This window comes from Proteobacteria bacterium CG1_02_64_396 (assembly GCA_001872725.1).
Taxonomy (GTDB): domain Bacteria; phylum Pseudomonadota; class MNWR01; order CG1-02-64-396; family CG1-02-64-396; genus CG1-02-64-396.
The window spans coordinates 1-42,500 of record MNWR01000008.1; the positions used below are offsets into that span (position 1 = coordinate 1).

Consider the following 42,500-nt stretch of genomic DNA (forward strand, 5'->3'; position numbering starts at 1 on the left):
CTGTGTATGCACTACTTCTACTACGGCTGCCTTGAAGAGGCCCTTGAAGATCTCATGGCGGTCGACCGCTCCGAGCTGTGCGACTACAGCGGCATCCTCACCATGATGGACGCGGCGGTCACCCTGCTGGTCGCCTTCGATTGCCAAAACGATGTGCCCCAGGAGGCGTCGCGCCAAGCCCGCTTCATGCGCGAGATCCGCCCCAAGCTGCGCGGATTTGGCGAACTGCGCTTTGCCCTGCAACTGGCGGCCCGCTACGCCTGGCGCCCCTGGCGGTGGAAACAGGCGATGTTCCTGCTCAAGCGCAAGCGGGAGCTCTTCCCCGATCTGCAACCGGGCCACCACATGGAGGGGGGCAACATGCAGGACCGCACGGTCGTCTTTTCGCGTGCGGTCTGGAAACACTGGGGCGACCGGCAGATGGTGATCCCCGATCTGGCCACCAACGCCGAGAAATTCGTCGAGGCGGTCAAGCGGGGCAACGCGGTGTGTAAGAAATACTTCCCCTATTACACCCTCTACTGCGTCGGCATCCGGCTACGGGAGGACCACCGTCCCCACTACGAGCTGTCGAGCATTCCCCCTGACGCCCAGGGGTGGGCCTACGGCTGCGAGTTCGAGCCGATGTTCGAGGGGGTGCAGTACAGCCGCGACCAACTGCAATCGTTCAAAAACGAGATCTACGACATCGGGGTCGATATGAAGACCAGCTACTACCGCTTCGGGGGGATGATGAAGGGGTACATCCGTCGGGCGTTGGGGGATGAGGTGGTCGAGCGCCATTTGAAAATGAAGAAAAAGGCCGATCCGAGCATGATTCTCAACCGGGACACGATCTTCTAATGGCCGCCACTTATTCAAACTGCCACGGCTGTTCCCTGTGTCTGCTCTCGTGCCCGATGTGGCTGCAAAAGCGGGATGTCACCTTCAGCGCCCAGGGGATGGCTCGCGCTCTGCAAAACGGCGCCCAGCCCCAGGATTTGGCCGAGCCGCTGCTGTCGTGTCTGCTCTGCGGCATTTGCGATCTGATCTGCCCCGAGAAGATCGACCTGCGTGGCATGATCGAAAACGGCCTGCGGCGGCTCGATCCCGATCTGGTCGCCCGACGGGCCGCCGCCTGCCCCGCCGAAGATCGCTTCGACGCCAGCCGCGATCCGGTTTTGCTCCAATTGCTGGGGCCGGACGATTTTTATGTGATTGAGCCACGCTCCTTTCATGCCCACCACGTCGAGCGGGTCGCCCATTACGAGGCGCTGCGCCGTCGCACCGGGTGCGGCATGAACCTCGATCTGCATCGCATGGCCATTCCGACCGGTATCGAACACTTGGGGGAGGGGCAGGTGCAGAAGCTCGACGTGAAGCAGCAAATTCAGTGGCTACTCAAGGGGCGGACGTTCGCCCGTATCGTGGTCGAAAGCCGGTGCGATCAAGCCCTGTTGGCCGAAATCACCGGCAAGCCGGTCGTGCATATCAGTGAATTAATTGGAAGTGAGAACGCCCATGCGTAGCACCGACGTAGTGATCGTCGGGGCCGGTTTGGCCGGCGCCGCCACCGCCAAGCGGTTGGTCGATGCCGGTCTTGAGACGGTGATCCTCGAAAAGCAAAGCCTGCCCCGCCACAAGATTTGCAGCGGCATCCTCTCGCCGCGCGGCTACCGCTTTTTGATCGAGAACTTCGGCCCGCTCCCCCGCGAGGCGCTGCACGAGCCGACCTACACCCGGGGGGTGACCTTCCACTTCCCCAGCATGGTGTCGATGTCGATGGATTTCTTCGGCGGCACCACCCCCCACCTGCATCGCAAGTACGCCGACCATTGGGCGGTGCTGCAAAGCGGGGCCGAGATCATGGACGAGACCTCGTTTTTGGGGCTGGAGCAGCATCCCGACCATGTGGTGGTCACCGCCCGGCGCAAGGGGGGGGAGCGGTTTCAGATCAAGGCCAAGTACGTGGTTGGGGCCGACGGTCCAGTCTCCCCGGTCATCAAGGCGCTCTATCCCGACTACCACAACCGGATCCCCATGTTTTTCGTGGGGCAGAAATTTCACGAGATCATCGACTGCCCCCTGGACGAGGAATACTTCCATTTCTGGTTTCACCCCGAGCTGGGCCACTACACCTGGAGCCACGCCCGGGATGGGCGGCAGATCGTCGGGGTCGGCTTCAAGATCGGCGACAGCTTCCACGACCGCCACCGCTTTGTGGCCGACTACTTCGAGAAGAAACACGGGGTGAAGCTGGGGCCGGCCGACGAGGACCACGAGGGGACCGCCGAGAACTTCGGCCCCTCGCTCATCAACCGTTACGTCTTCGGCAAGGAACGGGTGTTGATTACCGGGCAGGCGACCGGGTTTTTGAACATGATCGGCGAGGGGATGAGCTGCGCCCTGCATTCGGGGGCGATTGCGGGGGAATCGATCGTCGATGCAATCCTGCGCGACCTGCCGGTACAAGATGTCTACCGCCGCGCCATCGCTTCAGAGGTCAGGCGAACCACCGACCAGTGGAACCCCCTCAAAATTGCCTTCGACAAACCCCACGAGGCCGACTTCCCCAAGGCGCTGATGGCGCTGTCGCCGGGCGATCGCATCAAGGTGCTGCGCGACATCTGGAAATTCCTGGTCCTCTACAAAGAGTTCAAATGGGGGCGGAAAATTGCGGCGCTCAGCATGCAGCGTTTGCTGCGCGGTGATTATTCGCAGAAAAACTGGTTGTAGGTTTCGGGCTTGGTGGGGGTGTTTTCTCGTATTTAAGGGAGCCTCCCAGCCCATCCCTGGACTGCTCGGAAGCGCCATTAAATCAGCGCTTCCCTAAAGGTTTTTAGAGATGCCCTCTATTTTGCCGTGTGGAAGAGACGTAAGTGGTTCGTTGCCGAATGGGCGATGGCGATCCGGTGGTACGGCAGGGAAAGACGGACGCAACGAAAAGCCCGGTTGAGAAGTCATTCCGGTCGCTCCGAAACAGGCTTGGAAGCCAAGTCCTCCTTGCCTCGGAACCCCCTCAAAGAGTTCAAAAAAACCTTGACCTACCCTTGACGTTGCCTATGATTCGCGCCCCTCGCGGAGGTGGCCTCGCTGCCTCCCGTCGGGAGTGTGGGCCCAGGTAGCTCAGTCGGTAGAGCAGGGGACTGAAAATCCCCGTGTCGGTGGTTCGATTCCGCCCCTGGGCACCACTCTTTGTCCCCATCGTCTAGAGGCCTAGGACACTGCCCTTTCACGGCGGCAACACCGGTTCGAATCCGGTTGGGGACGCCACGACTCCACAGCGACGGCTCCATCGTGTCACCGCGATGGAGCCGTTTTTGTTTGGTTGTATGCCCATTCGCGCCTTGGGGGTGAACGGTGTTCGATCAGCTAACCGAGCGTTTTGACGGGATTTTCAAACGGATTCGCGGCCGTGGTGCGCTCAACGATGAGAACATCGCCGACGCCCTGCGCCAGGTACGCATGGCGCTGCTTGAGGCCGACGTTGCCCTGAGTGTGGTGCGCGACCTGCTCGACAAGGTGCGCGAGCGGGCGTTGGGGCAAGAGGTTGTTGGCTCCCTGAATCCCGGCCAGGTCTTCGTCAAGATCGTCCACGAAGAGCTGACGGCGGTGATGGGGCAAGCGGTCCCCCTCGAACTCAAGGCGCAGCCCCCCGCCGTGGTGATGCTGGTCGGTTTGCAGGGTTCGGGTAAAACCACCACCGCTGCCAAGCTGGCCAAGTTGCTCGGGGCCGATAAAAAGAAGGTGGCGATGGTCTCGGCCGATATCTATCGGCCCGGCGCCATCGAACAGTTGGCCAGCGTCGGCGCCCAGGTTGGGGCCGAGGTGATCCCCTCCTCCAGCGATCAAAAGCCGGTCGACATCGCCCGACGCGGACTCGATGCGGCGCGCAAGATGGGGGCTGACGTTCTGCTCCTGGACGCTGCCGGACGATTGCACGTCGACGAAGCGATGATGGAGGAGATCGTTCAGGTCGCCCAGGCGGCTCAGCCGGTCGAAACCCTGCTGGTGGTCGATGCCATGACCGGCCAGGACGTGGTTAAGGTGGCGCAGGCGTTCCAAGCCCGGCTCAACCTGACCGGCGTAGTGCTGACCAAAACCGACGGCGATGCCCGCGGGGGCGCGGCGCTGTCGCTGCGCCATGTGACCGGGCTGCCGATTAAGTATTTGGGCACCGGCGAAAAGCTCGACGGCATCGCCCCCTTCCATCCCGAGCGGATGGCGGGACGCATCCTCGGCATGGGCGACGTAGTCTCCTTGGTCGAAAAGGTGCAGGGTCAGGTCGACGCCAAGAAGGCCGAGCAGCTCGCCAAGAAGCTCAAGAAGAAGGGGCTGGACCTCAACGATCTGCGCGATCAGCTGGCTTCGCTGCGCAAAATGGGCTCCCTGCGTGACATGGTGGGGATGATCCCCGGCGCCGGAAAGTTGATGGGGCAGATCGCCGACGAGGATGCCGAAAAGCAGATGAAGCGGATGGAGGCGATCCTCTCGTCGATGACGATGAAGGAGCGCGAGCGGCCCGAGATCATCAATCCCAGTCGCAAACGGCGCATCGCCGCCGGGTCGGGCACCGCCCTTCCCGAGGTGAATCGGCTGCTCAAACAGTTCGATCAGATGCAAAAAATGATGAAAAAAGCCGGCAAGATGGGTAAGCGCGGCGGGATGGGAATGCCTGGAATGCCCCGGATGCCCGGGGGGGGTTTTCCTTTCCGTTGAGGTCGTGCACAATCCGCGACCTTTTTTTCCCCCGACCGGGGAAACCCTCGAAAAGTCTTTCGAGATGCTTTGGGGAATCTCGTGGGGTCCATTGGGGCCTTGCGTTTCGAACTCTTTGGGAAGCAAGAGGTTTTTGCAGCATGGTCAAAATCCGTATGGCCCGCGGTGGCTCCAAGAAGCGTCCTTTCTACCGGATCGTCGTCGCCGACGTGCGTTCGCCTCGCGACGGTCGCTTCATCGAGCAGCTGGGGTTCTACAACCCCGTTGCCACCCCCAAGGCCGTGAAAATCGACTTGGTCAAGTACGACGCCTGGATTGCCAAGGGTGCGCAAGCCACCGAGACCGTCGCCCGTGTGGCCGGTCAGCTGCGGTCGGGCGGCGAATCTGCCTGATCCCGGGTCTTTGGCAGTGTGCGACATGCAGGCCGAGGTGACCGACTGGTTGCAGATCGGCAAGGTCGTCGGTGTCTTCGGGGTCAAGGGGGCGGTCAAGGTGTTTTCCCTGACCGATCCCCCCGAAAACGCCCTGGCCTATCGCCCCTGGCGCTTGGTCAACGGTCTGCAGACCCGCGAAATCCCAAAGCCGAAGGGCGGCTGGCGCGGCAAACATCTGGTGGTCGAGATCGACGGGGTGACCACTCCGGAGCAGGCCCATGGCCTGATCGGCTGGCAGATCGAGGTCCCGCGGACCGCCCTTGAGCTGGACGAAGACGAGTTCCTTCTTTCCGATCTGCCAGGGTGGCGGGTGGTGGATGAAACCGGATACGACTACGGGGTGGTGACCGCCTGGTTTGAAACCCCGGCCCATTGGCAGATCGTGGTGCTGGGTCAGGCGGGGGAGCAGGTGATCCCCTGGCTCGACGAGGTGGTCCTTCACGCCGATCCCGACCAGCGCCAGCTGGTGGTGGCCTGGCACCCCCCCGTCGAGGGGGCATGATGCAGCCCGAAAAGCGGGGGCTCAGGATTGAGGTTTTGACCCTGTTCCCCGAGTTTTTTGCCTCTCCCCTGACGGTGTCGATACCCAAACGGGCCATCGACAAAGGGGTGATGGAGGTGGTGACCACCGACATCCGAAACTGGGGGGTGGGGCGGCATCGGGCGGTGGACGATACCCCCTACGGCGGCGGCCCCGGCATGGTAATGCGGCCCGAGCCGGTCGCCGATGCGGTCCGCCAAGCACGGGCCGGTTATCCCGACGCCCCGGTGATTTATCTGTCGCCCCAGGGGCGGCGGTTCGATCAGGCCCAGGCACAGCGGCTTTCCGAGTTGCCCGGGTTTGTGCTGCTCTGCGGTCGTTACGAAGGGGTCGACGAGCGGGTGATCGCCCAAGAGATCGACGAGGAGCTCTCCGTTGGCGATTTCGTGCTTTCGGGGGGCGAGCCTGCTGCGCTGGTGGTGATCGACGCGGTAGCGCGGCTTCTGCCCGGCGCGTTGGGAAGCCAGGAATCGGCCGAACAAGATTCATTCAGTGACGGGCTGCTCGATTGCCCCCACTTTACCCGTCCCCCGGAATGGGAGGGGTTAGCGGTCCCCGATGTTTTGCTTTCGGGCGACCACGGCGCCATCGCCCGCTGGAGGCGGGAGCAGGCGCTGGAGCGTACCCGCAGTCGGCGGCCCGATTTGCTGACTGAGACTACGGCGAAGTGCTGAACGCCAGCGCTTCCATCAACAAGCCAACATCCGATTGATAGCGTGGGCCACAACGGTCCACCGGTTAAGGAGAAGGTCCGATGAAGAACGCGATCATCGCCAAAATCGAGGCAGAACAAGCCGAGCGCAAGCAGATCCCCGAGATCCGCATTGGTGACACCGTTAAGGTGCATGTGAAGGTGACCGAGGGCAACCGCCAGCGGATCCAGGTTTACGAAGGCCTGGTCATCGCCCAGAAACGCGGCGGTCTGAACGCCGCCGTCACCGTGCGCAAGATCTCCTTCGGCGAAGGGGTGGAGCGGGTGTTTCCCCTCCACAGCCCCCTGGTCGAGAAGATCGAGGTGGTGCGCCACGGCGTCGTGCGCCGCGCCAAGCTCTACTACCTGCGCGCCCTGCGCGGTAAGGCTGCCCGTATCCGCGAGCGTCGCTGAGCATTGCTGCCGTGATCGAGGCGTCGTGGGGGGCTTGGCCCGACCAGGAGCGTCTCGAAGGGGAGCTAACCCTTGGGTGGCCGGTGGCCGGAATCGACGAAGCTGGACGCGGCCCCTGGGCCGGTCCGGTGACCGCTGCGGCGGTGATTCTCGATCCGCCCCGGCCGCTCTCAGGGCTCGACGATTCCAAGAAGTTGACGGCCCGGCGTCGCCAAGTCTTGGAGGTCGAAATCCGCGCCAAGGCACACGCCTGGGGGGTGGGTTGGGCTGGTGCCGACGAGATCGATGCCCTGGGGATTCTCCAGGCGACCTTCTTGGCGATGGACCGAGCGGTTGCGCAGCTGTCGAGCCCTCCCCATGCGGTTTTGGTGGATGGTCCCCTGATACCTCGGTTTTCGAGGGGATTTGCCGGGGGGATCCACCCCATGGTCAAGGGTGATGCGCGCTCTTTGAGTATTGCAGCGGCTTCGATTTTGGCCAAGGAGGCCCGTGATCGCTGGATGGCTGAAATCGAGGTGATCTACCCCGGCTACGGTTTTGCCGTACACAAGGGGTATGGCACGGCGGCGCACCAAAAGGCGTTAAAAGAATTGGGGCCTTGCCCCATTCATCGCCGTTCGTTTCGGCCCGTGGCCGTAGCGGCGGGTCTATAGCAATTTCTGCAAGACCTTGCTCCAGGCGTTCGACCTGGGGCTGAGCTCCACTGTTGGAGCATCATCCGTAAGGGGGACCATCGTCTCATGTCGTTTTATGAATTGACCTATCTGATCAAACCCGAGGTCGACGCCGAAGGGCGTGATGCCATCAAGGGGATCGTTGCCGATGTTGTCGCGGCCAACGGTGGCGCCATCGCCAAGGAAGAGAACTGGGGGCTGCGCGAGATGGCCTACCCCATCGCCAAGATCAACCGCGCCTTCTACATCCACTTGGTCTTCGAGACTTCGGGTCAGGCGATTGCCGAGATTGAGCGTCGTCTGCGTTTGAACGAGCAGGTGCTGCGTTTCATGCACGTGCAGATCGACGCCATCCCCGAAGAGGCCAGCCCTCTGGCCCGTCCCGCCGATGTTCGTCCCGCCCCCAAGGCTTCCGACGAGGAAGTGGTTGAGGACGATGGGGACGAAGATTCCGACGAGGACGGGGAAGACTGACCTACAGCCCCTCTATGCCGACCGCCAACCGGTTGGTCCTTGAAGGTGTAGTACAAGCCCCGGTGCAGGAACGGGTCACCCCTTCGGGCCGCCAAGTCGTGGTCTTCACCCTGGAGTACACGGCACAGGCCGAACTTTGGGGGCAGGAGCGGCAGGAGGAGCTTCAAGTCGAAATCACCCTTCCCGAACCGTTTGATCGGCGTCAGCCCCCCCGGCCCGGCAGCAAGGTCCGAATCGAGGGGCGCTTGATCCAAAATGTTTGGACGCGGGATGGGGAGCGACGCTTCGGTCGCATCATGGTGATGGCCGAAACGTTGATTCCCCTGCCCCCTTCCGAGGAGAGAAAGTCATGAGCGAATCCACCGAAAAGAAAACCGAAGGCGCACCCAAGGGTGGCCCCCGTCGTCGTCCCGTGTTCCGTCGCCGCAAGGTCTGCCGGTTCTGCGTCGACAAGTCGATCCCCGACTACCGCGATGTCGAGATGGTCAAAAGCTTCATCACCGACCGCGGCAAGATCGTTCCTTCGCGGATCACCGGGACCTGCCAGAAGCATCAGCGCCGTCTGACCATCGCCATCAAGCGTGCTCGGATCTTGGCCCTGATTCCCTTCACGGCGCTGCACCGCCGCTGATTCGTCCAGACTCCGTGGACGATGCCAAACCGGGAATCCCCCCCGTTCTGAACGGGGCAATTCCCAAATGGGTCGACCGGATTGCCCGGTTCCCCCTTGCGGGGGTGCTGGCCGGTTTGCTGATTGCCCTAACGGCGGTGATGCCGGCGCTGTTGCCGGTGGCTGCGGCGTTGTTGTACCTGGCTGGACGGCGCGATGGTTTGCGTGGCGGGGCCTTGGCGGTGGCAATTGCCGCTGTTGTGGCCGCGCTGCTCAGCCCCATCGGCTGGGTTTTAGCCCTGTTGTTGGGACTGCCCAGTCTGTGGATCGCACTGCAACATTGGCAGGGCCACACGGTCATGTCGGGGCTGCCTTGGCTGGCCGGTGGATTAACGGTGATGTTGGCTTTGTGGGGATTTGCGGTGGGTGATCCCGCCGCGTTTATTCACGAGGCACTGGCCCCCACCTTCGCCGCTGCGGAGGCAGCCTTTCGCAAGGCGATCAGCGAGCCTGCAGCGCTGGCCCAGGCGCTGCGAACGCTGGCTGAATGGCGGGATTTGTTCGACACCCCGATTTTGCCCGGTATTTTGGCGATCTCCTGGGCGTCGATCATTGGGGTGGGGGTGTTGTTGGCCCTGATGGTGATGCGGGCGCTCGATTTTGCCCGTTTTGCTCAATACCGGATGTCGCCCAATCTGGTGTGGTGGATCGTCGTACTGGGATTTGCCGCTTGGCTGGGTAGCGGGCCAATGGGATTTGCCGGAATCAACGGCCTGATGCTTTGGTCGCTGCTCTACTTCTTGGCGGGTCTGGCCCTGGTGCAGTGGTTTTTTGAACGTCGTCAAACGCCGGTTGGAATGCGGGCACTGTTTTATATTGCAGCCGCGATTTTCTTCCCGCTGGCGCTCTTCATCGCCCTTCTGGGGCTGTTCGATACTTGGTTCCATTTGCGTGAGCGCGCGTCTTCCAGCGCTCAATAGCACGCCTTGAAGGAGAGACAGCCGTGCAAGTCATTCTGCTCGAAAACATCGATAAACTGGGTACCGTGGGCGAAGAAATCCGTGTTCGCGACGGGTTCGGCCGCAACTTCCTGGTTCCCCAGGGCAAGGCGCTGGTCGCCAACAATGCCAACCGCAAGGCCTTCGAGGCCCAGCGTCGCCGCTTTGAGGAGCGCGCCGCCGCCGCCCTGGCCCAGGCCAAGGCGACCGCCGAGCAGCTGGCCACCCTTGAGCTCAAGGCCCAACATGCCGCCGGTAACGAAGGCAAACTCTTCGGTTCGGTCACCAGCCACGAGTTGGCCGAGATGATCGAGGCGGCCGGCGTGGTCGTGGATCGTCGCTTGATTCACTTGGCCAACCCCATCCGCAACGTTGGCGAGCACACCTTCACCATCCGTCTCCACCCTCAGGTGGTGATCGATCTGACGGTCGTGGTCGAAGCGCTTTAATGGAAAATCGCTCCCCCGGCCCACTGGGTCGGGGGAGTGATTTTCAGGCGTGGCGCGACGCCATGCCGATGGGTTGGATGATCCCCGTGGTTATCCCCTTCCGAGGCGGCGCCTCTTCTGATCCGCTCCCCAAGCGGTTCCCGGAATAACGCAGCTGGGAGGTTCCCATGTCCTCCGACGCCCTGCGCGTCCCCCCCCATAATGTCGAAGCGGAGCGGGCGGTCCTCGCCGCGGTCCTGCTCGACAACAGCGCCCTGGATCGTATCGGCGGGCGGCTGAACCCTGGCGATTTTTACGTTCCCGCCCACCGCGAGCTCTTCAAGGCCTACCTTGAGCTGACCGACCGCTCACAACCCATCGATGCGGTGACGGTGAGCGAAGCGCTGGAGGAACGCCATCTGCTCGAACAGATCGGCGGCCACGGCTACCTGCTCGACCTCATCAACGAATTCCCCACCTCTGCCAACGTTCGCGCCTACGCCGACATCGTGCGCGACCGCTCGATCCTGCGCGACATCATCCGCTCCGGCACCAAGGTCATCGAAACCGCCTACCAAACGGAAGGGGGGGAGGCGATGTCGGCCCTCGATGTGGCCGAGGGGACGATGTTCGAGGTTGCCCAGCGGTATCGTGGCGACGGCACTACCGCCGGGTTGGAGGGGGTGCGTACCGTGTTGGGGCGCGCCTTCGACCATCTAGAGACCGTGGCCAAAACCCAGGGGGGCATCACCGGAATCTCGACCGGCTTTACCGACCTCGACACCGAAACCGCCGGGTTGCAACGGGGCGATCTCATCATCGTGGCCGGACGTCCCTCGATGGGTAAAACCTCGTTCGCGATGAACATCGCCGAGCACATTGCGGTGCAGCAGAAGGGGACCGTCGCGGTCTTTTCGCTGGAGATGCCCAAGGAGCATCTGGTGCTGCGTATGCTCGCCTCGATGGCACGGGTCAACGCCGGCAAGATGCGCAGCGGCCAGCTCGAAAGCATCGATTTCGAACACCTGACCGACGCCGCCGGCAACCTGGTCGACAGCCGCCTGTTCATCAACGATTCGATGGATGTGACTTTGATGGACCTGCGCAGCCAGTTGCGGCGGATGCGCCGCGAAGGGCCGGTCGATCTGGTGGTGATCGATTATCTGCAGCTGATGCGCGGCCGCGCCGACCTGGACAACCGCGCCCAAGAGATCAGTGAAATCTCCCGCGGTTTGAAGGGGCTGGCCAAAGAGATGGACTGCCCGGTGATCGCCCTGTCCCAGCTCAATCGCTCACTCGAACAGCGCACCAACAAGCGGCCCATGCTTTCGGATCTGCGTGAATCGGGGGCCATCGAGCAGGACGCCGACGTGATCTTTTTCGTTTACCGCGAAGAGGTTTACCTGCGCAACGACGAAAGCGCCAAAGGCAAGGAGCGTTACAACGAGGTCAAGGGCAAGGCCGAGATCATCATCGGCAAGCAGCGTAACGGTCCGGTTGGTGCGGTGGCCATGGCATTCCAAGGGGAATACACCCGTTTTGCCAACCTGATCCAAGAGGATTTCTACCGTTGAGCGAGCAGCCGCCACGTCGCACCTGGATCGAACGGAATGCCGGGGCGCTGCGCCACAACGCCGCTTTGCTCAGCGAGCGGGCGGGGGGGGTGAGCCTGCTGGCGGTCATCAAAACCAACGCCTATGGCCACGGCATGACCTGGGCCGCCGAAACCCTGAAGGGGCAGGTACCCGGTTTTGCGGTAGCGACGGTGGAGGAGGGGATCGAGGTGCGGGCGGTGGCGCCCGATCACGAGATCGTTGTCCTCGGCGGAGCGATTCCGGGGCAGGAGGGGGTTGCTGCGGCGCACAACCTTCGGCTGACGACCTTCGATGGCCTAGGGCTGGATCGGGCGGTCGCTGCTGGGGTGAAAACGGCGATCAAGGTCGATTTGGGCATGCATCGCCTTGGTTTTGCGCTGGACGATCTGCCCGAGCAGCTCCCCGAGGGGGCCTGGTTGATGGGGCATCTGCCTCGCGCCGACGATGGCGATCCGGAACAATCCCAGCCGTTGATCGCCACCATGAAGAGGCTGACCCACCGCTATCCCCACCACCCCGCCAGCCTGGCTGGTAGCGCCGCATTGATTCGCTTTGCCCAAGCGCGACAGGAATGGGTCCGTCCGGGACTATCGCTCTACGGCGTCGAGCATTTCGCGGGGGAGGGGGCCATCGGAGTCAAACCGGTGTTGTCGTGGTACGCCAGAGTATTGCAGGTGCGCGACGTTGCCCCACTGGAATACGTTGGCTACGGACGCCACCACCGTCTGCTCACCGCCAGCCGGATCGCCGTGGTTGGCGCCGGATACGGCGATGGTCTCTCCCGCCGTCTTGGCGGGCGGGGCGAAGTGGTCATTGCAGGCAAGCGTTATCCGGTGGTGGGGGTGGTTTGTATGGATTTACTCATGGTCGATGTGGGCCATGACCCGGTCAAACCAGGGGCGACCGCCACCTTGATCGGCGCGGGGATCCCCGTTGCCGACATGGCCCTGGCGCTCGGCACCATCCCCTACGAAGTCCTCACCGCCATCCGCAGCCGGGTTATCCGGCTGGATCGGTAGGGAAAGGCCATGCGCCGCGTTGTCGAGGGGGTGGGGGCAACGGTATTGCGTGTGTTGACCGCGACCGGCTCGATGGCTCGGCTGCTTGGGCAGGTGCTGCGTTTAAGTCTCAAGCCGCCGCTGCGTTGGCGGCTGTGGGTGACCCAGATGGAGCGGGTCGGGGTCGACTCCTTACCGGTGGTGATTCTTACCGCCACCTTCACCGGGATGGTGCTGGCACTGCAAAGCTACGACGGATTTGCCCGCTTTGGCGCCGAGGGGATGGTGGGGACGGTGGTTTCGCTCTCGATGACCCGCGAACTCGGCCCGGTGCTGGTGGGACTGATGGTGGCCGGGCGGGTCGGCGCCTCGATGGCGGCCGAGCTGGGGACGATGCGGGTGACTGAACAGATCGATGCCCTCTACACCTTGGCGACCCACCCGGTCCACTACCTGATTGTTCCCCGCTTTTGGGCCTGCGTCGTCATGTTGCCGGCCTTGGTCGTGCTGGCCGACGGCATCGGTATCGGCGGGGGCTTTTTGGTTTCTGTGCTCTGGCTCGATACCAATCCGGTCAACTACATGGAGCGGACCTGGCAATACCTGGAGCTTTTCGATCTCTATTCGGGGCTCATCAAAGCGGCCTTGTTCGGGGGGATCGTCGCCTGGGTCGGTTGCCACCAAGGGTTTTTCGCGGGCGGGGGGGCGGAGGGGGTAGGGTTGGCGACCACCCGGGCCGTGGTGACCGCTTCGATCTTGATCTTGCTCGCCAACACGATGGTGACGGCGCTGTTTTTCTGACGAGGCGGTGGAGGGCGGGCAAGGTGGATGCGCTGCGCTTATCCACATTCTGTCGCCGTTCTGTTCACTCGGGCCGCCGTGCGCACCCCAAATAATTGACGTCCAGATCGTGGGATAGACTGTAACGGTTGCCCAGGGGGCTATAACTCATGCCGCGCAGATCCTGGGGTGCGAAACCGGCCTCTTCAAGCGCCCCGATCAATTCCGACGGTTTGATGAAGCGCTCCCATTGATGGGTGCCGCGTGGCAGCCAATTCAAGATGTACTCGGCCCCTACAATCGCCATCAGGTACGACTTCATCGTGCGGTTGAGGGTGGCGAAGAAAAGGGTTCCCCCCGGTTTGAGCAACCCATGCATGGTGCGCAACAGGTCGGGCACGTCAGGGACGTGTTCGAGCACCTCTAGGCAGGTGATGGCGTCGAAGGGCTCGGGATCGGTTGCCGCCAGTTCTTGGGCGCTGCTCAGCCGGTAATCGACCACGACGCCAGAGACCGAGCCGTGCTGCCTCGCCACCGCTAGTGCCTTTTCGGAGCGGTCGATTCCGGTGACCTGGGCGCCGCGCCGAGTGAGCTCTTCGCTCAAGATTCCCCCGCCGCAACCGACATCGAGCAGCCGCGCCCCCTCCAGCACCACCGTGTCGGCAATGTATTGCGAGCGCAGTGGGTTGATCTGGTGCAGAGGAGCAAAGCGCCCTTTGGGGTCCCACCATTCGGCGGCGATGCGGTCGAATTTGGCGATCTCTTTCGGGTCGGCGTGCAGGGTTTGGCTCATAACGGGCTCCTGTCGAAAATGAAACCCCATCTTAGCGGTCCGGCTTGGATACTATAAACAACAAAAAAAATATGTTTGTTGAAAATAATTCAACAGATTAATATTAGATATTACGCTGCCCGTCTTTCACCGTGCCGTTAGGATCTCCCATGATGAGTCTGGACCAATTCGATCAAGACCCCCTATTCGGTCTGGTTGGCAACACCCCATTGCTCCCGTTGAGCCGCACCACCGGTCATCTGCCAGAGGGGGTGCGCATTTCAGCCAAGATCGAGCGCAACAATCCGGGCGGTTCGGTCAAGGATCGCGCCGCGCTGCGCATGATCCGCCAAGGGCTTGCCGAGGGGCGACTACGCGAGGGATTGACGATTCTCGACTCGACCTCGGGGAATACCGGCATTGCACTGGCCTGGATCGGGGCTCGATTGGGGATGCCGGTTCATTTGATCATGCCAGCCAATGTCAGCGAGGAGCGGAAACGGATTATCGGCGCCTTCGGGGCAACGGTAACCCTGACCGATCCGATGGAGGGCTCCGACGGGGCGATGCGGGTTGCCGACGAGATGTACCACCGGGACCCCAACCGTTTCTTTAAGCCCGACCAGTACCACAACCCCGAAAACCCGATGGCCCACACCGACACCACCGCGCAAGAGATTTGGCAGCAAAGTCAGGGGACGGTGACCCATTTTGTTGCTGCGTTGGGGACATCCGGGACCGCCATGGGGACAACCCGGGGTTTGAAGGGGATCGCCCCGGCCATTCAGTGCTTCGGCGCCATGCCCTCCGAGCCGTTTCACGGCATCGAGGGGCTCAAACATATGCCCAGCTCGATCAACCCCACCATCTATCATCCGTCGGAACTCGACGGTATCGTCGAGGTGGGAACCGAAGCGGCCTATCGCATGGCCCAGCGTCTGGCCCGCGAAGAGGGGATTCTGGTCGGTCAATCCTCCGGCTGCGCCCTGGCCGCTGCCCTTGAACTGGCTCGGCGGGTCGAACCGGGGCAAACGGCCCACATCGTCACCGTCTTTCCCGATGGGGGCGAAAAGTACCTGACCACTCGGATGTGGGAATCATTAGGGGGCGGCGATGGCATCTGAGTCTCGGCTGATTGTCTCGGCCCAAGCACAAAAGGTGATGCAGGAGCAGGCCGAACAAACCTACCCTCACGAATGCTGCGGCTTGTTGGTGGGGCGTTCCTCAAAGGGGGTGATCGAGGCGTTCCAAGCCTGCCCGGTCGATAACCTCAACAACGAACGGGCGCACGACCGTTTCGACCTCGATCCGCAAGGGTTTCAGCGGGTCGACCGTCAGGCGCGTGCCGAAAAACTTGAAATTGTCGGCGTCTACCACAGCCATCCCGACCATCCCGCCCGTCCTTCCGAGACCGACCGGCAGAGCGCCTGGGAGGGGTATGCCTACTGGATCGGCAGGGTGACGCAGCAGGGGCTGCAGGAGGGGCGCGCTTACCTACTGTGGGAAGATGGGGCTGGCTTTGACGAGATTGCGGTCGAGGTCTCAGCCGACTGACCCCCCAGGTTGCCAGCCCCCACCCCCTCCTTCATGCTTCGGCCAGGCTCGTTTGTTCGAATTTTGCACGGGAGAAAACCCATGATTGGTGTTGTGTTGGCGGGGGGGTCGGGTAGCCGACTTTGGCCGTTGAGTCGTGAAAGCACCCCAAAACAGATCCTCTCCTTGCAAGGGGAGGAGTCGCTGCTGCAAGACACATTGACCCGATTGAAGCCGTTGACAAGGCAACGGGTGGTGGTGACTTCGGTTGAGTTGCAGACCGCGGTTCGGCGGCAATTACCGGGGAATGTTGAGGTGTGGTCCGAGCCTTTCCCCCGCGACACCGCAGCCGCTATCGGTTTAACCGCTTTGCGCTTGCGACGTGCAGATCCCAATGCGGTGATGTTGATTTTCCCCGCCGATCACCACATTCAAGATCAGGATCGTCTTAACGCGGCGGTCCAGCAGGCCGAAGCGGCGGCCACATCGGGCGATTTGGTTGTTTTCGGCATCACCCCGACCTCGCCTCATACGGGGTACGGCTACATCGAGGTCGAGGCCCCCCCCGAGCAAGCCCCCCCCGCCACCCTGTCGGTGCGTCGTTTTGTCGAAAAACCCGACCGCCCTACTGCCGAGCAATACCTCAAAAGCGGGCGCTTCTATTGGAATGCCGGGATGTTTGTCTGGCGTGCCGACGCCATTCTGCAGGCTATTGAGGCTTACATGCCGGATCTGGCGCGGGGGTTGCAAACCATCGCCGCCGTGCTGGGGAGTCCTGATGAAGACAAGGTCACCCGCGAGGTCTTCGTTGATCTGCCCAAGGTCTCCATCGACTTCGGCATTCTCGAAAAGGCCAACAACGTCCGGGTGGTGACCACCGATTTTCGCTGGACCGATCTGGGTAATTTCGACGCCCTATATGAGATCAGCGACAAAGACGATGCCGGCAACGTCATCTCCGGCGATGTGGTGGCCTTGGGGGCGAGCGGCTCCCTGATTCAGTCGAACAGCCGTTTGGTGGCCGCCATCGGCGTCGAGAACATGGTGGTGATTGAAACCCCCGACGCGGTGTTGGTGGCCAGCCGGGATCGTAGCCAAGATGTGAAGGCGGTGGTCGAGGCCCTAAAAAAACAGGGGCGTGACGAGGTTTTTCATCCCCGTCAGGAGGATCGTCCCTGGGGCTGGTTCGGAGTACTCGACGAGGGGCCGACCTATAAAATCAAGCGGATCAAGGTTTTTCCCGGCGCGACCCTAAGCCTGCAATTGCATCACCATCGCTCCGAGCATTGGGTGGTGGTGCGGGGCGCGGCCGAGGTCGAGGTCGACGGCAAGGTTCAGGTTTTAACCGCCAACCAGTCGGTTTATGTACCCTCAAACACCAAACATCGCCTGGCCAATCCCGGCGTGGTGCCCCTGGAGCTGATCGAGGTGCAGTGCGGCGAATACCTGGGTGAGGACGACATCGTCCGTTTTGAAGACCGTTATGGCGCGGTGGGCACAGTCCCCGACGTAATCGATGCAACGATGTGAACAACCCATTCTGTGAATGCCGGAGTTTTTCATGAGCCAAACGATTCACCACCATGTCCTGATTATCGGTTCCGGTCCCGCCGGGTACACCGCCGCCATTTATGCCGCCCGGGCCAACCTCAAGCCGGGGATCGTGGCGGGGATGCAGCCGGGTGGACAGTTGACCATCACCACCGATGTCGAGAACTTCCCCGGTTTCCCCGATGGGATTCAGGGACCCGAATTGATGTTGATGATGCAGCAGCAGGCCGAACGTTTTGGCACCATCATCCATACCGACATCATCGTCGAGGTCGACTTCTCCAGTCGCCCCTTTAAGGCTATCGGCGATAGCGGCGTCGTTTATACCGGCGACGCGGTGATTGTTTGCACCGGCGCCTCGGCTCGGTGGTTGGGTTTGCACGACGAAAAACGTTTGATGGGGTATGGGGTGTCGGGCTGCGCCACCTGCGACGGTTTCTTCTATCGCGGCGAAGAGATCGCGGTGATCGGTGGCGGCGACACGGCGATGGAGGAGGCCAACTACCTGACCAACTTCGCCAGCAAGGTGACTTTGATCCACCGTAGCGAGAACTTCCGCGCCTCCCGTGTGATGTTGGAGCGGACCCGGGCCAATCCGAAGATCGAAATCCTGACCAACAAGGTTATTCAGCACATCCTTGGCGAACCCAACCAGGGGGGGGTCCAGGGGTTGGAGCTGAAAGACACCGTCACTGGCGCCATCGAGACCTTGACCGTCAAGGGGGTCTTCATCGCCATTGGCCACACCCCCAACACCAAGATCTTCAAGGATGTGATCCACCTGGACGATCATGGCTACATCTTGCGCAAACCCGACTCGACCGCGACCAACATCGAGGGGGTTTTTGCGGCGGGGGACGTGGCCGATGCGATCTACCGCCAGGGTGTGACCGCTGCTGGAATGGGGTGTATGGCCGCCATCGAGGTGGAGCGCTGGTTGGCGACTCAACGCGGTTAGCGGGGAAACGCTGGAAAAAGGCAGCCTGCCTTTTACAGCGACGCTTCGCAAAAAGGGTGGTTTTTGTTTCGCAGCCAAAACCCATTGCGAACAGCCCTGGTTTTGGCGAGCTGTCTCTGGGTCGCAAACAGGCGCCAAATCAATCGGCGTTTGCCTTGCCCCATCGTTTTTTCGTTGTCCTTCAGCGCTTTGGATGATTAGATGCCACCCGTGCATGGACGCACGGGGCGTCCATCAAACCCAAAGGAATCAGGAGGGCATCATGAAACGATTTGTGATCGCAGCGGTGCTGGCGTTGGGATGGGCGCAGGGAGCAGGGGCGGTGGGCGAGCAGGAGCTTGCCGGAATGATCGCCAAGCAGACCGGAGCCGAGCAGGCCCAGGTGGTGGCGATACTCGGCGCTCTCAAGGGGCAGATCGTCCAGAGCCTCAAGGCGGGTCAGGAGGTTCGCCTGAACGAGTTCGGCCGGTTCTACCTAAAGCACGTCCCAGCCCATGAGGCAAGAAACCCCAAAACGGGGGCGACGGTTCAGGTTCCCGACCGTGACTACTTGCGGTTTAAAGCCTTCGATTCGGGTCAGGAGGCGGTTAACGCCGATTGATCGACATAACTTCGAACAACAAAAGGGGCGCCGTGGCGCCCCTTTTTTGTGACCTGAGTACCAGCGTGCCACCCCCATCCGACCCCCTGCACGTCGTCTACACCACCCCCCAGAAACGAATCCCCTTTGTCTGCCCGAGAATTAGCCCCCTTAGCTGAAGGCATGCTTCAACACGGGATCGCGCAAGTCCTTGTTTTTACAAAAGGTTCTTGACCTTCGGGGGGCATAGGCCTTAGTCTGCCTCAAACGGTGGGGAATTGTGGGTGATTGTGGGGAATCGTGTTCATCGCGTGGGGGCGGGGCGCATGTTTCGAGGGGTGGCACAAATTGGCATCGACGAGAAGGGGCGGATGGCTATTCCTGCCCGCTTCCGGGATGTGCTTGCCTCCTTCGGAGACGACACTCTGGTGGTCACCGTCAACCCCTCCCGCTGTCTGATGGCCTTTCCCCTTTCGCAGTGGACCGCAATCGAGAACCGAGTGGCCGACTTGGGCATGAGCTCCAAGGCGGTTGAGGCGTTTGAGCGGTTCTACGTGGCCAATGCGGTCGACGTCACCCCCGACAAACAGGGCCGCATCCTCATTCCCCCCCCGTTACGAAAATTTGCCAGTCTCGACGGCGAGGCGATCGTCAGTGGTCGGCTCAAGAAATTCGAGATTTGGACCCCCGCCCAGTGGGAAGCCCAGCAGGAGCAAAACATGGCGGTCTTGGCCGAAGCCGGTCCCGAGCTGGCGGCGTTGGGGCTGTGACGATGGGGGAGGGTTACCACATCCCCGTTTTGGCCGGGGATGTGGCCGAGATGCTCGACCCCCGTTCGGGGCAGTGCTGGTTCGACGGCACCCTGGGTGGGGGCGGCCACGCTGAATTGATTCTGGGGCGGATTACCGCAGGCGGCGCCCCAGGGCGACTCTGGGCCAGTGATCGCGATCCCGAAGCGGTCGCCTTTGCCGCAGCGCGGCTGGCCCGGTTCGGTTCGGCGCTCACGATTTGGAACATCCCCTTCAGCCAGGCGGCAACCCAACTGGAGGCGTCTGTTCCCGAGGGACTTGACGGGGTGCTGCTTGATTTGGGGATCTCCAGCCATCAGATCGACGACCCGACTCGGGGCATGACCCTGCGCGAGGATGCACCGCTCGATCTGCGCATGGATCCCCGCCAGGGGCGGCCCATGGCGGCCTGCTGGGAGGAATTCGATCAGGGCCGTCTGGCGACCATCCTCAAAGAATACGGCGACCTGCCCCAGGCCGGTCGGGTGGCGCGGGCGCTGTTGCAGGCCACGCCGCAAACGACACGGGCGCTGCGCGAGACGGTCGACCGGGTCTTGCCCCCCAAGGGGGAGCGCCGTCTGGGTCATGCCAACCGGGTGGTGCAGGCGCTGCGCATCGAGATCAACGACGAGTTCGGCGAATTGGCACGAGGGGTTCCCGTCCTATTCGAGCGGCTCAAGGTGGGGGGAAGGATGGGAATCATCACCTTCCATTCGGGAGAGGATCGTTGGGTAAAACGGTTCTTCCGCGACCTGCTGGGGCGCTGCACCTGCCCACCGCAAATGCCGGTGTGTGGCTGCGGGGCTCACCCTCAAGCGGTTTTGCTGGGTGAGCGTACCGCCTCACAGCAGGAGCTTGCCCTCAACCCCCGCGCCCGTTCGGCTCGGCTGCGCGGTGTGCAAAGGGTGGCGCCCCAACCGTGATCGGCACCATGACCTGGCGGCGCTGGCTCGGGGTGTTGCTGGCCCTGGGGGTGCTGGTTTTTGCGGCGCTACTCGACATCTGGACCCGCACCGAGACGGTGGGGCTATTGCAATACAAGGCCCAGGTGACCCGAGCGATGAAGGATGAGCGCCATCTGCGCGACGAACTTGAGGTACAACGGGCCACCGCCCGCGACCTGGGTTCGATCAGCCGCCGAGCTCGGGAGTTAGGGTTAACGGTGCCGCAGTGGAATCAGGTTAAACCCCACGGCCCAGTGGTCGAGTCGCCCGGTTCTGCCGAAGGGCAGCAACCGTGAGTTTGGCCCCCTGGGAGGGTTCGGTTCGGTTGGTGCGCCGTCGGCAGGCGGTGGTCGGCGGATTTTTGGTCGTGTTTGCCCTGTTGGTGCTGCGGGCCATCGAAATCCAGGTGGTGCGTGGCCCCGAGCTGGCCCAGAAGGTGGCGCGACAAACGGTGCGCGACATCGAGGTGCCAGGGGAGCGGGGCCGGATCTTCGACCGCAACGGTCGTTTGCTGGCGATGAGTATCTCGGTCCCCTCGCTTTATGCCTTTCCCGATGCGGTGATCGACCCGGCGGGGACGGCGGCGACGGTGGGCAAAATCCTCGGGATCGCTCCGCGCAAACTGGCCAAGCGGTTGGCCCAGGGGGGCAATTTCGTTTGGCTGGCCCGGCAGATCAACCCCAAGCAGCAGGCCGCCATCGAACGGTTGAATCTGCCGGGGCTGAAATTCATCGAGGAGCCCAAGCGGTTTTATCCCATGGGGGTCGGCTTCGGGCAAATCCTCGGTTTTGTGGGGATCGACGGCAAAGGGCTGGAGGGGATTGAGTACCAGTTCGACGCGCTGTTGCAGGGCCGTCCGGGCAAGTACCGGATCCGCCGCGACAACAAGGGGCGTCCCCTGGATGAGATCGAGGTGATCGAGCCCTCCCTGCCGGGGCAGGATTTGGTGCTCAACCTCGATGCCCGGGTGCAGCAGATTGCCTTGGACGCCCTGGTACGGGGGGTGCGGCGCTGGAAGGCCAAGGGGGGGACGGCGGTGGCGGTCGAGGTGGAGACCGGCAAGGTGGTGGCGATGGTCAGCCTGCCGCTGTTCAACCCCAACAATTTTGCCGACTCCAGGCCGAGCGATTGGCGCAACCGGGCGGTGATGGATGCGGTGGAGCCCGGTTCGACCTTCAAAATCGTGACCCTGGCAGCCGCCATCGAACGGGGGGGGGTGACCCCGAAGGATCTGTGGTTCGCAGAGCAGGGGCGTTACCGGGTCGCCGACCGTTTCATCCACGACGTGCACGGCGAGGGATGGCTAACCACCACCCAGGTGCTGGTCAGCTCCAGCAACATCGGGGCGGTAAAGATCCAACAAAAGATGGGGGTCGAGCCCTTTCTGCAGACGGTGCTCGATTTCGGCTTCGGCAGCAAAACCGGGATCGACCTGCCCGCCGAATCGTCGGGGTCGGTGTTCACCGCGCCGACACCGGTACAGGCGGCGACCATGGCCTTCGGACAGGGGATTTCGGTGACGGCGTTGCAAATGGCGATGACGGCGGCGGCGATTGGGGACGGGGGGCTGCTCAACACCCCTCGGGTGGTGGCGGGCGGCGGCACCCCCCGCCCCCGCCGGGTCCTTGAGGAGGGGACCGCCCAAACCTTGAAGTCGATGATGGAGCAGGTGGTGATGGAGGGGACCGGCAAGAACGCGATCCTCCCCGGCTACCGGGTGGCGGGTAAAACCGGTACCGCCCAGAAGGTGGATGCAACCGGGGGGTACAGCTACGAGCACTGGCTGTCGGCCTTCGTCGGCTTGATTCCGGTGAAAAAGCCGCAATACGCCATCGTGGTCCACATCGACGAACCGACCGGGCGGGCCTTCGGTGGCACCGTGGCAGCCCCGGTGTTTAGAGAGATCGCCGCACGCACCATCCAGGTGCTTGGCATCCCCCCCGACGATCCGGCGGCTCAGGAGCCTTTGCTCCCCTTGAGCGAACCGGAGGTGGCCCAGGTCGACCTGAGCGGGGGGATGCCCGATTTAACCGGCCTGGATCTGCGCTCGGTGTTGGAGCTGCTCGACGGCAGCGGCATCGAGATCGATCCCAAGGGGGTGGGGTTGGTGGTGGCCCAAAGTCCCAAGGCGGGGCAGCCGTTCCCCGCGCCGGGGGGGAGCATCGCGCTGACCCTGGCTTCGGCCTCGATCACGACCTCGGGCGGGGAGCCCCAACAAAGGAAACAACCATGATCGCTTGGCGCGATTTGGCCGATATTCCGGTGGCGCTGGATTGGCGCCGTCCCCCTGCCACCGAGGCGGTGGGGCTGATCGCCCTGGATTCGCGCGAGGTGGTGGCGGGTCGGGGTTTGGTCATCCGCAGCCGCGACCCTGAGCAGGCCAGTGGTTATGCCCAGGCCGCCGCCGACAGGGGGGCCGCCTGGATCATCGCTGCTCCAGGAGTGCTCGTCCCCGAAACCCTGCCCGGCTCTGTGGCGCTGGCCGAGTGCGACGATCCGGCCCGGTGGGCCGGTTGGGCGGCGCAGCGGCTCGCAGGTAATCCCGCCAAGCGGCTGCACCTGGTCGGGGTGACCGGGACCAACGGCAAAAGCACGGTGGTGCATTTGATTGAGCAGGTGGCCCGTCATTTGGGGCGCAGTTGGGGGCGGATCGGCACCACCGGCCACTTCATTGCCGGACACGACCTGCCGACCCGCCACACCACCCCCGACGCGGTGGCGTTGGCGGGGCTGTTGGGGCAGGCGGTGCAAGGGGGGGACGAGGGGGTGGCGATGGAGGTTTCCTCCCACGCCCTAATGCAGGGGCGGGTCGCGGGTCTGGAATTCGCGGTGGCGGTGTGGACCAGCTTTTCGCGCGATCACCTCGACTACCACGGCGACATGGAGGCGTACCGGGATGCCAAGGCGCGGCTGCTGGCCCAGAGTCGTTACCGGATTCTGAGCCGTGGTACCTGGAGCGACGACCTGCCGGGGGAGGCCCGTTACGGGCAGGACGATCTTGAAGATCTGCGCCAGGAGCGCAGTGGGATGCACTTCACCGCCAGGGGCCCGTGGGGCGCGGTGGCGGTGCAAACCTCGCTGATCGGGCAATACAACGCCATGAATTTGCTGGCGGTGTTGCATGTGGCCCATGCCCTGGGCTGGCCGTTGGATCGGGTGGTCGCGGCCTTAAGCAAGGCGACCGGGGCGCCGGGGCGCATGGAGCGGGTGGGCGGGGCGGGACCGTTGGTTCTGGTCGATTACGCCCACACCCCCGACGGTCTTGAGGCGGCGCTCGGGGCGGTGATGCAGCTGCCCCACAGCCGGGTGACGGTGCTTTTTGGCGCCGGTGGGGACCGGGATGCGGGCAAGCGCCCCTTGATGGGGCAGGCGGCCAGCCGAGCCGGGAGGATCGTTCTGACCGACGACAACCCACGCGGCGAGGATCCGGCGGCGATCCGGGGGCAGATTCGGGCCGGAATCGTAGCCGGGGTTGAGGTGATCGAGATCGACGACCGGGGCACCGCCATCGAGGTCGCCATCGCCCGAGCCGCCGACGACGAGATTGTTTTGATCGCCGGCAAGGGGCACGAGACGACCCAGACGGTGGGGGGGCGGGTGCTCCCCTTCGACGACCGGCAGGTGGCGGCTCAAGCGCTACTCCATCGTGCCGGGAAAACCCCTTCATGAGTTCGGGCAATCGGTTGCTGGAGCGGTCGCTGAAAACACTCGGAGTGGCGTTCGCCCCCCCCTTGGGGCAAACGCCGACCGGGCTGGGGATCGACAGCCGCACCATCGGTCCGAACGAGATTTTTCTGGCCTACCGGGGCGAGCACTTCGACGGCCACGACTTCGTGGCCCAGGTTGGCCAGCGCGGGGTGGCGGGGGCGGTGGTACGCAGCGATTGGGATGGCCCGAGCCATCTGCCGCTGGCCCGGGCCGACGATCCCAACGCCCTGCTTGGCCGCTGGGGCGCCGCCCAGCGGCGGATTTGGGGGGGTAAGGTGGTCGGGGTGACCGGCTCCAGCGGCAAGACGACGGTGAAGGATCTGCTGGCGGCGGGGTTGGCTGATGGCTCGGGTGACACCGTACTGGCGACCCGAGGCAACCTCAACAACCTGATCGGGGTGCCGCTGACCCTGCTGCGTTTGGGTGAAGAACACCGGCTGGCAGTGGTGGAGATGGGGATGAACGCCCGGGGCGAAATCGCCCAACTCAGCCGTTGGGCCGCCCCCGATGTGGGGGCGATCGTCAACGTCGGTGCCGCCCACTCAGGCATGCTCGGCGGTCTCGATGGGGTGCGGCGGGCCAAGCTTGAGATCGCCTCGGGGATCGCCCCCGGCGGGGTGCTGGTGCTGCCCGAGGGGCTGAACGGCGCCCCGCTTCGCCCCGATCTGAAGGTGTTGCGCTTTGGCGAGGGGGAGGGCTGCGACGTGCAGGTCGTGGCGCGGCGCCCCAGCGGGACGGGGCAGCACCTTCGCTTGAGGGCAGAGGGGCAAACGGTTGAGGTTGATCTGCCACTGCCTGGCCCCCATCAAGGGGGGAACGTGGCGGCGGCGCTGGCGGTGGGGCTGGGGTTGGGGCTCGACCTTCAGAGGATGGCCAGGCGATTCGAGGCGATGACCCCTCCCGTGGGGCGGATGAACCGGGCGGGAGACTTCGGCGCGGTGACCCTTTGGGACGACACCTACAACGCCAACCCCGACTCGGTGCTGGCCGCCTGGCGTGCCATTGAGGAGCAAGCGGCTTTAGGTGGCGGCGAGCCGGTGCTGGTGCTCGGTACCCTCAAAGAGGTCGATCCCGCCGATCCTGCCTGGGGGCGACTGACCGGAGCGCTGGTCTCGGGCAGGGGCCGGTTGGTGGTGGTGGGGGACGAAGCGCTGGCCTGCCGTTTTCAAGGGATGGGGTCTCGCTGCCAATCCTTCGCAACCCAGGAGCAGGCGCTGGTGGCGCTGGCCGATTGGTGGCCCGAAGCGGGGGCGGTGGTATTGAAAGGCAGTCGGGCCGCCCGGATGGAGCGGCTTTTGGGGGGGGTGCAGGAGCGAATGAATCGGATTGAGATGCGGGGCAAAGCATGATTTACCACTTGGCGATGGCGTTTCAGGACCAAATCAGCGGCCTGAATCTGTTCCGGTACATCACATTCCGGGCAATCGGGGCGTTGCTTACCGGTCTGGTCATCGCCTTAGCGTTGGGCCCCGCGACGATCCGGCGGCTGGCGCTGTGGCAAGGCAAGGGGCAGCCGATCCGCACCGACGGTCCCCCCGCCCATCTATTAAAATCGGGAACCCCCACCATGGGGGGGCTGTTGATTTTGCTGGCGATGGTCATGGCCTCTTTGCTTTGGGCTGAGTGGACCAACCCCCTGGTCTGGGTGGTTTTGTTGACCACCGCCGGATTTGCCGCCATCGGCTACTGGGACGACTACCTCAAGCTGATCCGCCGCGATCCCAACGGCATGCCGTCCCGCTACAAGTTTTTGTTACAGCTCATCGTCGCCTTGATCGCGGCGATGGCGCTCAGCGCCCTGGGGATGGCCGACCGGGCGGGGGGCGATCTGGTGATCCCCTTCCTCAAGACGGTCCATTGGGATTTGGGCGCCTGGTGGATCCCCTTCGTGGTGCTCGTGGTGGTCGGCACCGCCAACGCGGTCAATCTGACCGACGGCCAAGACGGATTGGCGATTGGCCCCGCCATGGTGGCGGCGGTGGTGCTGGCCGCCATCGTCTACCTGTCGGGTCACGCCAAATTCAGTGAGTACCTGTTGCTCCCCTACGTGCCGGGAGCGGGGGAGATCGCGGTGATCCTCTCCTCGTTGACCGGGGCGGGACTCGGTTTTCTCTGGTTCAACGCCTATCCGGCCCAGGTCTTCATGGGTGACATCGGGGCGCTGGCCATCGGAGGGCTGCTGGCGGTGGCGGCGGTGGTGGTGGGGCAAGAGCTGCTGCTGCTGCTGCTCGGGGGGATTTTCGTGGTCGAGGCGCTCTCGGTCATGGTCCAGGTCGCCTCGTTCAAACTGCGGGGCAAACGGGTGCTGCGCATGGCTCCGATCCACCACCATTTCGAACTCAAGGGGTGGGCCGAACCGAAGATCACGGTGCGGTTTTGGATTATTTCGATCGTGTTGGGGCTGCTGGCCCTGGCGACGTTGAAGGTGCGCTGATGCGTGTCGATTGCTGGATCCTGGGGGTGGGAATTTCGGGGGCCGGTTTGGCCCGCGCCTTGAGCGGTCGCGGTCTGACCCTGGCGCTGAGCGACGACAAGATGGATCCCGCCACCCTGCAAACCCTAGCTGCTGAACTCGGGGCGCAGGTGTGGCCGGTCGATCCGGCCCTGGTGGCGCAGGCGGCGGCGATCACCCCCGCCCCCGGCATCCGGCCCGAGCACCCGGTACGGGCGGCGGCGCAGGGGGCGGGCAAGGTGGTGGGCGATGTGGAATGGCTGGCCCGGCTGCGCCCCGAACGGCTGCTGTGCGCCATTACCGGCACCAACGGCAAGTCGACGATCACCGCCCTGATCGCCCATCTGCTCGGGGTGGCTCCCAGCGGCAACATCGGTCGGGCGGCGGGGGAGGCGATTGCCGAGGTCGATACCGGCCCGCTGGTGGTCGAGGTTTCGAGTTTTCAGGCCGAGTTGGTCGCGACGGTGAAACCCAAGGTGGGGATCTACGCCAACCTGGCCCCCGATCATTTCGACCGCTATCCCGATTTGGCCGCCTACCACGCTGCCAAGGGGCGTTTGTTCGAGCGCATGGGATTGGGCGACACCCTGATCGTCGGGGCGGGGATTCCGACCGATTGGCTGGAGGATCGCCGTCGCGCCGGGGTTGAGGTGGTCGAGGTTGCCGAAAGCGACGATCCCCTGCTCGGCAGCGGCTTTGAAAATTTGCCGCTCCAACTGATCGGACGCCCCAACCGCTGGAACGTCGCGGTTGCGATTTTGGCGGCGCGGCAGCTCGGGCTCGACGAGGGGGTGCTCACTCGGCGGTTGTTGAGCTTCGAGCCGCTGCCCCACCGCATGGTGCCGGTGGCCCAAACCGGTTCGCGGCTGTGTGTCGACGATTCGAAGGCGACCAACGTGCACGCCGCCGCCGCCGCCTTACGCGGTTGGGCGCGGGGCGCTGGGGCGCTGTGGTGGATCGTCGGGGGGCTGGCCAAGGAGTACGACTTTTTAGAACTGGCCGCCGCCGCTCAGGGTTTAGAGATCCATCCCCTCTACTTCGGCAAGGATGGCCCCCGCATCGCAGCCCAGCTTCAGCCGCTGTTGGGGGGTGAGGTGGTCGCCGACATGGCGGCAGCGTTGGATCGGGTCTCAGGGGAGGGGGCGGTGCTGCTCTCGCCGGCCTGCGCCAGCTTCGATCTCTACACCTCGTTCGGGCAGCGGGGCGATCACTTCGCCGATCTGTGTCGGCAGCGGTTCGGGGCGCCGACGGCGCATCGGGTCGGCGCGTGAGCGTCGCCCTTCACGGCCACGGCTCCAGTCAGCGCCGACCGCTCCAGGTTTTTGTCGATCCCTGGATGCTCGGGATTGTACTGGCGTTGATTTCGGTGGGGGTGGTGTTCGTCTTTTCGGCCTCGGTCTGGTGGGCCCAGGCCGACCGGGGCGATCCCTACTTCTACCTGCGCCGCGAGGTGCTCTACGTCCTGATCGGCCTGACCTTCATGACCCTGGGGTGGGCGGTCGACTACCGGCGGCTGGCGGTGTACCGCAAGTGGATTTTTGGTTTGGCGGTCTTCGGGATGATGGCCACCTTCATGCCGGGGCTGCGGGTCGAACTCAACAACGCCAACCGCTGGATCGACATCGGCATGGTGACGGTTCAACCCATCGAGTTCGCCAAGATTGCGGTGATCGTCTACATGGCCAGCTTCTTCGTGCGACGCCAAGACCGCATTCAGGAGTTCTGGCGGGGGCTCTTCCCCCCCTTGGTGGTCATGGGGTTCATGGTCGCCATCGCCATGCGTCAGCCCGATTTTGGCGGGGCGATGATTATGGTGGCGGTCACCGCGCTGCTCTTTGTGATTGCGGGCGCCTCGCTGGTGCAGATGTTCGCCCTGCTGGCGATTGCCACCTCGTTTGCGACGGTAGCGGTCGGTTGGGCCGGGTATCGACAGGATCGGCTGACCGCGTTTCTCAACCCTGAGGCCGATCCACTGGGCAGCGGCTACCAGTTGCTGCAATCGCTCTACGCGTTCGGCCACGGGGGCTTAAGCGGGGTGGGGCTGGGGGAGTCGGTGCAGAAGGCCTTCTATCTGCCCGAATCGTTCAGCGATTTCATCCTGGCGATTGTGGGTGAAGAACTCGGGTTGATCGGCACCCTGGTGCTGCTGGGGCTGCTGGCGCTGTTTTTCGTGCGGGGGATGGTGATCGCCCGTTACGCCCGTGATGAGTTCGGCTACCTGCTCGCCTCGGGATTAACCCTGCTCATCACCGTCGAGGGGGCGATCAACGCCGCCGTGGTGATGGGGGCGCTGCCGACCAAGGGGCTGACTTTCCCCTTTGTTTCGTATGGCGGCAGCTCCTTGATGATGAGCTGCTTCTTGGTCGGGGTGCTGCTCAACATCTACCGGCAAGGGGAGCTGGCCCGGCGCAACCGGGCGGTCGCCGGGGCATGAAAGCGCCGAATCTGGTCATTGCGGGGGGGGGGACCGGCGGTCATGTCTTCCCCGCCCTGGCGGCGGCCAACGCCTGGATGGCCCGTCACCCCGGCGCCAAGGTGCTCTTCATCGGCGGCGAGCGGGGGCTTGAGAACAAGCTGGTTCCCGAGGCGGGGTTCGAGCTGATCGCCCTGCCGGTGGCGGCCTGGGTCGGCAAGCGCTGGGGCCATCGCCTCAAGGTCTTGATCGACCTGCCGGTGGCGCTATGGCGGGCCTACCGGGCGATCCGCCGGGTTGATCCGGTGGCGGTGCTGGCAGTCGGGGGATACGCGGCTCTGGCCGGTGGGGTGGCGGCAAGGGTGGCGCGGGTGCCGCTCTTGGTCCACGAGCAAAACGGCCGGGTAGGACGCACCAACCGGATTTTGGGGCGGCTCGCCGCCCGGCGGATGACCGGCTTTCCCGAGGCGGGATGGGGCGTCCCGACGGTGATGGTGGGCAACCCGGTGCGCACGGCGTTGTTCCAGGGCGACGGCCCCCGCGACTGTTTGGCGGTCTTGGGGGGGAGCCAAGGGGCGCGCAGTCTCAACCGGGGGATTCCGGCGGCGCTGGCCTGGTGGAAGCGCCAGGGGGGGCAGATTCCCCCGGTGCTGCACCAAAGCGGGGTTAGCGAGGCCGACGAGGTTCGGGGTGCCTACGCGCAAGCGGGGATCGAGGCGCAGGTGCTCCCCTTTGTGGCCGATATGGGCGGTTTTTATGGTCGGGCGGGGCTCTTGGTGGCGCGCTCCGGGGCGATGACGGTGGCCGAGATCGCCGCCACTGCCACCCCGGCGGTGCTGGTGCCGCTCCCCTGGGCCGCCGATGACCACCAGAGCGCCAACGCCGCCGCATTGGCCGATCTGGGGGGGGCGAAGGTTGCCAAGGAACCGCTGGAGGCAGAAACGCTGGGGCGCTTGCTGGCCGAACTTTGGGGTGACGAGACGACGCGGCAACACATGGCAGTCCAAGCCCGCACCATGGCCCGACCCGACGCAGCCGCAAGAATCGTGAACGAGATCGAGCAGATCGCAGGCATCGAGACCCAACAGGGGCATTCGTGAACAACGCAACCAACCTCGACATCGCCGACATGCACCTGCACATCGTGGGGATCGGCGGCATCGGTATGAGCGGCATCGCCAAGGTGCTGTTGACCCAGGGGTTCACGGTCAGCGGTTCCGATCTGCGCCGCTCCGAGCCGGTCGAGGCGTTGGAGCGGGCCGGGGCGCGGGTGTTTATCGGCCACGCCGCCGAGAACATCGAGGGGGCGACTGCGGTGGTGATCTCCTCGGCGGTGAAAGCCGACAACCCCGAGGTGGTCGAGGCCCGCCGCCGTCGCATCCCGGTGGTGCCGCGCGCCGAGATGCTGGCCGAGTTGATGCGCTTCAAAGCGGGGATCGCGGTGGCCGGCACCCATGGCAAGACCACCACCACCTCGCTGGTGGGCTGGCTGCTGGCGCAAGCGGGGCTCGATCCGACCCTCATCATCGGCGGCAAGGTCAACGCCTTCGGCACCAACGCGGTGCTCGGTCGGGGCAAATACCTGGTCGCCGAGGCCGACGAGTCGGACGGCACCTTCCTCCACCTGACCCCAACAGTGGCGGTGGTGACCAACATCGACCCGGAGCATTTAGATCACTACGGCACCTTCGAGGCGTTGCAAGAGGCGTTTCATCGCTTCGTGCAGTCGGTCCCGTTTTATGGCCGCGCCGTGGTCTGCGTCGACCATCCGGTGGTGCAGCAGCTGCTGCCCGATTTGACCCGTCCGGTGACCACCTACGGATTTTCGGCCGCCGCCCAGATGCGGGCCAAGGCGCTGGGCAGCGGCCGTTTTCAGGTCACCGCCTTCGGGCAGGACTGGGGCATCTTCGAGCTGCCGTTGCCGGGCAAGCACAACGTTCTCAACGCCCTGGCGGCGTTGGGGGTGGGGCACTTTCTCAAGCTCGACGTCGAGACGATGCGGGCCGCGCTGGCCAGCTTCGGCGGGGTAGGGCGGCGCTTCGAGCCGGTGGGGGAGCGGGACGGGGTGACGGTGATCGACGACTACGGCCACCACCCCAAAGAGGTGGAGGCGGCGCTGGAGGCGGGGCGCGAACGTTTCGGCGACCGACGCCTGGTGGTCTGTTTTCAGCCCCACCGCTACAGCCGCACCCATGATTTGTTCGAGGATTTTTGCCGCGCCTTTAACCACGCCGACTGTTTGCTGGTGATGCCGATCTACGCGGCCGGGGAGTCCCCCATTGAGGGGATCGACAGCCAGGCGCTGGTTGAGGGGATTCGGGCCCACGGCCACCCCTGCGTCGAGCTGGCGCCGGAGGATCCCCAAGGGCTGCTCGACGCCACCCTGAAATCGGGGGATGTGCTCATCACTTTAGGGGCGGGCAGTGTGACGCAAGTCGGCAGGCGTTGGGTGGGGGGGCACGCATGATCGCGCGCCCCAACGAACCGATGGCGCTGCACACCACCTGGCACCTGGGGGGGGCCGCCGATTGGTTCTTGCAACCCGAGACCGTTGGGCAGTGGTTCGACTGGTGTCGGGATCACCCGGTGGAGGGTCCGCTGCTGGTGATCGGGCGGGGAAGCAACATCTTGGTGCGGGACGGCGGGGTGGCCGGAACGGTCCTTTCGACCAAGCAGTGGAAGGGGCTGACGGTTCAGGCCGACGGTCGGGTGCGTGCCGAGGCGGGGGTGGCGGTTGCCTCCTTAAGCCGTGCCGCGCTCGACAAGGGGCTGACCGGCATCGAGTTTCTGGTCGGCATCCCCGGTTCGGTCGGGGGGGCAATCCGAATGAACGCAGGTGCCCACGGCGGCGAAATCGGCCCCCTGGTCACCGAGGTGGTGACCTGCGACCGCCACGGCAAGCGCAAGGTGTGGCGGGGCGATGAGATTCAGTGGCGCTATCGCCATTCCTCGATTCCCGAAGATCAGATCGTGGTTGAGGTGGCGCTGGAGCTACGCCCCGGCGAGGGGGGGGCGATCCGCAGCAAAATGGCGGCGATCATCGAGCGGCGCAACGCCACCCAGCCGTTGCATCGCCTCAACGCAGGTTCGGTGTTTCGCAATCCCGACGGCGATTATGCCGCCCGGTTGATCGAGGCGGCGGGACTCAAGGGGGCCAAGGTCGGAGGGGCGCAGGTCGATCCGATGCACGCCAATTTTATTACCCACGAGGGCGACGCCAGCGCCGCCGACGTGGAGCGGTTGATCGCCATGGTGCAAGAACAGGTTCATGCGAGGTTCGGTGTGACGTTGGTGCGTGAGGTGCAAATCGTGGGGAGGCCGGCATGAAGGTGCTGTTGCTGGCGGGGGGGCGCTCCGTCGAGGCCGAGGTTTCCCAAACCAGCGGCAACGCGGTCGAGGCGGCGCTGAAAAACCTCGGTTTCGAGGTGGTGCGGGTCGATCCCGAGGCCGACGGTCTAGAGGCGTTGCTGCGCTGCGAGGCCGAGGTCGCCCTCTTGGTCACCCATGGTCGTTATGGGGAAGACGGCGCCCTGCAGGGGGTGCTGGAGTGGCTGAAGATCCCCTACACCGGCTCGGGGGTCGCCGCCTCGGCCATCGCCATGGACAAAAGCCGCACCCGAATTCTGGCCCAGGCGGTCGGGGTGCGGGTGGGGGAGCAGATCGTGCCGGGGGCGGGGATTCCCCCCGGACGTTGGGTGGTCAAGCCGCAGCTCGAAGGTTCCAGCGTGGGCATCACCATCAGCGATGATCCCGAAATCTTGATGCAGGCCCAGGCCGAGCTGCTCGATCAGGGGGTGCCGGTGGTGGTGGAGCGCTTCGTGGCCGGGCGTGAGATCACGGTGCCGGTCTTCGAGGGACGCGCCATGCCGCCCGTTGAGATCCGGGTCGATCAAGGTTTTTACGACTACACCCACAAATACACCGGCGGCACCCAGTACGACGCCCCGGCGCAGATCGGCGAGGCGGCGACCGCCGCCTGCCAGCAGGCCGCCGAGGCGACCTATCGGGCGGTGGGGTGCCGGGGATTGGCGCGGGTCGATTTCATCCTGCCCGAGGGGGAGGAGCCGGTGATGCTCGAAATCAACACCCTGCCGGGCATGACCGGCAAATCGCTGGCCCCCATGTCGGCCAAGGCGATGGGGTGGAGCTTCGATGATCTGATCGCCCGGCAGTTGGCAGCGGCGCGGCTGGGATCCTGATGGGCGGCCAGATGGAGCGGCGTCCCTGGGAACGGTGGGCGGCGCTGGCCGGATTGCTGGCGGTGGTGGGCGGTGCGGTAACGGTCGGGGCGATGCAACTGCCGACGGCGCGGTTGGAACTGACCGGCCCCGACGATCTGACCGGTCCGGCGCGGGCGGCGGTCGCCCCGCTGGTGGCGGGTAAAAGCCTGGCCACGGTTGAGCTCGATCCGGTGTTGGGGGCAGTGTTGTCCGATCCGTGGGTCGCCACCGCCAAGATCATGCGGCGTTGGCCCGACCGGTTGGAGGTCGCTCTGAGTGAAAAACGGGGGGCGGGATTGGCCCATCGTGAGGGGGTGCTGGGGTGGATCGATCCCGATGGGGTCTGGATCGCCCCCGCCGAGCCCCGCCATCCCCCCGAGGGGGTGGTGCTCGAAGGGGGGGAGGATCCCCAGGGTTGGCGGGCGCTGCTTGCCGCCGAGGCGGCGTTGCAACAAGTGGCGCCCGGTTTGACCCGCTACGTGGCCCACCTGCATCGGGACGGTCGGGGGCGCCTATCGGCGGTGCTGCGTAGTGGCGGGGTGGTGCGGTTTGGAAGTGGCGATCCGAGCGCCTCGTGGCAGCGGCTGGAGCGGGTCGCCGCCGACGATCCCAAGGTGCTGCAAAGTCCCCATCTGATCGACCTGGGGGTGCCCAAGGCGGTGCTGGTTCGCACGCTGCAGGGCAGTACATCGTAATTCGACGGGGTTTCAGGCCCCGAGAAGCTGTTTTTACAGGAGGTCGCAATGGCCAAGACCAATCCCATCGTGGTGGGACTCGACATCGGGACGACCAAAATTGCTTGCCTCGTGGGGGAGGTCACCCCCGAGGGAGAGGTGAACATCATCGGGGTCGGCACCCACCCCTCTTTCGGTTTACGCAAGGGGGTGGTGGTCAACATCGACAAGACCGTCGCCTCGATCCGTCAGGCAGTAAACGAGGCCTCGATGATGTCGGGGGTCGACATCACCAGCGTGGTCACCGGAATCGCCGGTAGCCACATCGCCTCGCTCAACTCGACCGGGGTGGTGGCGGTGAACAATCCCAAAGAGATCAGCCAGAAGGATGTCGAGCGGGTGCTGGAGGCCGCCTCGACCCACCGTTGGGGGGGCGACCGCCACCTGCTTCATGTGGTCCCCCAGGAGTTCATCGTCGACGAACAGGATGGAATCACCGAGCCAGTGGGAATGGCCGGAACCCGCCTGGAAGCCCACGTCCACATCGTCACCGGGGCGGTGACCTCGGTCGACAACATCATCAAGTGCTGCCAGCGCTGTAGCCTCGATGTGGAGGACATCGTGCTGGAGCAAAAGGCCTCGGCGATGGCGGTATTGACCGAAGACGAGCGTGAACTCGGGGTTTGTGTGGTCGACATCGGCGGTGGCACCACCGACATCGCCATCTTCACCAACGGCGCCCTGCGCCACACCGGGGTGAAGGCGGTCGGCGGGGCGCATGTCACCAACGACATCGCCGTGGGGCTTTCGACTCCGATGCTGGAGGCCGAAAAAATCAAGGTGCAGTACGGCATCGCCACCGTCGAGGGATTGGGGGAGGGGGAGGACATCGGCATCGAGGTTCCCAGCGTCGGCGATCGGGTCAGCCGGCAGATCTCCCGCCATGTGCTCGCCTCAATCATCGAGGCGCGACTGGAGGAGCTTTTCGAGCTGGTCCGCCACGAGATCGAGTCCTCGGGCTATGGCGATTTGATCGCCTCGGGGGTGGTGCTCACCGGTGGCGCCAGCCAGATGCCGGGGTGTGTGGAGCTGGCCGAGGATGTCCTGGGTCGTCCGGTGCGTATGGGCAAACCGCGCTACGTCGGGGGGCTTAAGGATGTGGTCAACACCCCCATCCATGCCACCGGTACCGGCCTTTTGTTACACGCCGCCAAGCAGCGGGCCGCCGAGCAGCAGGCGCTGTTCCCCCGGGGATCGTCGCGGGGACGGCGAGAAAAAACCGGCCTGATCGGTCGGATGCGGCAGTGGATCGAAGAGCTTTTTTAAACCGGACCGGAAGAGGCCGGGCAGTTAATCAATAAACCGTTTTTGGCGCTCCCATCGGCGCCGAAGTCTGGGGGAGACCCCCCGAACAAACGATCGGTAGAGGAGGATCGACATGGCCATCGAATTCGACAACAGCATCGGGGAGGCCGACGTTGCACCACGTTCGCCCGCCTGCATTAAGGTCATCGGGGTTGGAGGCGCGGGATGCAATGCCGTCAACACCATGATCGAGCGGGGGGTAATGGGGGTGGAATTCATCGTCGCCAACACCGATGTCCAGGATTTGCGCCGCTCCAAGGCGGCCAAAAAAATCCACCTGGGCGACGAACTGACCCGCGGTCTGGGGGCCGGCATGAACCCCGAGGTGGGGCGTAAAGCGGCCGAGGAGGCCAGAGCCCTGATCGCCGACGCGCTGGAGGGGGCCGACATGGTCTTCGTCGCCGCCGGCATGGGGGGGGGGACCGGTTCCGGCGCCGCCCCCATTGTCGCCGAGGTCGCCCGCAGCCAAGAGGCCCTCACGGTGGGGGTCGCCACCATCCCCTTTGTCCACGAGGGGGGCAAACGCAACGAGATCGCCAAGCAGGGGATCGCCGATCTTGAGGAGCGGGTCGACACCCTGATTGCCATCCCCAACCAGCGGCTGATTTCGGTCATGCCCCGCAACGCGACCGTGCGCGATTCCCTGTTTTACGTCGACGGGGTGCTCTTCAACGCGGTGAAGGGGATCGTTGATCTGATTCAGTCCGAAGGGCATATGAACCTGGACTTCGCCGACGTCCGGGCGGTGATGAAAGACCGGGGCAAGGCGATCATGGGGATCGGTGAGGCGCAGGGTGAGGATCGGATGCTCCAGGCCACCATTCAGGCGCTCAAGCACCCTCTGCTCGAAGACATCGACATCAAGGGGTGTCAGGGGGTGCTGTACAACGTCACCGCCAACCCGGAATACCTGGGGCTGCACGAATTCAGCGATGCGGTCACCTACATTGAGCAGGCGGCGGGAGGCTCGGCCAAGATTATTCAGGGTCTGGTCTATGACGACACCATGCCTCCCGAGTTGGTGCGGGTGACGGTGGTCGCCGCTGGGATCGGTCAGGGGGAGCTGCGTCGCATGCGTCCAGTGACGGTCGAGCGTCCGGCGCCCCAGCAGGAGCGGGCAACCGGCACCTTTGGTGCCCATCCGGCCCAGCCCAGCATCGACACCCCGACCATCATCCGTCAGGGGGGGACGCATGTCCCTCGGCGTACCCGCAGTGGGGCGGTGCACAACAACCCCGAGCTGCCGGTCGAGGATCCCCTGGATGTGCCGACCTTCCTGCGTCGACAAGCCGACTGAGGATGGTCGCGCTTCAGGGTGGATGGACCCTGGAGCGTCCGGTTTGGCTTGAGGCAACCGCGCCCCTCGTGCGAGCGGTTGCAACGTGTGGTGAACCGACGGTCGCGCAACCGGCCGGGGGTGATGGCCCCCCTGTCCGGCGGCGCGGCCGATTCGCCAAACGGTTCGTTTCGGTGTTATGCTGCCCCGCAAAGCAGCAAAAGATTTTCCCTCCTCAAGATGAACAACTCCCGGTTCGAGTGGATTGATCCAGTCCAGCGCGTCATGCGTCAGCCGAACGGGTGCATCCGGGGATGGGGGTAAACCAGCTGGTTCGATGCCGAGAAGGGGTTCCACAGGTGGCCCTTTTGGACGGCATCCCACAAACATGGGTTGGAACATGATCGGCTGGAGGCCGGTTGGTCCGAACCGCAAACATTCAATAACCATCAAGGGATCGGTCGTGAAGTCGGTACGCATCGGAGGCGTTCCGTTCGAAGATCGACCCAAGGAAAGAACATCCACGTATGACCACCAAAATGCTGGTCCAGGCCGACCCGGAAGAGCTGCGCCTGGCAATCGTCGATACCGAACGCGACGAACTCCTCAACGTTGAAATCGAACCCGCCGACCACATCCAGACCAAAGGCAACATCTACAAAGCCAAGGTGGTCCGGGTCGAACCCTCCCTGCAGTCGGCCTTCGTCGAATATGGCGGACGCCGCCACGGTTTCCTCCCCTTCGGTGAAATCCATCCCTTTTACTACCGCAAGGGGGTCGATCCCAAGAAGCGTCCCCGCATTCAAGAGGCGATTGCCAACGGCACAGAACTCTTGATCCAGACGGTAAAAGAGGAGCGGGGGACCAAAGGGGCGAGCCTGACCACCTATCTGTCGCTGGCAGGGCGGTATCTGGTGCTGACCCCCATGTCGGATCGGGTCGGGGTTTCACGCAAAGCCGAGACCACCGGACAGCGCAAGCGGATGAAAGAGATCATCGCCAGCCTCGAAATCCCCGAAGGCATGGGGATCATCGTGCGCACCAACGGGTTGGATCAGCCCGAAAAAGAGATCAAACGCGATCTTGATTACCTGCTGCGTTTATGGCGCGGACTCGAAAAAAACCGGGATGAAACCAAGGGTGCGGCATTGCTGCACATGGAGTCCTCGCCGGTGATTCGGGCGATCCGGGAGTACTACAACGAGGAGATGGAAGAGATCCTCATCGACGACCCGGTGCTCTACCGCGATGCCAAGGACTACATGAAGGCGATCATGCCCAAGGCTGCCAAGGTGGTGCAGCGCTACAAGGGTAATGGGCCGCTATTCCAGGCATTCGGCATCGAAGCCAAGCTCGATATCATCCACCAACGCACCGTCAAACTCCCCTCAGGCGGCTCCATCGTTTTCGATGCCACCGAGGCGCTCACCGCCATCGACATCAACTCCGGCAAATCGACCAAGGAACACGGCATCGAGGAGACCGCCTACAAGACCAACCTTGAGGCTGCCAAGGTCATCGCCAAGCAGCTGCGTATGCGCGACATCGGCGGTCTGGTGGTCATCGACTTCATCGATATGGTGGGCAAGGAGCACATCAAGAACGTCGAAAAAGCGTTGGAAGAGGCCATGGAGACCGACAAGGCGCGGTTGCAATTCGGCAAGATCAGCGCCTTCGGTTTGCTTGAAATGACCCGGCAGCGTCTGCGCCCCGCCGTGCACGAGGCCCGCACCCGCGCTTGCCCCCACTGTCGGGGGACCGGGACGGTTCAAATTCCCGCCGCCCGGGCTTTGGCCCAGTTGCGGGCCATCGAAACCGAGGCCCGTAGCGGTCGCTATACCCAGTTGACCCTGGCCACCGATGCCGATACCGCCGTCTACCTGCTTAATGAAAAGCGCAGCGAGATCGACCGGATTCAGGAGCAATACGACCTGAAATTCCTGGTGGCGGTGGATCCGCATCGCGCCGAGACACACGGCTTCGAAATCGACCGGGAGCGCCGTAGCGGCGTCGTCAACGCCCCCAAAGAGCGGACCGAACGTCCCGCTGCCGCCAAGGATCAGCCGCAGACTCAAGTGGTCCCCGCAGCCAAGGCCGCAGCCGAAAACCCGGCCCCCGCCGCAGGTCGGCGTGGAGGACGTTCGGCCCCCATGGCGGCCCCGAGCAACGAGGCCAATCCCGGTGGATTGGGGTTCTTCGCACGCCTGCTGCAAGAGATGGAGATCCCCTCCTGGGGGATGGAATCCTCGACCGACAAAGCACAGGAACCGGAGCTCTTTGAGCCCGACATCGAAGCGGTGGTCGAAGCGCCCCTTGAAACGAGCCAAGTCGGCACCGACATCGCAGCAGAGATTGTCGAGAGCACTGCCGAGCCAGAGGCAGCACCCCGCAAACGAGCCCCCCGTCGCCGTAAACCGGCATTGAAGTCCTCCGAGCGCAAAGAGGAGGCTCCGAAGGAGAATTCCCCCCCCCAAGCGGCCCCCAAGCGGCGGGCACCCAAGAAAGCGCCCGCAAACAAAACGGGAACCGGCGAAAGCCAACAGGCGACCGAACAAGAGGGGGTTTCGAGCGGAGAGGGTGAAAAGGAGCCGACCAAAGGGGCTCGTCCCCGTCGTCGTCGGGGACGTCGCGGCAGTGGCAGTTCGGCGGCTGCGGGCGCGGCTGAAACCGGCGGCGGAGCAGGGGCCGCCGAGGCAGCGCCTGCCCCTGTTGCCCCCACCGAGCCGCAAGCATCGTGAGCCGTTACGAGGTTGTTGCCGAAGAGGCCGACGTCGGACGGCGTATCGACGCAGTGTTGGCAGCCCACCTTGAGGCGTTCTCCCGCAGTCGTGTGCAGGAGCTCATCAAAGAGGGGGCGGTGCTCGACCCATCGGGACAGCCGGTCAAAGGCAGCGTCAAAGTGGCCGAGGTAGGGGAGTCTTGGGTGGTCGAGGTGCCCGAGGTTCAACCTTGGTTCCTTGCTCCGAGTGATCGCCCCCTCGATATCCTGTATGCCGACGCCGATGTGGTGGTGGTGGTGAAACCGGCCGGGTTGGTGGTCCATCCCGGCGCGGGACAAGAGATCGACTCCTTAGCCGCCCGCCTGCTTTATTGGGCGCGAAACCAGGGTGGGGGGCTCTCGAACATCGGCGGTGTCGACCGCCCCGGCATTGTTCACCGCCTCGACCTCGATACCTCGGGGGTGATGGTGGTGGCCCTCAACGATCCGGCCCACCGCAAGCTTTCGCGTCAATTTTCAAATCACACCATCGAGCGGCGTTACCTGACCGTGTTGCATGGTGAGGTGCCGGTAATGCGCAAGGTCGATGCCCCCATCGGGCGTCATGCGCTCGACCGGATGCGCATGACGGTGCGCGAGGATGGCCGTCCCGCCCTGACCACCTTCTATTGTAAAGAGCAGTGGTCGACCGCCGCGCTGGTCGAGGCGGTGCTGGGCAGTGGCCGGACCCACCAAATCAGGGTGCACGCCCGCTACATCCGACATCCGGTAGTGGGCGATTCGGTGTACGGCTTTGCCCCCCGCATTCCAGCCAATGCCGACGAGGCGCAGCGCGACCTCATTCAGCACTTCCCCCGCCAGGCCCTACACGCCCAAACCTTGGGGTTCGATCATCCCGTCAGCGGCGAACGCCTGACCTTCACCGCCCCCCCGCCAGACGATATGGCGCTGCTCATCGAGGTGTTTCGGGCATGTGGTTGACCCACCCCGAGTGGGATCGTCGTGGCTGGGTGCACGGCTTTACCCAACGCAGTGGTGGCGTCAGCTCATCCCCCTACGAAAGCCTAAATCTGGGGGTGAATACCTGCGACGATCCGCGCAAGGTTCGAGAAAATCGCCGCTTGCTGGAGGTGCGGATTCCTGGACGGTGGCATCGGGCGCGGCAGGTGCATGGCAATCGGGTGGCGGTGGTGGTGGAGGGGGTTGAAGGCGATGATCGGGTTGAAGCCGACGCGTTGGTCAGCGACCGCCCCGACGTGGTATTGGCGGTGGGGGTGGCCGATTGCCTGCCGATCCTGATCGTCTGTCCCGATGTTGGGGCGGTGGGGGCGATCCATGCCGGTTGGCGTGGTAGCGTCGCCGGGGTGCTTCCCGAAACCATTCGGGTGCTTTGTGATCGCTACCAAGCTGCCCCCGAAGCGATGCAACTGCTCATGGGCCCCTCAATCCGTCCCTGTCATTACGAGGTCGACGCCCCGGTGATCGAGGCGGTGACCGGTCTGGGGCTCGATACCCCTGATGTTTTACAAGGAGAGGGGCTTCGACGCAGGCTCGACCTCATGATGTTCAATCGGCTGCTGGCCGAACGAGTCGGTGTCGAGTCGGCCCATATCGCACGACTCGACCTCTGCACCGTCTGCGAACAACATCGACTCTTTTCGTACCGCGCTCAAGGCCCCGAGACCGGGCGCATGAATGCCTTTATTGGATCGAAGGGGATCTGCCGATGAAGCAAAGCAGGTTATGGCTGGCCGCCGGGTTGGTCGCAATAAGTCTGTCAACCGCCTGTTCCCCCCCGCCCCCCCCCGAATCGCTGAGCGCCGATGAGCTATTTCAACGGGCTCAAGAGCACATGGATTACGCTCGGTGGGAGCCGGGCGCTCGTGCCTTTCAGGACATGATTCGCATCCACCCCTATGACGCCAAGGCCATCGAGGCGCAGTTGCGGTTGATCTACTCGCGATACCGCAACAATGAGCCCTTTGCAGCGTTGGCCGAGATCGATGCCTTCTTGTCCGAACATCCAAGACACCCTTTGGCGCCCTACGCCGCCTACATGAAGGGGTTGATCCACTTCGAGCAACGCTCCACCGCCGACCGGGAGCAGCGCGAAACCAAGGATGCCCTCTCTGCCTTCCGCGATTTGGTCGGTCGGTATCCCGATAGCCGTTACGAAGCCGACGCTCGGCATCGGATGGCTGAATTGCAGGGGCTACTGCTTGCCCACGAACTTGAAATTGCCCGTTACTATCAAGTGCGCGAACTTTGGGTTGCAGCGCTTTCCCGCTACATCGGCGTTGTCGACAACTCCGAAGCCACAGGCGCGACCCTGTTTGCCGCTTGGGAGGGGGCGGCTCAGGCTTATGAAGCACTGGGTCGTAGCGAGCGGGCCCAAGAGGCGCGTGAGGCGGCTCGACAGGCCAAGGCTCAAGAGGTATTGCAGTGGCAACAGAAAGGGGGCGATCTCTCCACCCCGCCCCAGGCAATCCCATGATTGTGGTCGCCAATCGCATTCCGGTCGCCGAGGGGCATGAAGAGGCATTTGTCGAACGTTTCAAAACCAGAGCCGGGGAGGTGGAGCGGCAGCCGGGCTTTATGAGGCTTGAGGTACTCAAGCCCCTGCAGAGCGACTACCACGTGGTGCTGACCTGGTGGCAGGACGAAGCATCCTTTAAGGCGTGGACAGAGTCCCCCGCTTTCGCTCAAGCCCATGCCCGCCGCCCAAAACCCGAAATGTTCGCCGGTCCCAATCAGTTCGAGATGCACGAAATCGTCATCCTTCAAGAACCAAGCCCTTCCCGCGAAGTATCCCAGTAGATCCTCCGCCTGCGGTCACACTCCTCCAGAGGTCGGCCATGACCCTCTCCCTCGATCCCAAGCAAGAAGTTCGGGTCATGATCGGCGCCAGCGAGGCCGACGCCGACCTGCTCTACGCATGCCGCATGTTTGTTCCCGATCCGGTGCTCTGCATTGTGCAGGGGGCGACCACCTACCTGTTTCTAAGCGAACTCGAATACGACCGGGGCACGCGCCAAGCTCGAGGATGCGTGGTTCTGCCGCTGGGTACCTTTGAACAGTGGTGGCGTGAACAAACCGGGGGTGCGAGGCCGAGTTTGGCGACTCTGGCTGGTAGCCTGATGATGGACCGGGGGATTGGGACGGTCACCGTTCCCAGCCACATGTCCATTGCCGCCGTGCGCGATTTGGAACGA

Annotated in this window: 45 protein-coding genes and 2 tRNA genes (1 of these 47 running past the window's edge); 46 read left to right on the top strand and 1 reads right to left on the bottom strand. The window is 63.9% G+C overall.

From position 1 onward, the window contains the following. The first annotated feature begins 6 nt into the window (after positions 1–6). From AUJ55_00640 to AUJ55_00730, 19 genes are all read left to right on the top strand, one after another. The gene (locus tag AUJ55_00640; GenBank protein OIO61224.1) at positions 7–843 is read left to right on the top strand and encodes a hypothetical protein; all 837 of its coding nucleotides are present in this window, start codon (positions 7–9) and stop codon (positions 841–843) included. A gap of 56 nt (positions 844–899) precedes the next feature. Then, positions 900–1,508 carry a hypothetical protein gene (locus tag AUJ55_00645; GenBank protein ID OIO61225.1) on the top strand — a complete coding sequence of 203 codons (609 nt, stop codon included), beginning with the start codon at positions 900–902 and terminating at the stop codon, positions 1,506–1,508. Further along, on the top strand, positions 1,501–2,715 hold the full coding sequence (locus tag AUJ55_00650) for a hypothetical protein (GenBank protein ID OIO61226.1): 1,215 nt from the start codon (positions 1,501–1,503) through the stop codon (positions 2,713–2,715). Before AUJ55_00645 ends, AUJ55_00650 begins: the two co-directional genes overlap by 8 nt. 379 nt (positions 2,716–3,094) lie before the next feature. Beyond that, a tRNA-Phe gene (locus AUJ55_00655) sits at positions 3,095–3,170 on the top strand. A gap of 6 nt (positions 3,171–3,176) precedes the next feature. Then, a tRNA-Glu gene (locus tag AUJ55_00660) sits at positions 3,177–3,252 on the top strand. 87 nt (positions 3,253–3,339) lie between these two features. Beyond that, positions 3,340–4,698 carry a signal recognition particle protein gene (locus AUJ55_00665; protein OIO61227.1) on the top strand — a complete coding sequence of 453 codons (1,359 nt, stop codon included), beginning with the start codon at positions 3,340–3,342 and terminating at the stop codon, positions 4,696–4,698. A gap of 140 nt (positions 4,699–4,838) precedes the next feature. Then, entirely contained in the window at positions 4,839–5,090 is a 252-nt protein-coding gene (locus tag AUJ55_00670; GenBank protein OIO61228.1) for a 30S ribosomal protein S16, read from the top strand. A 25-nt stretch (positions 5,091–5,115) separates the two neighbouring features. Further along, entirely contained in the window at positions 5,116–5,634 is a 519-nt protein-coding gene (locus AUJ55_00675) for a 16S rRNA processing protein RimM (GenBank protein OIO61229.1), read from the top strand. Beyond that, complete coding sequence (locus AUJ55_00680; GenBank protein OIO61263.1) at positions 5,634–6,347, top strand: tRNA (guanosine(37)-N1)-methyltransferase TrmD; 714 nt, start codon at positions 5,634–5,636, stop codon at positions 6,345–6,347. The genes AUJ55_00675 and AUJ55_00680 overlap by 1 nt, the downstream gene beginning before the upstream one ends. Before the next feature lie 80 nt (positions 6,348–6,427). Continuing rightward, the gene (locus AUJ55_00685; GenBank protein ID OIO61230.1) at positions 6,428–6,778 is read left to right on the top strand and encodes a 50S ribosomal protein L19; all 351 of its coding nucleotides are present in this window, start codon (positions 6,428–6,430) and stop codon (positions 6,776–6,778) included. Positions 6,779–6,861: 83 nt separating this feature from the next. After that, positions 6,862–7,431 carry a ribonuclease HII gene (locus AUJ55_00690; GenBank protein ID OIO61264.1) on the top strand — a complete coding sequence of 190 codons (570 nt, stop codon included), beginning with the start codon at positions 6,862–6,864 and terminating at the stop codon, positions 7,429–7,431. A gap of 87 nt (positions 7,432–7,518) precedes the next feature. Beyond that, positions 7,519–7,926, top strand: a complete 408-nt coding sequence (locus AUJ55_00695) for a 30S ribosomal protein S6 (GenBank protein OIO61231.1) — start codon at positions 7,519–7,521, stop codon at positions 7,924–7,926. A gap of 14 nt (positions 7,927–7,940) precedes the next feature. Next, complete coding sequence (locus AUJ55_00700; protein ID OIO61232.1) at positions 7,941–8,279, top strand: hypothetical protein; 339 nt, start codon at positions 7,941–7,943, stop codon at positions 8,277–8,279. After that, a complete protein-coding gene (locus tag AUJ55_00705) occupies positions 8,276–8,557 on the top strand; it encodes a 30S ribosomal protein S18 (protein ID OIO61233.1) in 282 nt (93 codons plus the stop codon). The genes AUJ55_00700 and AUJ55_00705 overlap by 4 nt, the downstream gene beginning before the upstream one ends. A 14-nt stretch (positions 8,558–8,571) precedes the next feature. Further along, positions 8,572–9,516, top strand: a complete 945-nt coding sequence (locus tag AUJ55_00710; GenBank protein OIO61234.1) for a hypothetical protein — start codon at positions 8,572–8,574, stop codon at positions 9,514–9,516. Between the two features lie 23 nt (positions 9,517–9,539). After that, complete coding sequence (locus AUJ55_00715; protein OIO61235.1) at positions 9,540–9,983, top strand: 50S ribosomal protein L9; 444 nt, start codon at positions 9,540–9,542, stop codon at positions 9,981–9,983. A 167-nt stretch (positions 9,984–10,150) separates the two neighbouring features. Then, the gene (locus AUJ55_00720) at positions 10,151–11,536 is read left to right on the top strand and encodes a replicative DNA helicase (GenBank protein ID OIO61236.1); all 1,386 of its coding nucleotides are present in this window, start codon (positions 10,151–10,153) and stop codon (positions 11,534–11,536) included. Then, positions 11,533–12,576, top strand: coding sequence for an alanine racemase (locus AUJ55_00725; GenBank protein ID OIO61237.1), 1,044 nt, complete (start codon positions 11,533–11,535; stop codon positions 12,574–12,576). The genes AUJ55_00720 and AUJ55_00725 overlap by 4 nt, the downstream gene beginning before the upstream one ends. Before the next feature lie 9 nt (positions 12,577–12,585). Then, a complete protein-coding gene (locus AUJ55_00730) occupies positions 12,586–13,356 on the top strand; it encodes an ABC transporter permease (protein ID OIO61238.1) in 771 nt (256 codons plus the stop codon). Between the two features lie 64 nt (positions 13,357–13,420). Here the strand turns inward: AUJ55_00730 and AUJ55_00735 are convergent, their stop codons facing one another. Next, on the bottom strand, positions 13,421–14,128 hold the full coding sequence (locus AUJ55_00735) for a bifunctional 3-demethylubiquinol 3-O-methyltransferase/2-polyprenyl-6-hydroxyphenol methylase (GenBank protein ID OIO61239.1): 708 nt from the start codon (positions 14,126–14,128) through the stop codon (positions 13,421–13,423). A 152-nt stretch (positions 14,129–14,280) separates the two neighbouring features. On the opposite strand from AUJ55_00735, the gene AUJ55_00740 reads away from it, so the two are divergent. The 27 genes from AUJ55_00740 to AUJ55_00870 all read left to right on the top strand — a co-directional run. Further along, the gene (locus tag AUJ55_00740) at positions 14,281–15,231 is read left to right on the top strand and encodes a cysteine synthase (GenBank protein OIO61265.1); all 951 of its coding nucleotides are present in this window, start codon (positions 14,281–14,283) and stop codon (positions 15,229–15,231) included. Next, positions 15,221–15,661, top strand: a complete 441-nt coding sequence (locus AUJ55_00745; GenBank protein ID OIO61240.1) for a hypothetical protein — start codon at positions 15,221–15,223, stop codon at positions 15,659–15,661. Before AUJ55_00740 ends, AUJ55_00745 begins: the two co-directional genes overlap by 11 nt. A gap of 81 nt (positions 15,662–15,742) precedes the next feature. Next, positions 15,743–17,170: a mannose-1-phosphate guanylyltransferase/mannose-6-phosphate isomerase gene (locus AUJ55_00750; GenBank protein ID OIO61241.1), complete on the top strand. Its 1,428-nt coding sequence runs from the start codon at positions 15,743–15,745 to the stop codon at positions 17,168–17,170. 31 nt (positions 17,171–17,201) lie between these two features. After that, positions 17,202–18,149, top strand: a complete 948-nt coding sequence (locus tag AUJ55_00755; GenBank protein OIO61242.1) for a thioredoxin-disulfide reductase — start codon at positions 17,202–17,204, stop codon at positions 18,147–18,149. A 262-nt stretch (positions 18,150–18,411) separates the two neighbouring features. Further along, a complete protein-coding gene (locus tag AUJ55_00760; protein ID OIO61243.1) occupies positions 18,412–18,750 on the top strand; it encodes a DNA-binding protein in 339 nt (112 codons plus the stop codon). Between the two features lie 305 nt (positions 18,751–19,055). After that, positions 19,056–19,499 carry a division/cell wall cluster transcriptional repressor MraZ gene (locus AUJ55_00765; protein OIO61244.1) on the top strand — a complete coding sequence of 148 codons (444 nt, stop codon included), beginning with the start codon at positions 19,056–19,058 and terminating at the stop codon, positions 19,497–19,499. A 2-nt stretch (positions 19,500–19,501) separates the two neighbouring features. After that, positions 19,502–20,440, top strand: coding sequence for a 16S rRNA (cytosine(1402)-N(4))-methyltransferase (locus AUJ55_00770; protein OIO61245.1), 939 nt, complete (start codon positions 19,502–19,504; stop codon positions 20,438–20,440). Then, positions 20,437–20,757, top strand: coding sequence for a hypothetical protein (locus AUJ55_00775; protein OIO61246.1), 321 nt, complete (start codon positions 20,437–20,439; stop codon positions 20,755–20,757). Before AUJ55_00770 ends, AUJ55_00775 begins: the two co-directional genes overlap by 4 nt. Then, the gene (locus AUJ55_00780) at positions 20,754–22,694 is read left to right on the top strand and encodes a hypothetical protein (GenBank protein ID OIO61247.1); all 1,941 of its coding nucleotides are present in this window, start codon (positions 20,754–20,756) and stop codon (positions 22,692–22,694) included. The genes AUJ55_00775 and AUJ55_00780 overlap by 4 nt, the downstream gene beginning before the upstream one ends. A gap of 23 nt (positions 22,695–22,717) precedes the next feature. Then, positions 22,718–24,130 carry a hypothetical protein gene (locus AUJ55_00785; GenBank protein ID OIO61266.1) on the top strand — a complete coding sequence of 471 codons (1,413 nt, stop codon included), beginning with the start codon at positions 22,718–22,720 and terminating at the stop codon, positions 24,128–24,130. Continuing rightward, complete coding sequence (locus AUJ55_00790; protein OIO61248.1) at positions 24,127–25,518, top strand: hypothetical protein; 1,392 nt, start codon at positions 24,127–24,129, stop codon at positions 25,516–25,518. Before AUJ55_00785 ends, AUJ55_00790 begins: the two co-directional genes overlap by 4 nt. Beyond that, positions 25,515–26,603 (top strand): phospho-N-acetylmuramoyl-pentapeptide-transferase, encoded by a 1,089-nt coding sequence (locus tag AUJ55_00795; protein ID OIO61249.1) that lies wholly within the window; start codon positions 25,515–25,517, stop codon positions 26,601–26,603. Before AUJ55_00790 ends, AUJ55_00795 begins: the two co-directional genes overlap by 4 nt. After that, complete coding sequence (locus AUJ55_00800; protein OIO61250.1) at positions 26,603–27,892, top strand: UDP-N-acetylmuramoylalanine--D-glutamate ligase; 1,290 nt, start codon at positions 26,603–26,605, stop codon at positions 27,890–27,892. Before AUJ55_00795 ends, AUJ55_00800 begins: the two co-directional genes overlap by 1 nt. A gap of 65 nt (positions 27,893–27,957) precedes the next feature. Continuing rightward, positions 27,958–29,055: a putative lipid II flippase FtsW gene (locus tag AUJ55_00805; protein OIO61267.1), complete on the top strand. Its 1,098-nt coding sequence runs from the start codon at positions 27,958–27,960 to the stop codon at positions 29,053–29,055. Beyond that, positions 29,052–30,134 carry an undecaprenyldiphospho-muramoylpentapeptide beta-N-acetylglucosaminyltransferase gene (locus AUJ55_00810; protein ID OIO61251.1) on the top strand — a complete coding sequence of 361 codons (1,083 nt, stop codon included), beginning with the start codon at positions 29,052–29,054 and terminating at the stop codon, positions 30,132–30,134. Before AUJ55_00805 ends, AUJ55_00810 begins: the two co-directional genes overlap by 4 nt. Before the next feature lie 29 nt (positions 30,135–30,163). Further along, the gene (locus AUJ55_00815) at positions 30,164–31,501 is read left to right on the top strand and encodes a UDP-N-acetylmuramate--L-alanine ligase (protein ID OIO61268.1); all 1,338 of its coding nucleotides are present in this window, start codon (positions 30,164–30,166) and stop codon (positions 31,499–31,501) included. Next, the gene (locus AUJ55_00820) at positions 31,498–32,361 is read left to right on the top strand and encodes a UDP-N-acetylenolpyruvoylglucosamine reductase (GenBank protein OIO61252.1); all 864 of its coding nucleotides are present in this window, start codon (positions 31,498–31,500) and stop codon (positions 32,359–32,361) included. The genes AUJ55_00815 and AUJ55_00820 overlap by 4 nt, the downstream gene beginning before the upstream one ends. Next, positions 32,358–33,233 carry a hypothetical protein gene (locus AUJ55_00825; protein ID OIO61253.1) on the top strand — a complete coding sequence of 292 codons (876 nt, stop codon included), beginning with the start codon at positions 32,358–32,360 and terminating at the stop codon, positions 33,231–33,233. The genes AUJ55_00820 and AUJ55_00825 overlap by 4 nt, the downstream gene beginning before the upstream one ends. Further along, on the top strand, positions 33,233–33,949 hold the full coding sequence (locus AUJ55_00830; GenBank protein ID OIO61254.1) for a hypothetical protein: 717 nt from the start codon (positions 33,233–33,235) through the stop codon (positions 33,947–33,949). Before AUJ55_00825 ends, AUJ55_00830 begins: the two co-directional genes overlap by 1 nt. A gap of 48 nt (positions 33,950–33,997) precedes the next feature. Then, a complete protein-coding gene (locus AUJ55_00835) occupies positions 33,998–35,254 on the top strand; it encodes a cell division protein FtsA (GenBank protein OIO61255.1) in 1,257 nt (418 codons plus the stop codon). A gap of 112 nt (positions 35,255–35,366) precedes the next feature. Further along, positions 35,367–36,590, top strand: coding sequence for a cell division protein FtsZ (locus tag AUJ55_00840; protein ID OIO61256.1), 1,224 nt, complete (start codon positions 35,367–35,369; stop codon positions 36,588–36,590). A gap of 506 nt (positions 36,591–37,096) precedes the next feature. Next, entirely contained in the window at positions 37,097–39,307 is a 2,211-nt protein-coding gene (locus AUJ55_00845) for a hypothetical protein (protein OIO61257.1), read from the top strand. After that, a complete protein-coding gene (locus AUJ55_00850) occupies positions 39,301–40,269 on the top strand; it encodes a hypothetical protein (GenBank protein ID OIO61258.1) in 969 nt (322 codons plus the stop codon). The genes AUJ55_00845 and AUJ55_00850 overlap by 7 nt, the downstream gene beginning before the upstream one ends. Continuing rightward, the gene (locus tag AUJ55_00855; GenBank protein ID OIO61259.1) at positions 40,260–41,018 is read left to right on the top strand and encodes a hypothetical protein; all 759 of its coding nucleotides are present in this window, start codon (positions 40,260–40,262) and stop codon (positions 41,016–41,018) included. The genes AUJ55_00850 and AUJ55_00855 overlap by 10 nt, the downstream gene beginning before the upstream one ends. Next, a complete protein-coding gene (locus tag AUJ55_00860) occupies positions 41,015–41,782 on the top strand; it encodes a hypothetical protein (protein ID OIO61260.1) in 768 nt (255 codons plus the stop codon). Before AUJ55_00855 ends, AUJ55_00860 begins: the two co-directional genes overlap by 4 nt. Beyond that, positions 41,779–42,105, top strand: coding sequence for an antibiotic biosynthesis monooxygenase (locus tag AUJ55_00865; GenBank protein ID OIO61261.1), 327 nt, complete (start codon positions 41,779–41,781; stop codon positions 42,103–42,105). The genes AUJ55_00860 and AUJ55_00865 overlap by 4 nt, the downstream gene beginning before the upstream one ends. Before the next feature lie 38 nt (positions 42,106–42,143). Next, a protein-coding gene (locus AUJ55_00870; protein ID OIO61262.1) for a hypothetical protein crosses the window boundary here: on the top strand, positions 42,144–42,500 show its beginning. Its footprint extends 795 nt past the window's final position; 357 of the gene's 1,152 nt are visible here — the first part of the coding sequence; the start codon lies at positions 42,144–42,146; its stop codon lies beyond the right edge, outside the window.

What these genes read in the sequence shown, in the direction of transcription:
- AUJ55_00640 (OIO61224.1), top strand. Translation starts at nt 7, where the DNA reads ATGCACTACTTCTACTACGGCTGCCTTGAAGAGGCCCTTGAAGATCTC.
- AUJ55_00645 (OIO61225.1), top strand. Translation starts at nt 900, where the DNA reads ATGTGGCTGCAAAAGCGGGATGTCACCTTCAGCGCCCAGGGGATGGCT.
- AUJ55_00650 (OIO61226.1), top strand. Translation starts at nt 1,501, where the DNA reads ATGCGTAGCACCGACGTAGTGATCGTCGGGGCCGGTTTGGCCGGCGCC.
- AUJ55_00670 (OIO61228.1), top strand. Translation starts at nt 4,839, where the DNA reads ATGGTCAAAATCCGTATGGCCCGCGGTGGCTCCAAGAAGCGTCCTTTC.
- AUJ55_00675 (OIO61229.1), top strand. Translation starts at nt 5,116, where the DNA reads ATGCAGGCCGAGGTGACCGACTGGTTGCAGATCGGCAAGGTCGTCGGT.
- AUJ55_00680 (OIO61263.1), top strand. Translation starts at nt 5,634, where the DNA reads ATGCAGCCCGAAAAGCGGGGGCTCAGGATTGAGGTTTTGACCCTGTTC.
- AUJ55_00685 (OIO61230.1), top strand. Translation starts at nt 6,428, where the DNA reads ATGAAGAACGCGATCATCGCCAAAATCGAGGCAGAACAAGCCGAGCGC.
- AUJ55_00695 (OIO61231.1), top strand. Translation starts at nt 7,519, where the DNA reads ATGTCGTTTTATGAATTGACCTATCTGATCAAACCCGAGGTCGACGCC.
- AUJ55_00700 (OIO61232.1), top strand. Translation starts at nt 7,941, where the DNA reads ATGCCGACCGCCAACCGGTTGGTCCTTGAAGGTGTAGTACAAGCCCCG.
- AUJ55_00705 (OIO61233.1), top strand. Translation starts at nt 8,276, where the DNA reads ATGAGCGAATCCACCGAAAAGAAAACCGAAGGCGCACCCAAGGGTGGC.
- AUJ55_00720 (OIO61236.1), top strand. Translation starts at nt 10,151, where the DNA reads ATGTCCTCCGACGCCCTGCGCGTCCCCCCCCATAATGTCGAAGCGGAG.
- AUJ55_00730 (OIO61238.1), top strand. Translation starts at nt 12,586, where the DNA reads ATGCGCCGCGTTGTCGAGGGGGTGGGGGCAACGGTATTGCGTGTGTTG.
- AUJ55_00735 (OIO61239.1), bottom strand. Translation starts at nt 14,128, where the DNA reads ATGAGCCAAACCCTGCACGCCGACCCGAAAGAGATCGCCAAATTCGAC.
- AUJ55_00740 (OIO61265.1), top strand. Translation starts at nt 14,281, where the DNA reads ATGAGTCTGGACCAATTCGATCAAGACCCCCTATTCGGTCTGGTTGGC.
- AUJ55_00745 (OIO61240.1), top strand. Translation starts at nt 15,221, where the DNA reads ATGGCATCTGAGTCTCGGCTGATTGTCTCGGCCCAAGCACAAAAGGTG.
- AUJ55_00750 (OIO61241.1), top strand. Translation starts at nt 15,743, where the DNA reads ATGATTGGTGTTGTGTTGGCGGGGGGGTCGGGTAGCCGACTTTGGCCG.
- AUJ55_00755 (OIO61242.1), top strand. Translation starts at nt 17,202, where the DNA reads ATGAGCCAAACGATTCACCACCATGTCCTGATTATCGGTTCCGGTCCC.
- AUJ55_00760 (OIO61243.1), top strand. Translation starts at nt 18,412, where the DNA reads ATGAAACGATTTGTGATCGCAGCGGTGCTGGCGTTGGGATGGGCGCAG.
- AUJ55_00765 (OIO61244.1), top strand. Translation starts at nt 19,056, where the DNA reads ATGTTTCGAGGGGTGGCACAAATTGGCATCGACGAGAAGGGGCGGATG.
- AUJ55_00770 (OIO61245.1), top strand. Translation starts at nt 19,502, where the DNA reads ATGGGGGAGGGTTACCACATCCCCGTTTTGGCCGGGGATGTGGCCGAG.
- AUJ55_00790 (OIO61248.1), top strand. Translation starts at nt 24,127, where the DNA reads ATGAGTTCGGGCAATCGGTTGCTGGAGCGGTCGCTGAAAACACTCGGA.
- AUJ55_00795 (OIO61249.1), top strand. Translation starts at nt 25,515, where the DNA reads ATGATTTACCACTTGGCGATGGCGTTTCAGGACCAAATCAGCGGCCTG.
- AUJ55_00800 (OIO61250.1), top strand. Translation starts at nt 26,603, where the DNA reads ATGCGTGTCGATTGCTGGATCCTGGGGGTGGGAATTTCGGGGGCCGGT.
- AUJ55_00805 (OIO61267.1), top strand. Translation starts at nt 27,958, where the DNA reads ATGCTCGGGATTGTACTGGCGTTGATTTCGGTGGGGGTGGTGTTCGTC.
- AUJ55_00810 (OIO61251.1), top strand. Translation starts at nt 29,052, where the DNA reads ATGAAAGCGCCGAATCTGGTCATTGCGGGGGGGGGGACCGGCGGTCAT.
- AUJ55_00815 (OIO61268.1), top strand. Translation starts at nt 30,164, where the DNA reads ATGCACCTGCACATCGTGGGGATCGGCGGCATCGGTATGAGCGGCATC.
- AUJ55_00820 (OIO61252.1), top strand. Translation starts at nt 31,498, where the DNA reads ATGATCGCGCGCCCCAACGAACCGATGGCGCTGCACACCACCTGGCAC.
- AUJ55_00825 (OIO61253.1), top strand. Translation starts at nt 32,358, where the DNA reads ATGAAGGTGCTGTTGCTGGCGGGGGGGCGCTCCGTCGAGGCCGAGGTT.
- AUJ55_00830 (OIO61254.1), top strand. Translation starts at nt 33,233, where the DNA reads ATGGGCGGCCAGATGGAGCGGCGTCCCTGGGAACGGTGGGCGGCGCTG.
- AUJ55_00835 (OIO61255.1), top strand. Translation starts at nt 33,998, where the DNA reads ATGGCCAAGACCAATCCCATCGTGGTGGGACTCGACATCGGGACGACC.
- AUJ55_00840 (OIO61256.1), top strand. Translation starts at nt 35,367, where the DNA reads ATGGCCATCGAATTCGACAACAGCATCGGGGAGGCCGACGTTGCACCA.
- AUJ55_00845 (OIO61257.1), top strand. Translation starts at nt 37,097, where the DNA reads ATGACCACCAAAATGCTGGTCCAGGCCGACCCGGAAGAGCTGCGCCTG.
- AUJ55_00855 (OIO61259.1), top strand. Translation starts at nt 40,260, where the DNA reads ATGTGGTTGACCCACCCCGAGTGGGATCGTCGTGGCTGGGTGCACGGC.
- AUJ55_00860 (OIO61260.1), top strand. Translation starts at nt 41,015, where the DNA reads ATGAAGCAAAGCAGGTTATGGCTGGCCGCCGGGTTGGTCGCAATAAGT.
- AUJ55_00865 (OIO61261.1), top strand. Translation starts at nt 41,779, where the DNA reads ATGATTGTGGTCGCCAATCGCATTCCGGTCGCCGAGGGGCATGAAGAG.